This is a genomic window from Bradyrhizobium sp. 157 (assembly GCF_023073815.1).
Lineage (GTDB): Bacteria > Pseudomonadota > Alphaproteobacteria > Rhizobiales > Xanthobacteraceae > Bradyrhizobium.
The window spans coordinates 1-57,671 of sequence record NZ_JADPKF010000107.1 but is presented as its reverse complement, the minus strand read 5'-3'; the positions used below and the strand labels follow the sequence as shown (position 1 = coordinate 57,671).

General features: G+C 62.5%; 45 protein-coding genes (1 of these 45 running past the window's edge). 23 read left to right on the top strand and 22 right to left on the bottom strand.

The features are described from left to right. The 3 genes in view from IVA95_RS33710 to IVA95_RS33700 are tightly spaced (at most 29 nt apart) and all read left to right on the top strand, a layout consistent with a single transcriptional unit that may run on beyond the window. Positions 1–937: the 3' portion of an SDR family NAD(P)-dependent oxidoreductase gene (locus tag IVA95_RS33710; protein WP_247514428.1), read on the top strand. It extends 305 nt beyond the left edge of the window; the window shows 937 of its 1,242 coding nt (coding positions 306–1,242); its start codon lies off the left edge, out of view; the stop codon is at positions 935–937. A 29-nt stretch (positions 938–966) separates the two neighbouring features. After that, positions 967–1,752 (top strand): cyclase family protein, encoded by a 786-nt coding sequence (locus tag IVA95_RS33705; RefSeq protein ID WP_247514427.1) that lies wholly within the window; start codon positions 967–969, stop codon positions 1,750–1,752. Between the two features lie 27 nt (positions 1,753–1,779). After that, entirely contained in the window at positions 1,780–2,937 is a 1,158-nt protein-coding gene (locus IVA95_RS33700; RefSeq protein ID WP_247514426.1) for an ABC transporter substrate-binding protein, read from the top strand. Positions 2,938–2,958: 21 nt separating this feature from the next. On the opposite strand, the gene IVA95_RS33695 is transcribed toward IVA95_RS33700, so the two are convergent. Then, positions 2,959–4,581, bottom strand: a complete 1,623-nt coding sequence (locus tag IVA95_RS33695; protein WP_247514425.1) for an AMP-binding protein — start codon at positions 4,579–4,581, stop codon at positions 2,959–2,961. A 184-nt stretch (positions 4,582–4,765) separates the two neighbouring features. On the opposite strand from IVA95_RS33695, the gene IVA95_RS33690 reads away from it, so the two are divergent. Continuing rightward, a complete protein-coding gene (locus IVA95_RS33690) occupies positions 4,766–6,409 on the top strand; it encodes an ATP-dependent acyl-CoA ligase (RefSeq protein ID WP_247514423.1) in 1,644 nt (547 codons plus the stop codon). A 2-nt stretch (positions 6,410–6,411) separates the two neighbouring features. Here the strand turns inward: IVA95_RS33690 and IVA95_RS33685 are convergent, their stop codons facing one another. Beyond that, positions 6,412–6,921 (bottom strand): MarR family transcriptional regulator, encoded by a 510-nt coding sequence (locus tag IVA95_RS33685; RefSeq protein WP_247514422.1) that lies wholly within the window; start codon positions 6,919–6,921, stop codon positions 6,412–6,414. Positions 6,922–7,177: 256 nt separating this feature from the next. On the opposite strand from IVA95_RS33685, the gene IVA95_RS33680 reads away from it, so the two are divergent. From IVA95_RS33680 to IVA95_RS33665, 4 genes are all read left to right on the top strand, one after another. Beyond that, positions 7,178–7,660: a thioesterase family protein gene (locus tag IVA95_RS33680; protein ID WP_247514421.1), complete on the top strand. Its 483-nt coding sequence runs from the start codon at positions 7,178–7,180 to the stop codon at positions 7,658–7,660. 51 nt (positions 7,661–7,711) lie between these two features. Continuing rightward, positions 7,712–7,966 carry a DUF3551 domain-containing protein gene (locus tag IVA95_RS33675; RefSeq protein ID WP_247514420.1) on the top strand — a complete coding sequence of 85 codons (255 nt, stop codon included), beginning with the start codon at positions 7,712–7,714 and terminating at the stop codon, positions 7,964–7,966. A 98-nt stretch (positions 7,967–8,064) separates the two neighbouring features. Beyond that, complete coding sequence (gene pgm / locus IVA95_RS33670) at positions 8,065–9,705, top strand: phosphoglucomutase (alpha-D-glucose-1,6-bisphosphate-dependent) (RefSeq protein WP_247514419.1); 1,641 nt, start codon at positions 8,065–8,067, stop codon at positions 9,703–9,705. A 231-nt stretch (positions 9,706–9,936) separates the two neighbouring features. After that, complete coding sequence (locus tag IVA95_RS33665; protein ID WP_247514418.1) at positions 9,937–10,293, top strand: hypothetical protein; 357 nt, start codon at positions 9,937–9,939, stop codon at positions 10,291–10,293. Positions 10,294–10,866: 573 nt separating this feature from the next. On the opposite strand, the gene IVA95_RS33660 is transcribed toward IVA95_RS33665, so the two are convergent. Further along, entirely contained in the window at positions 10,867–11,421 is a 555-nt protein-coding gene (locus tag IVA95_RS33660) for a hypothetical protein (RefSeq protein ID WP_213251906.1), read from the bottom strand. A 68-nt stretch (positions 11,422–11,489) separates the two neighbouring features. Here IVA95_RS33660 and IVA95_RS33655 point away from each other — a divergent pair, with 68 nt between their 5' ends. Both IVA95_RS33655 and IVA95_RS33650 read left to right on the top strand, forming a co-directional pair. Next, positions 11,490–12,851, top strand: coding sequence for a YcaO-like family protein (locus IVA95_RS33655; protein WP_247514417.1), 1,362 nt, complete (start codon positions 11,490–11,492; stop codon positions 12,849–12,851). Between the two features lie 39 nt (positions 12,852–12,890). Continuing rightward, positions 12,891–14,990: a BTAD domain-containing putative transcriptional regulator gene (locus tag IVA95_RS33650; protein ID WP_247514416.1), complete on the top strand. Its 2,100-nt coding sequence runs from the start codon at positions 12,891–12,893 to the stop codon at positions 14,988–14,990. On the opposite strand, the gene IVA95_RS33645 is transcribed toward IVA95_RS33650, so the two are convergent. Both IVA95_RS33645 and IVA95_RS33640 read right to left on the bottom strand, forming a co-directional pair. Continuing rightward, complete coding sequence (locus IVA95_RS33645) at positions 14,991–15,401, bottom strand: hypothetical protein (RefSeq protein ID WP_171583683.1); 411 nt, start codon at positions 15,399–15,401, stop codon at positions 14,991–14,993. It lies immediately after the preceding gene. A 41-nt stretch (positions 15,402–15,442) separates the two neighbouring features. Beyond that, positions 15,443–17,185 carry a peroxidase family protein gene (locus IVA95_RS33640; protein WP_247514415.1) on the bottom strand — a complete coding sequence of 581 codons (1,743 nt, stop codon included), beginning with the start codon at positions 17,183–17,185 and terminating at the stop codon, positions 15,443–15,445. A 511-nt stretch (positions 17,186–17,696) separates the two neighbouring features. Between IVA95_RS33640 and IVA95_RS33635 the strand changes: the two genes are divergently transcribed. Beyond that, positions 17,697–18,572 carry a dihydrodipicolinate synthase family protein gene (locus tag IVA95_RS33635; protein WP_247514414.1) on the top strand — a complete coding sequence of 292 codons (876 nt, stop codon included), beginning with the start codon at positions 17,697–17,699 and terminating at the stop codon, positions 18,570–18,572. A 2-nt stretch (positions 18,573–18,574) separates the two neighbouring features. Here the strand turns inward: IVA95_RS33635 and ftsH are convergent, their stop codons facing one another. Continuing rightward, positions 18,575–20,416 carry an ATP-dependent zinc metalloprotease FtsH gene (gene ftsH, locus IVA95_RS33630; protein WP_247514500.1) on the bottom strand — a complete coding sequence of 614 codons (1,842 nt, stop codon included), beginning with the start codon at positions 20,414–20,416 and terminating at the stop codon, positions 18,575–18,577. Positions 20,417–20,763: 347 nt separating this feature from the next. Between ftsH and IVA95_RS33625 the strand changes: the two genes are divergently transcribed. After that, positions 20,764–21,864 carry a trypsin-like peptidase domain-containing protein gene (locus tag IVA95_RS33625; RefSeq protein WP_247514413.1) on the top strand — a complete coding sequence of 367 codons (1,101 nt, stop codon included), beginning with the start codon at positions 20,764–20,766 and terminating at the stop codon, positions 21,862–21,864. 149 nt (positions 21,865–22,013) lie between these two features. Further along, positions 22,014–24,338: a xanthine dehydrogenase family protein molybdopterin-binding subunit gene (locus IVA95_RS33620; RefSeq protein ID WP_247514412.1), complete on the top strand. Its 2,325-nt coding sequence runs from the start codon at positions 22,014–22,016 to the stop codon at positions 24,336–24,338. A 124-nt stretch (positions 24,339–24,462) separates the two neighbouring features. Here the strand turns inward: IVA95_RS33620 and IVA95_RS33615 are convergent, their stop codons facing one another. The 3 genes from IVA95_RS33615 to IVA95_RS33605 are packed head-to-tail and all read right to left on the bottom strand — an operon-like array spanning position 24,463 to position 27,680. Beyond that, positions 24,463–25,659, bottom strand: a complete 1,197-nt coding sequence (locus IVA95_RS33615; RefSeq protein ID WP_247514411.1) for an acyl-CoA dehydrogenase family protein — start codon at positions 25,657–25,659, stop codon at positions 24,463–24,465. A gap of 14 nt (positions 25,660–25,673) precedes the next feature. Then, positions 25,674–26,807, bottom strand: a complete 1,134-nt coding sequence (locus IVA95_RS33610) for an acyl-CoA dehydrogenase (protein WP_247514410.1) — start codon at positions 26,805–26,807, stop codon at positions 25,674–25,676. Positions 26,808–26,828: 21 nt separating this feature from the next. Next, complete coding sequence (locus IVA95_RS33605; protein ID WP_247514409.1) at positions 26,829–27,680, bottom strand: enoyl-CoA hydratase; 852 nt, start codon at positions 27,678–27,680, stop codon at positions 26,829–26,831. A gap of 160 nt (positions 27,681–27,840) precedes the next feature. Between IVA95_RS33605 and IVA95_RS33600 the strand changes: the two genes are divergently transcribed. Genes IVA95_RS33600 through IVA95_RS33590 form a run of 3 tightly spaced genes read left to right on the top strand, consistent with a single transcriptional unit; the run spans position 27,841 to position 29,860 of the window. After that, a complete protein-coding gene (locus IVA95_RS33600; protein WP_247514408.1) occupies positions 27,841–28,449 on the top strand; it encodes a LemA family protein in 609 nt (202 codons plus the stop codon). Between the two features lie 20 nt (positions 28,450–28,469). Continuing rightward, a complete protein-coding gene (locus tag IVA95_RS33595; protein ID WP_247514407.1) occupies positions 28,470–29,360 on the top strand; it encodes a YgcG family protein in 891 nt (296 codons plus the stop codon). 2 nt (positions 29,361–29,362) lie between these two features. Beyond that, positions 29,363–29,860: a TPM domain-containing protein gene (locus tag IVA95_RS33590; protein ID WP_247514406.1), complete on the top strand. Its 498-nt coding sequence runs from the start codon at positions 29,363–29,365 to the stop codon at positions 29,858–29,860. Between the two features lie 118 nt (positions 29,861–29,978). Here the strand turns inward: IVA95_RS33590 and IVA95_RS33585 are convergent, their stop codons facing one another. The 3 genes from IVA95_RS33585 to IVA95_RS33575 form a co-directional block, all read right to left on the bottom strand. Next, on the bottom strand, positions 29,979–30,533 hold the full coding sequence (locus tag IVA95_RS33585; protein ID WP_247514405.1) for a glutathione S-transferase: 555 nt from the start codon (positions 30,531–30,533) through the stop codon (positions 29,979–29,981). Between the two features lie 178 nt (positions 30,534–30,711). After that, positions 30,712–31,524 carry an MBL fold metallo-hydrolase gene (locus IVA95_RS33580; RefSeq protein ID WP_247514404.1) on the bottom strand — a complete coding sequence of 271 codons (813 nt, stop codon included), beginning with the start codon at positions 31,522–31,524 and terminating at the stop codon, positions 30,712–30,714. Next, positions 31,524–31,895 (bottom strand): Crp/Fnr family transcriptional regulator, encoded by a 372-nt coding sequence (locus tag IVA95_RS33575; RefSeq protein WP_247514403.1) that lies wholly within the window; start codon positions 31,893–31,895, stop codon positions 31,524–31,526. The genes IVA95_RS33580 and IVA95_RS33575 overlap by 1 nt, the downstream gene beginning before the upstream one ends. Positions 31,896–32,130: 235 nt before the next feature. Here IVA95_RS33575 and IVA95_RS33570 point away from each other — a divergent pair, with 235 nt between their 5' ends. Both IVA95_RS33570 and IVA95_RS33565 read left to right on the top strand, forming a co-directional pair. Continuing rightward, positions 32,131–33,114, top strand: a complete 984-nt coding sequence (locus tag IVA95_RS33570; RefSeq protein WP_247514402.1) for a hypothetical protein — start codon at positions 32,131–32,133, stop codon at positions 33,112–33,114. A 90-nt stretch (positions 33,115–33,204) separates the two neighbouring features. Next, positions 33,205–34,719 (top strand): hypothetical protein, encoded by a 1,515-nt coding sequence (locus IVA95_RS33565; protein ID WP_247514401.1) that lies wholly within the window; start codon positions 33,205–33,207, stop codon positions 34,717–34,719. Between the two features lie 12 nt (positions 34,720–34,731). Here IVA95_RS33565 and IVA95_RS33560 read toward each other — a convergent pair whose 3' ends face one another. The 3 genes from IVA95_RS33560 to putA all read right to left on the bottom strand — a co-directional run bounded on the left by IVA95_RS33560 (position 34,732) and on the right by putA (position 39,711). Then, positions 34,732–35,379 (bottom strand): glutathione S-transferase family protein, encoded by a 648-nt coding sequence (locus IVA95_RS33560; protein WP_247514400.1) that lies wholly within the window; start codon positions 35,377–35,379, stop codon positions 34,732–34,734. 6 nt (positions 35,380–35,385) lie between these two features. Next, positions 35,386–36,591 (bottom strand): CoA transferase, encoded by a 1,206-nt coding sequence (locus IVA95_RS33555; RefSeq protein WP_247514399.1) that lies wholly within the window; start codon positions 36,589–36,591, stop codon positions 35,386–35,388. A gap of 108 nt (positions 36,592–36,699) precedes the next feature. Next, the gene (gene putA / locus IVA95_RS33550) at positions 36,700–39,711 is read right to left on the bottom strand and encodes a bifunctional proline dehydrogenase/L-glutamate gamma-semialdehyde dehydrogenase PutA (RefSeq protein ID WP_247514398.1); all 3,012 of its coding nucleotides are present in this window, start codon (positions 39,709–39,711) and stop codon (positions 36,700–36,702) included. A 233-nt stretch (positions 39,712–39,944) separates the two neighbouring features. Between putA and IVA95_RS33545 the strand changes: the two genes are divergently transcribed. Continuing rightward, the gene (locus IVA95_RS33545; protein ID WP_247514397.1) at positions 39,945–40,604 is read left to right on the top strand and encodes a hypothetical protein; all 660 of its coding nucleotides are present in this window, start codon (positions 39,945–39,947) and stop codon (positions 40,602–40,604) included. Positions 40,605–40,752: 148 nt separating this feature from the next. Here the strand turns inward: IVA95_RS33545 and IVA95_RS33540 are convergent, their stop codons facing one another. Both IVA95_RS33540 and IVA95_RS33535 read right to left on the bottom strand, forming a co-directional pair. Then, positions 40,753–40,953: a cold-shock protein gene (locus IVA95_RS33540; protein ID WP_028351035.1), complete on the bottom strand. Its 201-nt coding sequence runs from the start codon at positions 40,951–40,953 to the stop codon at positions 40,753–40,755. A gap of 382 nt (positions 40,954–41,335) precedes the next feature. Next, a complete protein-coding gene (locus IVA95_RS33535) occupies positions 41,336–43,066 on the bottom strand; it encodes an adenylate/guanylate cyclase domain-containing protein (RefSeq protein ID WP_247514396.1) in 1,731 nt (576 codons plus the stop codon). A gap of 322 nt (positions 43,067–43,388) precedes the next feature. Between IVA95_RS33535 and IVA95_RS33530 the strand changes: the two genes are divergently transcribed. Continuing rightward, entirely contained in the window at positions 43,389–44,888 is a 1,500-nt protein-coding gene (locus tag IVA95_RS33530) for a glycosyltransferase family 39 protein (RefSeq protein WP_247514499.1), read from the top strand. A 1,067-nt stretch (positions 44,889–45,955) separates the two neighbouring features. Here IVA95_RS33530 and IVA95_RS33525 read toward each other — a convergent pair. The 4 genes from IVA95_RS33525 to IVA95_RS33510 form a co-directional block, all read right to left on the bottom strand. Next, positions 45,956–47,095, bottom strand: a complete 1,140-nt coding sequence (locus IVA95_RS33525) for an O-antigen ligase family protein (RefSeq protein ID WP_247514395.1) — start codon at positions 47,093–47,095, stop codon at positions 45,956–45,958. Between the two features lie 771 nt (positions 47,096–47,866). After that, positions 47,867–51,238 (bottom strand): adenylate/guanylate cyclase domain-containing protein, encoded by a 3,372-nt coding sequence (locus IVA95_RS33520; RefSeq protein WP_247514394.1) that lies wholly within the window; start codon positions 51,236–51,238, stop codon positions 47,867–47,869. Between the two features lie 559 nt (positions 51,239–51,797). Next, on the bottom strand, positions 51,798–52,829 hold the full coding sequence (locus IVA95_RS33515; protein ID WP_247514393.1) for a TIGR01620 family protein: 1,032 nt from the start codon (positions 52,827–52,829) through the stop codon (positions 51,798–51,800). Then, positions 52,826–54,289, bottom strand: a complete 1,464-nt coding sequence (locus IVA95_RS33510) for a YcjX family protein (RefSeq protein ID WP_247514392.1) — start codon at positions 54,287–54,289, stop codon at positions 52,826–52,828. Before IVA95_RS33510 ends, IVA95_RS33515 begins: the two co-directional genes overlap by 4 nt. Positions 54,290–54,560: 271 nt before the next feature. Here IVA95_RS33510 and IVA95_RS33505 point away from each other — a divergent pair, with 271 nt between their 5' ends. Together IVA95_RS33505 and IVA95_RS33500 are read left to right on the top strand one after the other, a co-directional pair. Beyond that, the gene (locus IVA95_RS33505; RefSeq protein WP_247514391.1) at positions 54,561–55,259 is read left to right on the top strand and encodes a hemolysin III family protein; all 699 of its coding nucleotides are present in this window, start codon (positions 54,561–54,563) and stop codon (positions 55,257–55,259) included. A gap of 27 nt (positions 55,260–55,286) precedes the next feature. Further along, positions 55,287–56,087, top strand: a complete 801-nt coding sequence (locus IVA95_RS33500; RefSeq protein WP_247514390.1) for an SDR family oxidoreductase — start codon at positions 55,287–55,289, stop codon at positions 56,085–56,087. Between the two features lie 183 nt (positions 56,088–56,270). Here IVA95_RS33500 and IVA95_RS33495 read toward each other — a convergent pair whose 3' ends face one another. After that, entirely contained in the window at positions 56,271–56,675 is a 405-nt protein-coding gene (locus IVA95_RS33495) for a hypothetical protein (RefSeq protein ID WP_247514389.1), read from the bottom strand. 117 nt (positions 56,676–56,792) lie between these two features. On the opposite strand from IVA95_RS33495, the gene IVA95_RS33490 reads away from it, so the two are divergent. Next, complete coding sequence (locus IVA95_RS33490; RefSeq protein WP_247514388.1) at positions 56,793–57,401, top strand: hypothetical protein; 609 nt, start codon at positions 56,793–56,795, stop codon at positions 57,399–57,401. Positions 57,402–57,671 lie beyond the last annotated feature (270 nt).

Sequence of the window (57,671 nt, the reverse complement as noted above, 5' to 3'; positions counted from 1 at the left end):
CGTCGGTCTGGTCGCGATGGACTGCGGGCCGAAACTGGTGACGCACCTGCATGCCGATTGCGAAGAGGACAGGCCGGTTGTGATGTCGTTCCAACTGGACAAGAGCGGGCAGGCCGTCGCCTTCGCGCACCCCGAACGTGAGACCCCCAACATGACGGACGACAGGCAGTGGCGTGAGATGACGGCTGATCCAAAATTCCGGCGCGCTCTGGTGACCAACGGGCGCAGCATCGTCGGTCAGGAAACGGTGGGCGCACTGAAGGCGGCGGGCGCGTCGATCGTGTTCGTCGGCCTCGCTGAGCCGTGGAAGCCATTCCGCGGGGAGGATGCGTTACGCGCCATGGAGGGTGTCGAGATCGTCCCGCTTGATATCGGTGACGAGAAGTCGGTCGCAGATCTGGCGGCCGATATCGGCGGCAAGGTCGATATCCTCGTCAATACCACCGAGCATGTCCGCGCCGGCGGGCTGCTCGATCGGCAAGGCACCAGCGTCGTGCGCGATGAGATCGACCAGAGCTATCTCGGTTTCGTGCATTTGGCGCAGGCGTTCGGGCCGGCGATGCGGATGCGGGGCTCCGATGGCGTCAACAGCGCCGCTGCCTGGATCAATATCCTCTCTGTCTATGCGCTGGCGAACTGGCCGGTGTTTGGCGCCTATTCGGCGTCGCAGGCTGCCTGTCTGTCGCTGTCGCACTGCCTGCGGGCGGAGCTTCGGCCCGGCGGTGTCAAGGTGGTGAACGTGTTCACCGGGCCGCTCGATATCGAATGGTTCCAGACGGTGCCGCCGCCGAAGGTGGCGCCCCGCGCGGTGGCGAGTGCGATCGTGTCGGCGCTCAAGCGCGGGCTTGAAGATGTGTTCGTAGGCGACGTCGCCGAAGACATTCGCCAGCGCCTGGCCGCCAACCCCAAAGCAGTCGAGCGTGAGCTAGGGGCGTAGGCAGGGTTGTTGAGAACGGGAGAAGCGCAATGGACAGCAACAGTCTCATGCAATTTGCCGGCGCGGTTGCATCCGGCGCGGTGCGTGTCGTCGATCTGACCTTCACCCTCAGTCCCGATTTTCCGGTCATCGTGCTGCCGCCGGAATTTGGCCAGGCCGCGCCGGTCCGCATCCAGCAGATTTCGCGCTACGACGCGAATGGCCCTGCCTGGTACTGGAACAATCTCACCTTTGGGGAGCACACCGGTACGCATTTCGATGCGCCGATCCACTGGTTCACCGGCAAGGACCTGCCGAACAACGCCGTCGACACGTTGCCGGTGCGCGACATGATCGCGCCGGCCTGCATGATCGATTGCTCGGCGCAAGCCGCAAAGGATGCGGATTTCCTTTTGACGATACCGGTGGTCGAAGCCTGGGAAAAAAGCCACGGGCGGATTCCGGAACGGCACTGGGTGCTGCTGCGTACCGACTGGTCGAAGAAAAGTTGGCGCGACTATGCCAACTTGAAAGACGACGGCGCGCACACGCCGGGGCCGGATGCAGCCGTGATGCGCTGGCTCGTCGAGGAGCGTGGCATCATGGGCCTCGGCACTGAGACGATCGGCACCGATGCCGGCCAGGCCGGGCATCTCGATCCTCCGTATCCGGCGCATCATTTCCTTCACGGCGGCGGGCGTTACGGCCTGCAGTGCCTGTGTAACCTCGATCAGCTTCCGCCAACCGGCGCGGTGATCGTGGCCGCGCCGCTCAAAATCCAGAATGGCTCTGGCAGTCCGTTGCGCGTGCTTGCGCTGGTACCCGGGCAACGTTGAGCTCATCGTCCACACTCGAGTGACATCATGAACAAGAAAAAGACTTTGTTGATCGGCGCCGCTCTCTTGCTTGCCGCCGTGGCGCCGGCGCGTGCCGAAATCCTCGTCGGTTTCGTTACCGGTTTGAGCGGGCCGGTGTCCTCGATCGGTGTGCCGAACGCCAAGGGACTTGCCGCGGGCCAAGCCCATATCGGCGAGATCGATGGCGAGAAAGTTCGCGTCATTCAGCTCGATGACGGCTCGGACCCGGCTGCGTCGACGCGCAACGCGCGCAAGCTGGTCGAGCAGGAAAAGGTCGATTTCCTGATCGGGACATCAGGCGCGCCACAGACACTGGCGATGGCCACGGCAGCGATCGAAATGAAGGTCCCAATGGTGGCGGTCTCGCCGATCGCGCCAGTGCCGGCCGGAGAGGGCGGGCCGTGGGTTGTGCAAACCCCGCAGCCGACGCCGCTGCTCGTCCAGGGCATCGTCGATCACATGAAGAACCGCAAAATAAAGACCGTGGCCTTCATCGGCTTCTCCGACGCCTTTGGCGACCTGATGTATAATTCGCTGCTGCAAAGCGCCGAGAAGGCCGAGATCAAGGTGATCGCCAACGAACGCTATGCACGCTCCGACAACTCGGTCACTGCGCAGGTGCTGCGTGCAGTTTCCCTGCGGCCCGACGCGATCATGCTGGGCGGCACCGGAACGCCCGGCGCGTTGCCCGTAATCGCTCTATCCGAGCGAGGTTACAAGGGGCCGCTCTACGGCAATCACGGCATGATCAGCGCGGATTTCCTGCGGCTCGCCGGCAAATCCGCCGAGGGCATCATCTGCCCGACTGGGCCGGTGACGGCAGGCGAACAGCTTCCCGAGAGTAATCCGATCCGCAAGGTCGCGCTCGCATTCCGCGCGGCCTATGAGAAAGCCAACGGCGAGGCGCCGGCCGATGCTTTTTCGCCCTATGCTTTCGATGGCTGGCTGGTGTTCATGGATGCCGCCAAGCGCGCCAAGGCGACAGGAGCGACGCCCGGGACGCCAGCCTTTCGCAATGCGCTGCGCGAAGCCCTGTTCACGACCAAGGACGTGGTGGGCGCGCACGGCATCTATACCTATACGCCGGCCGACCGTCACGGCGTCGATAGCCGCGCGCGGATACTGGTCCAGATCGAAGGCGGGAAATACAAGCTGCTGCCATGATAGCAGCGGCCTGCGCGCGGCTCAGCCGTGGCGCAGCTTCGCCTTCAGCGCGCGCATGTCGATCGCGCGATTTGCGCTGACAGTGGCAGCCGCCAACGTCTTGATCTCGCCCCGCGCGAGCTTGCGCGTTGACGACAAGGGAAGTTCGTCGACGATGGCGACGTAGCCGGGCACCTTGTGATAGGCGAGGCGCTCGGCGCAGGTTTTGACAATCGAAGCCGCGAGCGCGGCTGCATCGTCGACCTCCGCATTCGGCACGATGAAAGCAAAAACCTCTTCGCCGCGGATGTCGTCGGGGACGGGCGTCACCGCGCAGCCGCCGATGCGCGTATCCATGTAAAGCGCGCTCTCGACCTCGAGCACGCCAATGTTCTCGCCGCTGCGCCGCACGATGGTCTTCTTGCGATCGAAGAAATACAGAAGGCCGTCTTCGTCAGCGAACACCAGATCGCCGGTGTGGAACCAGCCATCCTTCCACGCCGCTTCGGTAGCCTCTTCGTCCTTCAGGTAACCGCTGAAGAAGCCAGCCCGGGCATTGTCGCCCTTGGCGCGGACCAGCAGTTCGCCGGGCTTGCCTGGCGCGACATCGGCGCCCTGATCGTCAACGAGGCGATACTCCATGCCTTCCGATGGTCGGCCGACGCAGCGCGCGCCAAATCCCGCCGGCTCACGCGCGGTGGTCGTTGCCGCCGCACCGCCGGTCTCGGTCATCGCCCAGGCCTCGACGATCGGGATGCGATAGCGCTCCTCGAAGGTGGTGCGGTGGCGGACATCGACGCCGGGCGCGAAGGCGAAGCGCACCCGATGCTGTCGTTCTACTTCAGTTACAGGCAGCTGCAGCAGAATGGCCGGGATGACGCCCAGACAATGTACGACCGTTGCGCCACTATCGGCCACACACTGCCACCAGCGATTGGCGTGGAAGCGGTCGAGCGGAACCACGGCGCCGCCGAGCACCATCATGCCGACAGCGCTGCAGCCGAGTGCGTTCATGTGAAACATCGGCAACGGCGTCAGGTTGATCTCGCGGTCTGGCTGTAGCTCCGCCACGCCGCCCTGCGCGAGATACCAGTCGGCGACCTGCAGGAAATAGCGGTTCGAGAGCATGCAGCCCTTTGGCTTGCCGGTGCTGCCTGAAGTGAACAGCAGCGCGCATTCATCATTGAACTCGGGGCTTTGGGCACTGACGTCCGTCTGGCACGGCGGGATGCGGCTGTCGGTATCGATGAGGCGGGCTCGTCCGAGTGCCGCATCTTTCGTCACGTGGATGCGATCCGGCATCGCCACCAGCAGGTCCGCCTGTGACAGCTCGAGCTGGAAGGATAGTTCGTCGGGGCGTATGTCCGGATTGATCGGAACGATCGAAACCCCGAGCGCATTGAGCGCGAGCCAATGCCGAAAGAAAACCGGCCGATTTTCGAGTAGTAAGGCGACCCGCGCGCCGCGCCCGTAGCCGGCGGCCGCATATTCGGCTCGAAGCCGGTCAACATCGGTCTTGAACGCGCCGTATTCGATCTTGAATCCTTCCGGTGCGTAGGGCAGTTGCGCACTCGCGGGCGCCAGCAGGAATGGCGCGTCCGGCCGCCTTGCAGCCGTGACGGCGAAAGCATCGGACGGCGATCGATACGGAATGTTGAGATTCATTGCGAACGTCGCTCCCATTCATGTCCTGCCGCCGGACGGTGGTGGCCGGAAGCCCGCACGCAGCACTTGCTGCAGCGGTCTTCGTCGAATACTTTAAGCCTAAACTATATTGCGGGCCAATAGCGATCTATCGCAGATCTGCCCGGCGAACCTTGGAGACTAGCCTTGGAAGTAGGAGGTGCGTATGGAGTCAGGTGATGGTTCCGCGGCCGGGCAGCGGCGGCGTGGGTCGATCTGGCCGCAGGCGGCTGCGCGGTTTCCGCCAGCGGATCGAATTCTCTCGACCATTCTGACGCGGCAGGCCGCGCAGTATCGCGACCGCACCCTATTTGTCTTTGGCGAAACACGATGGAGCTATGCTGAAACGGCTGCAATTGCCGCTGCATCGGCTGCCCGCTTGACGCAGGCTGGAATTCGCGCCGGCGACCGCGTGGCCCTGATGTGCTCGAACCGGCCGGAGTTTCTGGAAATCTATCTCGGCTGCGCGTGGATGGGCGCCGTGACCGTGCCGATCAACACCGCACTGCGCGGCATCCAGCTCAGCCATATCTTGCGCAACTCGACGCCGAAGCTGCTGGCGATCGAGTCCTGCTTTGTGCCGGCCCTCGAAACGCTGGAAAGCGATGTCGCGCCGCCGGATACTGTCTGGACAATCGGCGAAGGTGTCGCGTCTCCGGTCGCGCCGGGCTCGATCTTGCCGTTGCCCGTGCTCGGCGACGAAGCTCCGCCCGCGCCGGTCCGGCCGGGCGACACGGTCGCGATCCTCTATACGTCGGGCACCACAGGTCCTTCCAAGGGCGTTTGCTGCCCACAGGCGCAGATGTTCTGGTGGGGCGTCTATTCGGCGCGTGCGCTCGACATTCGCGAAGGCGACGTCCTATTCACGACGCTGCCGCTGTTTCATACCAACGCCCTGAACGCGTCCTATCAGGCGCTCCTCAACGGCTGCACCTACGTGATCGAGCCGAAATTCTCCGCCTCCGGCTTCTGGGCGGCGGCGCGACGGCATCAGGCGACAATCGGCTATCTCTTGGGCGCGATGGCCGTGATGCTGCTGGCACAGCCAAAATCTGCCGGCGATACCGCGCATTTCCTGCGGGTCGCGCTCGGTGGCGGCGTTCCCGGCCAATTTCACGGCCCGTTTCTTGAGCGCTTCGGCGTGCCGTTGCTCGACGGCTACGGCTCAACCGAAACGAATTTCGTATTCGCGGGCACGATCCCGTCCGATCGCCCCGGCACCATGGGCTATCTCGTCGAAGGCGTGGAGGCTTGCATCGTCAACTCCGAGGACGACCCCCTGCCTGACGGCGAGGCCGGCGAGCTGCTATTGCGCGCGCGCGAGCCGCTCGCGTTTGCGACGGGATATTTCGCAATGCCGGACAAGACGGCCGAAGCCTGGCGGAATGAGTGGTTTCGCACCGGTGACCGTGTCGTACGCGATGCGGACGGCCACTACCGTTTCGTCGACCGAATGAAGGATTCCATCCGTCGACGCGGCGAGAATGTTTCGTCCTGGGAGGTGGAGCAGGTGTTGCTGAAGCATCCGGCAATCGCCGCGTGCGCCGTCTATCCCCTGCCGTCCGAAGTCGGCGAAGACGAGGTTGCGGCGGCCGTCCAGCTCGAACCCGCGCATGAGCTTGAGCCGATCGATGTCGTCAGGCACTGCGAGGGCAAGATGGCCTATTTCGCGATTCCGCGCTTTGTCCGGATCGTCACCGAGATGCCGTTGACCGAGAACGGCAAGATACGCAAGGTCGGGCTGCGCGAGGCTGGGAAGACTCCCGACACCTGGGACCGCGATGCCGCCGGATACAAACTGCGTCGTTAAGATCAGGCGCGGGCTTGGTCCGTCGCTTGCTTCACGGCGTTCTTCAGATCGTCGAGCTCCCTGACCAACCCATCAAGCCGTCCTTTCGGAAACCCGGCAAGCAGCAAAGCCAGCCAGAGGGCGTGCTTCTTCGCCATCCGTCTGAACGCCTTCCTGCCATCGGCCGTCATGCAGACGATCTGCACGCGACGGTCGAGCGGCGACGGCGACCGCGTGATAAAGCCGTCTTCGACCAGGCGATCCACGATCGGCGTCAGATTTCCGGCCGTGACCATCAGGCGCTTCGGCAGCTCACCCAGCACCAGCCCGACGGGCTCGCGATCGAGCTGTGCCAGCACGTCGAAGCGTGGCATCGTGAAGTCAAACTCTTCGCGGAAATGGCGCCGCAGCTCGGCGCCGATCAAGGATGTACAGGCAAGGAGGCGAAGCCAAGCCCTGACCTGGGCCCGGTTGTCCGTATCCTGCTCAGTCATGTTCTCGTCGTCGATCAGCGCGAGCTCCTTGCCGGCCATCAATCCATGTCTCCCGACGTTCCGTTGTGCAGCTAGACGGATCGGCAATCAGATTCTGCAGCGCACCGAAAATCCTTTAGGGCCAAATCAAACTCTTGAGAAGCGGCCAATTTGTCCGGAAATGCGGCGTTGCGCTCCGATGCTGAATTCGCGATAGGGAGCAGAAAACGCCGTGCTGAGATTCAATACTCGACTTTGCATGCCCGACCCAGCTATGAGATAATAGTTTATGCCTAAACTAAAATGAGCCCGATCCATGGCCCGTTTTGAACCTCTGACGCTCTCCGAGTTGCCGAGCGGTATCTGGCGCATGCGGCTTTCAGTGCGCTTCGGCTCCTGCGATCCGGCCGGGATCGTCTACACCCCGGAATATCTCAACTTGTTCAACGGCGTGATTGAGGATTGGTACGGCGATGCGCTGGGGCTTCCCTATCATGAGCTGGTCAGAACACGGCGAACCGGCCTCGGCTATGCGCATGTTTCGGCGGATTTCGCCAAGCCCAGCAGCATGGGCGACGTTCTCGACGTCGCAGTCATCGTGCGCGACATCGGACGCACCTCAGTAAAACTCACGGTTCACGCGTTCAAGGATGGCGCCGAATGTGTACGGGCCACCTTCGTGACCGTGACGACCTCGCTAGTGGATCACAAATCGGTCGTGTTGCCTGACGATCTGCGCCTTGCGTTGAAAGATTACCAGGCGGGTTGCGACGCGTCGGCCAACCTTGCGTCAGTCTGAGATACGGACCAAGCTTACATTGTCTTGTCGGTTGTCCCGAAGGAGCTCCCAATGCGCGTATTGGCTAGCACGATTCTGACGCTCGGAACGATCTTGGCGTCCGCGCCCGCATCCGCCCAGACCTATGATCCAAACTACCCGGTTTGCCTGCAAACCTACGCCTTTGGTGGCGGTCATATCGACTGCAGCTTTGGCTCGCTGGGGCAGTGCGCCGCGTCCGCATCGGGTCGCGGGGCTCAATGCTTCAATAATCCGTATTTCGCACAAGGTGCCAGGAAACCGCCCCGGCAGCGCGGCGTTTACTAAAGATGGCATCGGCTTGCGCTGGAGACGTTACGCCCGATTTTGCCCAGGCTATCGCTTGCACTTATAGTCCGGCGAAACCACCCATTCCGTGAGGTCATGTGACTGCCCCCAATCCCGCTGCCGGCAAACCGGTCGATCCCGTCTCCCTTGTCAACGTACCGCGGTTGATAACGGCTTATTTTGCGTCGAAGCCGAATCCGTCCGATCCCACCCAGCGCGTTGCGTTCGGCACCTCGGGACATCGCGGGACGTCGTTGAAGAACTCGTTCAATGAAAATCACATCTTGGCAACGACGCAGGCGATCTGCGATCACCGTCGCGAGACGGGACTGAACGGTCCGCTGTTCATCGGCATCGATACCCATGCGCTTGCGGAGCCGGCGCTGGTGAGCGCGGTGGAAGTGTTTGCCGCCAACGGCGTCGACATCATGATTGACGAGCGCGGCGGCTACACGCCCACGCCCGTCATCTCGCATGCGATCCTGAGTTACAACAAGGGGCGAACGAGCGAACTCGCCGATGGCGTCGTCATCACGCCCTCGCACAATCCGCCCGAGGATGGCGGGTACAAATATAACCCGCCGCATGGCGGACCGGCCGATACCGACGTAACGGCCAAGGTTGAAAAAGCCGCCAACGCCTACATGGAAGCCGACATGAACGGCGTTGCGCGGATGCCGTATGCACGCGCCCGCAAGGCGCCCACGACGCATCTGCACGACTATGTCAGTCCCTATGTCGCCGATCTCGGCAATGCCGTGGACATGGCGCTGATCAAGTCCTCCGGCGTCAAGATCGGCATCGATCCGCTTGGTGGTGCCGCCGTTCACTACTGGGCGCCGCTGATCGAGCGTTATGGGATCGATGCGACCATCGTCAATGACGCCGTCGACCCGACGTTTCGCTTCATGACGGCGGACTGGGATGGAAAGATCCGGATGGATTGTTCCTCGCCGTTCGCGATGGCAAGCCTGATCCAGATGCGCGACAGGTTCGACGTTGCCTTTGCCAACGATACCGACGCCGATCGGCACGGCATCGTGACGCGCACCGGCGGGCTGATGAATCCGAACCATTTTCTCGCGGTGGCGATCGCGTACCTGTTCGCGCATCGGCCGCAATGGGGCAGCAAGGCCGCCATCGGCAAGACCATCGTCTCCAGTTCGATCATCGACCGTGTCGCGAAAAAGCTGAACCGGAAGCTGGTCGAAACCCCGGTCGGTTTCAAATGGTTCGTCGATGGCCTTGGCACCGGCGGCTTCGGATTCGCGGGCGAGGAAAGCGCCGGCGCGTCGTTCCTCAAGCGCGACGGCTCCGTCTGGACGACCGACAAGGACGGCATGGTGATGGGGTTGCTCGCCGCTGAAATCCTCGGTCGCACCGGCCGCGATCCGAGCCAGCAGTTTGCCGCCCTGAGCGCCGAACTCGGCGTACCCTTCTACGAGCGGATTGACGTGCCGGCGACGCCCAAACAGAAGAGCGCACTAAAGGCACTCGGGCCGGAGCAGCTCAACATGCACCAGCTTGCAGGTGAGCCGGTCAGCGCGATTCGGACCCGGGCGCCGGGTAACGATCAATCGTTCGGTGGCATCAAGGTGGAGTCCGAAGCGGGATGGTTCGCCGCGCGGCCATCGGGCACCGAAGACGTCTACAAGATCTATGCCGAGAGTTTTCGGGATCAGAATCACCTGAAGTCGATTCAGCAGGACGCCCAGCAGGCTATTGCAAAGGCTTTCTGACTGCCGCGGTGAGGCAGATTGGGCGGTTCGTAACGGGAATGCCTGACCGCCCTGGCACGGCGGAAGATTATTGCGCCCGGCTGCGCAGCCTGCGCCAGTTCGGCACAGCCTGGAACTCCGGAACGGAATTTCGGTCACCGTTGCGCTGGCGATCACGCTGAAATCACGAGAGCCCACGCAGTGTTAGGCTCGGGAGTTAGCTGCCAGAAAGCCGTACCGAACGGGCGGCCTGTGAGCTATCGCGAGGTAGCGGGGGATGAAATGAGTGCGGAATCGGTTGTCTACTATCTGAATCGCGTGCCGGAGAGCGATCCGAACGATCAAACCGAATGGCTTGTAACGGCCTTGGGGCAATATACCGGCGCGGAATTGCGCGAGCTGCTCTATGTAGCGGAAGAACCTGGCTTCTTTGAATTAATGCGCGGGCTGTTTGCGCTCTCGGACGAGAGCCGTGCCGCCCTGCAGCATTTCCTTGAAACCGGTCACCCGCCGGCCATGAAGGCAGCGATCGACCCGAAGGGCCGGTTGACCATCGAGCATGTCACTGAGGAGAAGCGAATAAAATTGCTTCCCAGGATCGCAAATTAGCGCCTTCATCTCCCGGAGGTTGTGCTAGGATCCCCCAGCTTGAATAGCTGGGGAGCCAACCCATGGCGACGAGGAAGTCTGGCCCGCTTGATGCGATGGTGGGCGCCAGGATTCGTATGTTTCGCGTCAACCGCGGCATCAGCCAAGCCATGCTTGCGGAACGCATCGGCGTGACCTTTCAACAGGTGCAGAATACGAACGGGGCGCCAACCGGGTTGGTGCGAGCCGGTTGGCGCAAATCGCTTCCGTACTCGGCGTCCCGGTCGGTGAGTTGTTCGAATCTTCCCAGCGCGGATCTCCCGGCTTGAATTCACCGGTTCATTTGCTCGTCAAGCCAGGCGCATTGCGCGTTCTCAAGGCCTATGCGCGAGTGGCCAGCCCGCGCGTGCGGCTTTGCGTCGCCAAGCTGGTTGAAAGCATCGCCGATCGAACGCCCGGGGCGAGGGCCACGGTTGCCCGGCTGAATACTGTCGATCGCGATGAGCGGCGGAGGTTTCCCTCGCGGGGATAGTCTTCCGTAGCGAGACGTGCGGCAATCTCGTGCCGCCCCGTTTGATACGGGAGATCGCGGCTTCAGCCGGTCGCGCGCATCGCAAACCGCTCCGGCGGCCTGCTGCCGGGAATGAACTCGCCGATCCAGTCACGGCGTGTTGCTTCGATATGCCAGGACATCGCCTCAGCCGAATAGGGTGCCGGATCAGGAATGTCCTTGCGGATCTCCTTGCCGTCGAGCCAGCCGCAGCTATGCGAATAGCGCGTCTTGCAGACGAGATCGATATCGCCGTGATCCTGCAGCAGCACGTATCCGTCGGCCGGAAAAAACGTGCCGGCAAGCTCGATCGCAGCAGGCAGCTGGCGCACCAGCAGGAATGTGCTGGTGGATTGCGTCTCCGATTCGGAAACCAGCACGCCGACCAGGCTGTGGATTGGCGCAATCGCCTGCGGTGCAACCAATGCGAGAGGCTCCGTGATCGGGCCGGCTGTCGCAATCGAAAGATATTCACCCTCCGGTCCCCAACGGCAGGCGATCAGCCACTCGCGGCTGCGGCTACGAATCAAGGTCGGCTTGGCGTAATCCGATCGAGCAATATCTGCTGCCATGGCTATGACGAAGGCTTTCGCGAGCATAAGTTCCTCCAGGGCGAGGGCGGACTGGCCTCACGTCCGGAGTCTGCACGTCAAGTCGTGAGGTCACCGTGAGCGGTACCGAAAATTCGATGCAGGAATTGTTTGCGCGCGCTGCATCGTTGCTTCTTGGCAACGATGTGGACGCAGTCGGCGATCACGATGCCAGACTCATCCTTGAAGCGCTGGAATATGCCGAAGAATCCAGCAACGGGATTGATTCGCAGCTCGCGAATCGCGCTCATTTGCTGATCGCTGCTTCCCGATTTGCGCGCGTGTTCGAACTGGCCTCGCCCGATGCGCCTGGCCTGATCAGCTTTGGCGCGCAATTCGATCCAGCGCTTGCTGATCCCTTGCATGACGGAAGCCCCCTGGTCGGCGTTTCCGGCGTCGGTCCGACGTTGCGGGAAGCGTTTCAGAGCTGCATCGGCGAGGGCATCGAGTACCTCTCTCAATTGCAGACCGGAACCGACCTGTTGCTCAAACGCGGCGTCGACGATTGGGCCGGAAAACTCGGTCCGAAGGCGCTGGAGCTGGTCGCTGCCCTTTCGGAACGCCGCATGCAACCGGAGCGAGCGCTTTCCTGGTGTCGCGCAACAAGGCTGCCTGACCGAGCCGAGGTGTGGCTTCCGGCGGACATCTGCCTGCGGCGACCACCAGCGCAACGCGAGTTTGCGCCGCCGTTCCCGCTGAGCATCGGATCGGCCGCCGGTCCGTCACGAGACGCCGCAGCACTGCATGGACTTTTGGAATTGATCGAGCGCGATGCAGCTAGCCTGTGGTGGCAAGGCGGTCAGTTGCCGCGGTCGATTCCGCCGCAGCATGAAGCGGGCATCGCGGCGGAGGGGTTGTTGCGGCAGCTTCGGCATGGCGCACCGGCGCCGCGCCGGACATGGCTGCTCGACATTACGACTGATATCGGCGTGCCCTGCGTCGCGGCGGTCTCCTGCCGGGCGGACGGTTCCGGTTTCGCCTTCGGCCTCGCCGCGCGGCCGGCGCTTGAGGCTGCGGTCCGCTCGGCGATCCTGGAAATGTGCCAGCTCGAATTGGCCGACATCGTCGTCGCAGCCAAACGCAGTGAACGCGGCGATGACGCGCTCAACGCACAGGACCGCATCCACCTGCAGCGCGCCGCAATCGATGCTGACGACTGCAGATTGCTGCAGCCGGTCGCAGAGTGCGCGGCCCATCTGCCCTTTCCCGCAACTGAGGCGAGCGTCATATTTGGATTGATCGTACAGCGTTTGGAAAAGGTCGGCATCGAGACGTTCTACCTCGAACTCACGCGCCAGCGTTTTGCCGTTCCGGTCGTCCGCGTGATTGCCCCAGGCCTGCAACTCGAGCCATCCGAAATCGTCACGGCCAGGCTGCAGGATGCGATGGCGCGAAGTGGGGGTGGCGCAACCTATACCGGAGGTGTCCCTTTGATATAGAGTGGCGGGAATTAACCAACCGGTTCCGGAAACCGTTTCATGCCGGCTAGTGCCAACGCGATGACATCAGACAATGCCGCGGCGGCGCCCGAAAGCGCTCCGCGTCTATCGGTATCGCTGGTCGGGCGGCTCGGCCTGCGGCTTAACGGCCGGCCGATCGAATTGCGAACCCGCAAGGCCGGTGCGGTCCTTAGCTATCTCGCGCTGTCAGAGACCAAGCAGGAGAGCCGCGAGCGGTTGGTCGGCCTGCTGTGGAGCCGCTCCGACGAGGAAAAGGCGCGTGCCTCGTTGCGTCAGGTCGTCCGCGAACTGCGATCGTTGCTTGAGGAGGTCGGCTATGACGGTTTCATCGCGGAGCGGCTGCTGATCGGCCTCGACGTCGGACGAATCGAAGTCGATATCGAAAGCGTGATTCAGCTCGCCGAAGGCGGGCGCGTTCATCCGCTGCTGCTCGATACCCCGCAGCTCGACGGGCGGTTGCTCGAAGGAATGGACGATCTCGACCCGTCGTTCCGGGTGTGGGTGCTGGCCAAGCGGCAGACCATCCATGAACGGCTGATGCGCAATCTCGACGAAGGCTTGACCTCCGCAAGCGTTCCCGACGAATCCAAAAAGAGGATCGCGGCCGCGATCGTCAATCTCGATCCGACCCATGAATACGCCTGCCGCTATCTGATGCGGACGCATGCGGAAGAAGGCGATATTGCCGGCGCGCTGCGCATCTACAAGGCGCTGTGGGACCTGCTCGATCGCGACTACGCCATGGAGCCGTCGTCGGCCACCGAAGAACTCGTTGCTAACATCAAGCTTGGTATTATGGAGCGCGCGCCGGCCGATCGGACCGCCTCGGCAGCGAATGACGAATTCGCTGTCAGGATGGTCAGAGCGACCGCTCTCCAGCCGGTCGTCCCGATGTCGCCACCGGTCAATGCGCCTGCCAAGACGCGCCTGGTGCTGCGGCCCTTTGCGATGCACGGTGTCGACGAGGACCACAGCCATCTGGTGCAGGGGTTCTCCCAGCATCTCGCGGCCTGTCTCGTGCGCTTCCGGGAATGGAGCGTCGTCGATCGTCCTCCGGCGGCCCTCGTGCTTCCGGCGGGTACGTCTCCGCAATACTGCATCGAGACCACCGCCTACCAGGCGGGTGCCGAAATCAACATCGTGATGGTGCTTCGGGATGATACCACCGGGATTTATGTCTGGAGCGAAAGCTTCCGGCTCGGCCTCGGCAACTGGTTCGAAACACAGCAGCGCATCATCCGCCGCATCGCCACCTCGCTGAACGTGCAGCTCTCGACCGAACGTTTGATGCGGTTGGCCGGCGAGCCTGACGTATCGCTCGACCTGCATGACCGCTGGCTGCGCGGACAGAGCCTGATGTCGAAGTTCGATCCCGAAAGCTGGCGGCGGGCGGTCGCCATCTTTCGCGATGCGATCCGCGACAATCCGGGTTTCTCGCCCTGCTACAGCAGCCTCGTGCAGATGAACAACATCGAACATCTGGTCCATCCCGGGATCTTTCGCGATCTGGAAAAGGCCAAGGCCACTCTTGAACTGGCGAAGACCGCCGTTCAACTGGACCCGGTCGATTCCAGGGCGCATCTGTGCTGCGGCTGGTCCTATGTGATGGCGCTTCGAGAAGCCGAAGCTGCGCCGCATATGGCGCTTGCCTGCGAGCTCAATGACAACGACCCGTGGACGTTGCTGTCGAGCGCTCACTATGAGGTCTTTTGCGGATCAATCGAGCAGGCCCGGCTCAGGGCCGATCAAGCGCTGACGCTCTCACCTGCGCCTTCCTATCTTGAATGGGCTTATCATTGCACCATTCGCTTTCTATGCGGCGACTACGCAGGCGCCGTTGAGGCCTGCGACCGCGCCAATGGCGTCGGGCGGACATTGCCCGCATGGCGAACCGCCGCGCTGTTCTATCTTGGGGAGTTGGGGAAGGCGCGCGAAGAAGCTCAGCGCTTCGTGAATGGATTACGCTCGTTTTGGGTCGGTACATCGACCCCGACCGACGAGGCTGTCGTGCGGTGGGTCATGCAGGCTCACCCGATTAGCGTGAGAGAGCGACAGGAAACCCTTCGTCGAGGTTTGCTCGGCGCAGGGCTTCCTGTCGGGGATATCGTCCAGCTCTGACTAGGCGCAGAAGCTAATTGTGTAATCGCCGATACGCTCGGCATGCACCTTGAACTTGTCGGCTTCCGGAATTACGGGATCCATCCCGTTGAACAGCCGCTTGTAGAACGGCGGAAGCGGATAGGTCGCGCCCGGCTTGCTGAGCTTCTCTTCGGAATCCGCGATCGCCACGGCGGGCGGCAAGCGCACCACGATCGTGTCCATCTGCTGCTCGACGAACTTCACCTTCGTGTAGCGATCCGGCACCGTCATGAACACCTGCGCCTTGGCGAGTTGCTCCTTGAATTCCTCGACGGTGGTCGGGATCGGATACTCGTTGTCGTCGTCAAGATAGTTCTTGCCCGTCGACCAGGTCTTTACGAGGTTGCCCCAGCGCTCATGGTTGGTCACTTGCATTCTTTCGAGGGCCATAGTTTCTACTCCTCCGGTTTGCGCGAGACGGACAATTCCGCTCACAAAAATGCAGGCACGGCCTGCTGCAGCTCGGCAATTTCGGTGGTCAACTCCACCAACTGCGCCATGTTTGAGATCTCTGGAACTTCCTGAAGTAGGTTCGTCAGGTAAAATTCGCGGGAAACGAGATCCAGTTGGTCGGCGAGCGAGCCGCCGCCGGCCGATTGCGGGACGCTCGCGAGCGCTCCGAATATCACTTCCGAAACGATGATCGAACCCAGCAGCCCGAGTTGCAGGCCCTCCGTCTGCTGCATCGCCTCGAACAAGATGAAAAACGGCAGCGGCGGATCGTTCGAAAGGGTTTCAATGTCCTCATCCGTCAGTGCGCCGTAGGCCGGTGTCGAAAGGAGCCATTCGCGAAGCTGATTGACGCGATAGGCGCGGTCGGCAAGCAGGCGCGAGGTGGCGATGAAATGCGGCTGCCTGCTGCCGATCTCGGCAATCAATGCATCTACCGACCACATGCCGGCGAGGCCCGCGCCGAGCAGGTCGCGATAGAGCAGGCCGACCCGTTCCGTCTCGTCGAACGCCGGAAAGATCTGGTCATTGCCAAGTCCATCGCTGAGATGCGGTCCGATGCGGCGGCTCAAATTCGGCGTCGAGCCGTTAATCTCGAAAAAGCGCGACCATTGCACCATCCATGTTTCGTCGAGCGGCATGTTTGCCGGGTCGTTCACGGAGCTCTTTTCAAGCGTATTGTTGAGGTCGTGGAGCGACCGGTCATTGATCTGGTATTCGGGCCGCACCATGGCGTGACCGAAGCGAAACGCACCGTGCGAAAACTCGAACGGAATTTCCCAATCTCCGATCGCAGGACCGTCGGTTGGTGCGAAACGGTCGATGAAGTGCGGGGCAGGCCCGCAGTAGCTCGCGTAGATCGCCGGATGAATCACCCGTCGCATCAGGTCGTTGCGGATGACGTTGTGATAGATGGCCGTCAATGCGCCGCGAGCGCACAGGAAGCGCTTGTAGGCGGCGCCGAACTGGCCGTTTGGCCCGGCATTGCCTTCATGGCGGCGAATGATATCGACGAGCCCGTTGTGCAGCAGCGCAAACAGCGTGGTGAGCTGGGACATTACGGCGTGATCGTCATTGCGCGGATCGGCAACCAGCGCTTCGGTGAGGGCAATGCGGACACCCGCTATGCTGCGATCGATGCCCGTCACGTTCTCGGCGGGGGTCCGTGCGATATCGCGAAATGGGCAGCCGGTCGCCGATTGCTTTTCCTTCCAGCGCATTCGCCCGAGCCGCAGCTTGGTGCGCCGGTCGTCGCTCGGTGCGTCGAGCGCATAGATGTGCGGTGATCCGACCGGGCCGCTGCCGTACAGCGTTTCAAGCCGAAGCGGCGCACGACGGGCATTGGTCGTCCCTCGGCCGAGCCCTCCCGCGACCGAAAGCGGAATCGCCGAGTGAACCAAATCATGCGCAATGAACTGCAGCAGATAAGTGTAGCCCGAGGGGATGAAGGGATTTTCCCAGTGTTCCGCCGATCGAGCCTGGTGTGGCGGCCATTTGATGGCGGCATCCATTCGCCGTGACAGGCGATGCATCAATCCGCGAAGCTTTGCATGGTGTGACGGCGACTCGAGCGGATCGATACCGAAGGCGCGGAAGCGCTGCGAAGGAGCCGGTGTGCCGAGGAAGTGACGAAAGCCGGGAACTGTCGCTGGCGGATTAGAGCCGCGCGGACTGAGCTCGGAAGTTCGGAAGGAGGATGCGTCAGTGACCTTCTGCACAGCCATCAAGACTATTCTCGCGATTGGTCAAGGCTGCGAGAGTGCGAAGAAAGTCGTGAAATTATCGTGAGTTAAATCGTTAGAACCTGTGAACATCTGTGGACATCTTTTGGCCATGTGGTGCAGCGTGCATAGCGCGTGACGCGGCCTCTCGGGCCCTGCTTTCCGGCAAGTGGTGCGACGGTATGATCCGGAACCTGCAGGCGCTTTTGGCGCGTGAAGCTCATCGAGGACGGCATCCTCGGCGCGACATTTCGGCGCTATGCTCGCGATGATGATTGTTGTTTCAGGCGCTGCGCAGGCGAGCCGCCGCCGACGATCGATCCGACCAACTATTCAATCGAGCTGAGATGCCGATATGGAGTCGCGGCCCACGCGCGCGGCAGCCGCTCAAGGCAGCCAACATGACATTGCTTCGGCGGATGGGATCAGGTCATCACGTTTGCGAAACGTTGTCTTGCGCCGGTATTCCGGATAGCCATGGCGGTCCGGACTCTCCTGAAGGCATATTCCTTCCATGGCTGATTTTCACGGCGTCTTTCCCTATCTGGTCTCACCAGTCGATGGATCAGGCCAAATCCGCACCGAAGTGCTGGGCCGGCTCTGCGACGACCTCATCAAGGCAGGCGTGCATGGGCTGACGCCGCTGGGATCGACCGGCGAGTTCGCCTATCTCAACCAGGCGCAGCGTGCCAGCGTCGTGCAGGCCACTATCGAAGCCGCTGATGGCCGCGTGCCGGTGATCGCCGGGGTTGCCTCGACATCGACGGCGGATGCGGTGGCGCAGGCGAAGGCGTATCAAGAGCTCGGCGCCGACGGAATTCTTGCGATCATGGAAGCTTACTTCCCGGTCGCCGACGCGCAGGTCGAATCCTATTTCCGCGCCATTGCCGACGCGGTCGACATTCCCGTCGTGATCTACACCAATCCGCAATTCCAGCGCTCCGATCTCACGCTCGACGTGATCGCGCGGCTCGCGACCCATCCACGCATCGGCTATATCAAGGACGCCTCCACCAATACCGGCCGGCTGCTGTCGATCATGAATCGCTGTGGACAGGCGATCCGCGTGTTCTCCGCATCCGCCCATATCCCAGCGGCGGTGATGCTGATCGGTGGGGTGGGCTGGATGGCCGGTCCTGCCTGCATCATCCCGCGGCAGAGCGTCGAACTCTACAATCTTTGCAAGGCGGCGCGCTGGGATGAGGCGATGGCGTTGCAGCGCAAGCTATGGCACATCAACGAGGCTTTTGCGCGGTTCAACCTGGCCGCCTGCATCAAGGCCGGACTTGAGATTCAGGGTTACGCGGTCGGCGATCCCATCCCGCCGCAGGCGGCGCTGACGGCCGAGCAGCGCAAGGTGGTCGAGGCGGCGCTGCGCGATCTCGGATAAGGTTAGATCGCCCGCAGCGCCTCCTTCGGTGTTTCGCGTATCAATGCCTCAAGGTCGCTCTGCTCCAGGGTTTCCTTCTCCAACAATTTTTTCGCCGCGCGATCCAGGATTGCACGGCGCGCCTTCAGGATGCCCTGCGCGCGTTCGAACACCCGATCAACGATCGCGCGAACCTCCTCGTCGACTGCCGCAGCGGTTTCGTCGGCATAATCGCGCTCGCGCGTGGGGAAGGGCCGATCGGCCCCGGCCAAGAAGTTGCCGGGATCACGCTCGTAGGCGACGCCGCCGAGTTTTTCGGACATGCCGTAGCGCGTCACCATGCTGCGGGCGATATCCGTGACGCGGCGAAGATCGTCGGCGGCGCCGGTGGACAGGTGGTTGAATACGATCAACTCCGCCGCCCGGCCGCCGAGCAGCACCGCCATCTTGTTCTCCAGTTCCTCCTTGGTCATCAGGAAGCGATCTTCGATCGGGCGCTGGATGGTGTAGCCGAGCGCGCCGACGCCGCGCGGGATGATCGATACCTTGTGCACGGGATCGACGCCGGGCAGCGACAGCGCGATCAAGGCGTGACCCATCTCGTGATAGGCAACGATCTCGCGCTCCTTCGGATTGAGCAGGCGGTTTCGCTTCTCCAGCCCCGCGACCATGCGCTCGACGGCGTTGTTGAAATCGGTCATCGCGACGGCAGTGGCGCCGCGCCGCGTCGCCAGCAGCGCGGCTTCGTTGACCAGATTGGCAAGATCGGCGCCGGTGAAACCGGGCGTCAGTGCCGCGACCGCCTCGGCATCAACGCCGGAGTCGAGCTGCACCTTCTTCATATGAACTTTAAGAATTTCGGTGCGGCCCTTCTTGTCGGGGCGGTCGACCAGCACCTGGCGGTCGAAGCGACCGGCGCGCAGAAGCGCCGGATCGAGGATTTCAGGCCGGTTGGTGGCGGCCAGGATGACGAGGCCGGAGCGCGAGTCAAAGCCATCGAGTTCGACCAGAAGCTGATTGAGCGTCTGCTCCTTCTCGTCGTGGCCGCCCGCAAACGGCCCGATGCCGCGGGCGCGGCCGAGCGCATCGAGTTCGTCGATGAAGATGATGGCAGGCGCTTTCTGATGTGCCTGCTGAAACAGGTCGCGCACCCGCGCCGCGCCGACGCCAACGAACATCTCGACGAATTCCGAACCTGAAATCGAGAAGAACGGCACCTTGGCCTCGCCGGCCACCGCCTTGGCCAGCAGCGTCTTGCCGGTGCCGGGCGGACCGACCAGCAGCACGCCTTTGGGCATGCGCCCTCCGAGCCGTCCATAGTCGGTCGGATTTTTCAGGAAGTCGACGACTTCGCGCAGCTCATCCTTGGCTTCGTCGACGCCGGCCACATCGGCAAACGTCACGCCGGTATCGGACTCGACATAGATCTTGGCCTTGCTCTTGCCGATCGCCATCAGCCCGCCGCCGAGACCTCCGCCTTCCATGGTGCGTTTGCCGATGTACCACCACAGGCCGAAGAACAGCAGCACCGGCATGACCCATGACAGCAGGTCGCGGAGAAAGGTGCTCTCGATCTGGCCAGTGAAGCGGACATTGTATTTCTCGAGCTCCTGCGCGGTCTCCTGATCGACCCGAGTAGTGACGAACTGTTTCTGCCCACCGGACAGCGGCTCTTTCAACGTGCCCTGCAAGGTCCGGTCGGAGATACCGACGGTCGCGACCTTCCCCTGCTTCAGCAGCTGTTGGTACTCGCTGTAGGGGATGACGGCGATCTGGCTGGCAGTTGAAATGAAGTATTGAATGATGAAGATGCCAAAGATGGCGGCGATCGCATAGCCGACATTGAAACGCGCTTTGTTGTTCATCATCGAATTGTTGTTCATGATCGAACTCCGGGCGCACGCCCTCGCGGCAAGCGCGTCGGCGCATTCACCTGGTCCATAAGGCCCGTGGCCCTGGACTGCGTCTCCTGACAATGGGAACAGCGAGGTTTGGTTTCAATGGCGACTACTTCTTGCGCGACAAATCGCGCTGCCTAGATGCTGCCCAGATCATGCAGGACAGGGGGTTTTTAGTGCGCCAACAAGCCTCTGAAACACCAGAAACTTTCGGCCAGCCGGGGCGTTTGTCACGCGGACACCACAGCGGGCTGAAAATCCCGCCTCCCGCTTTCGCGCCTTGCAAGCGAGCGGCATTACCAGATGAGTGACCGATGAACCGTCGCTTCGCGCTTTCTTTAGCCGTCATAGCAGCCGTACTGGTCGCGCTGACCCTTTCCAATATTCGCTACAGCCCATGGACCAAGACCACCGCCCGAACCGTCGACCAGCGCGGTCCGCTGTCCGATGCCGAGCGCGCAAACATAGAGCTTTTCGAGCGAGTCTCGCCGTCGGTCGTGCAGGTCGCGGCGCGATCCGCCATAGCCAATCCCTTCGAAGAAGAGGAAGGCCCGGCGGCCTCCGGCCCGGCAGCCTCCGGCACTGGCTTTGTCTGGGACAGTAGCGGTCATGTGGTCACCAACAATCACGTCGTGCAAAATGGCCGCGAGGTAGCCGTTCGCTTCGCCTCGGGCGAGGTGGCCCAAGCTTCAATCGTCGGCGTAGCACCGAACTACGATCTGGCGGTGCTGCGGATCAGGAATCCGCGCCAGCTGCCGCCGCCGGTGGCGCTTGGCAGTTCTAACGACCTCAAGGTAGGCCAAATTGCATTCGCGATTGGCAACCCATTCGGACTAGATCAATCGCTGACGAGCGGCATCATCAGCGCGCTCAAGCGGCGGCTGCCGACCAGCAGCGGTCGCGAGATTGCCAACGTGATCCAGACCGACACCGCGATCAATCCCGGCAATTCCGGTGGCCCTCTTTTGGACTCGGCGGGACGGTTGATCGGCGTCAACACGGCCATCATCTCGCCCTCCGGCTCCAGCGCCGGCATCGGCTTCGCCATTCCGGCCGATATCGTCAATCGTATCGTGCCCGAACTCATCAAGAATGGTCGCGTACCGACCCCGGGAATCGGCATCGTCGCTGCCGGTGAAGCCGTTGCGACGCGCATGGGCGTCGAAGGGGTGATCGTCGTGCGTACCGCGCCCGGAAGTCCGGCCGAACGGGCCGGCATCCGTGGCGTGGATTTCAACTCGGGCGCGCTCGGCGACGTGATCGTTCAAGCCGATGGTAAGCCGGTTCACCGGCTCTCCGACCTGACCGATCAGATCGAGCAGGTCGGTGCGGGCAAGAGCGTCCGCATCACACTGAAACGCGGTTCGGAAACGCGCGATGTCAACGTCGATATCGTGGATATCAGCCGCGGCTAATAGCCCCCTGCAGCAGAATCATACCCGTTCGCGGTCACCCGCGCCCGGCGCGTCGGTGCATTTGTTACAGTGAGCTGAATGAGTTGTCTCCTGCGGAAAAACCGCTAAAACCCCGCTCGATCTGACAAGGAAGCTCGAAGGACAAACTGATGAACATTCTTCCCGGTAATATGCGGTTTGGTGCGGGCCAGCCGGTCAAGCGTTTGGAAGACCAGCGACTGCTCACCGGGAAGGGACAGTTCATCGACGACAAGCCGGAGGAGGGCGCGCTGTGGTTTTACGTGCTGCGCTCACCCCATGCTCATGCCAAAATCGTCTCGATAGATACCGAAGCCGCCGCCGGGATGCCCGGTGTCGAAGCGATCTATACCGGGGCCGACCTGATCAAGGACGATATCGGCACTATCCCCACGCTTGCGATCTTCAAGCGGCCGGACGGCTCGCCGATGACGGTGCCGCCGCGGCGTTTGCTCGCCCACGAAGTCGTTCGCTATGCCGGCGAGGCCGTGGCCGCCGTGGTGGCGACATCCCGCGTGCTGGCGCAGACCGCGGCCGAAGCGATCGTGGTCGACTACGAGGTGCTGCCCTCAGTGGTCGACCCTGTCGAGGCGGTGAAGCCTGGCGCGCCGGTGGTGTGGCCCGAAGCGCCCGACAACATCGTGGCTGTCATGAGCTACGGCGATGCCGCCAAGGTCGAGGAGGCCTTTGCCAAGGCTGCGCACACGGTCTCGCTCGACCTGGTCAGCCAGCGGCTGGTGCCCTCGGCGATGGAGCCTCGCTCGACGATTGCCGAGATCGAGAAGAAGACCGGCCGGTTGATCCTGCACGTGCAGTCGCAAACGCCCGGCTCGACCCGGGACCTGCTCGCGGAATCCATACTGAAGCGGCCGAAGGATAGTGTGCGCGTGCTGGTCGGCGACATCGGCGGCGGCTTTGGCCAGAAGACCAGCCTCTATCCCGAAGACGGCATCGTTGCTTACGCCGCGACCAAGCTGAACAAGAAGATCCGCTGGCGCGGCGATCGCACCGACGAGTTCGTCGGCGGCACACATGGCCGCGATCTGACCTCGACCGGCGAATTCGCGCTCGACGCCAAGGGCCGCGTGCTCGCCTATCGCGTCCGCTCGATCGGCGGCACCGGCGCGTACTCGTCGGGGACTGGGAACATCATTCCGCTGGTGCTCGGGCCGTTCGTGCAGACCGGCGTCTACGATCTGCCGCTGGTGCATTTCGAGGTGAAATCGGTGATGACCAACACCGCGCCGGTTGGTGCCTATCGCGGGGCGGGGCGGCCGGAAGCGGTGTTCGTCGTCGAGCGGCTGATGGATGCCGCCGCGCGCCAGATCGGCATGGACCCACGCACCATCCGCAAGGTGAATTACATCAAGCCCGCGCAACTGCCCTATACCAACGCCGTCGGCCAGGTCTACGATTCCGGCGCCTTCGCGCATATACTGTCGCGCGCCGCTGAACTATCGGATTGGGACGGCTTTGCCGCGCGCAAAAAGACGGCGAAGAAGAAGGGGCTGCTCTACGGCCGCGGCCTCACCAGCTATATCGAATGGACCGGCGGGCGCGCGCATACCGAAAAGGTCAGCCTGCACGCGACCGCGGAAGGCCGCGTTATCCTGCATTCCGGTACCATGGCGATGGGGCAGGGCCTGCAGACCACTTACACGCAAATGGTATGCGATACGCTCGGAATTCCCATGGACAAGATCGACGTCGTGCAGGGCGATACCGATCTCGCCACCGGCTTCGGCAGCGTCGGCTCGCGCTCGCTGTTTGTCGGCGGCACGGCAGTTGCGGTTTCCACCAACGATATGATCCAGAAGGCGCGCGAGAAGGCCTCGAACGTGCTGGAAACGTCCGTCGAGGATATCGAATATCGCAACGGCTGGCTGACGGTGGTAGGCACCGACAAACGCATCAGCCTGTTCGAGATTGCGAAGAACGAAGATGGCGCGCGACTCTCCGTCGATTCCGAAGGCGAAGTCGACGGGCCGAGCTGGCCGAACGGCACGCACATTTGCGAGGTCGAGATCGATCCGGAAACCGGGGTGAGCAAGGTGGTGCGTTACACCACGGTCGACGACGTCGGCATTGCCGTCAACCCGATGCTGGTGACCGGCCAGGTGCACGGCGGCGTCGCCCAGGGCATCGGGCAGGCGCTCTATGAGGGCGTCGCCTACAGCGAGGAAGGGCAGCTACTCACCGCCAGCTATCAGGACTATTGCGTGCCGCGCGCTGACGATATTCCGCCGATTGCCGTGACGCTGGACGATTCCGGGCCGTGCCGCACTAACCCGCTGGGCGCCAAGGGCTGCGGCGAATCCGGCGCCATCGGCGGCCCGCCCTGCGTCACCAACGGCGTGATGGATGCGTTGAGCGAGCTCGGCATCAAGCAGCTCAACACGCCGCTGACGCCGGCGAAGGTCTGGCAGGCGATAAGGGATGCGAGGGTTGAGGACTAAGAGGCGCTCTCTATCCTCTCGTCATTCCGGGGCAACGCGAAGCGTTGAACCCGGAATCTCGCGCCGCAACTTCGAGGTTCCGGGTTCGCGCTTTGCGCGCTCCGGAACGACGGAGCAAGTGAGCCTACAGCCCCAACACCATCTTCGCGACGATATCGCGCTGGATCTCCGATGAGCCGCCGAAAACCGTATAGGCCCGGCCGTTGAGATATTCCGGCACCACCGGCAGCATCTCCTCGGGGATTCCCGGCGCCTCGTTGAGCCGGTAGAGTGGCCGCATTGGCTCGACATAGAGCCCGTCATTGCCGATCACGTCGACGCCGAGCCGCGTCACCGCCTGGCGGATTTCGCTGACGCGCAGTTTGAGGAGCGACGACACCGCGCCAGGATTTTGCCCGGTCTGCAGCGCCGACAGCACGCGCAATTCCGTCATCTCGAGTGTATCGATATCGACCTCGATCTCCGACATCCGCACCGCGATATCGGGATCGTCGATGGCGCGGCCGGTCGCGTCAGATTCGGCAAGGCTAGAGACCGTCTTCAGCGCATCGCGCAGCTTGGCCGAGGCGATGCCGGAGCCGCGTTCGAACTCGAGCAGATATTTGCCGTAGGTCCAGCCCTTGCCTTCCTCGCCGACGCGGTTGCCGACGGGCACGCGCACGTCGTCAAAAAACACCTGGTTCACCTCATGATCGCCACCGATGGTGAGAATCGGCCTTATGGTGATACCTGGCGTCTTCATGTCGATCAGGATGAAAGAGATGCCGTCCTGCTGCCGCTCGGTCTCGTTGGTGCGCACCAGCGCGAACATCCGGTTGGCATAGTGGGCGTGCGTAGTCCAGATCTTGGTGCCGTTGATAATGTAATCGTCGCCGTCGCGCACCGCGCGGGTTTTCAGCGAAGCGAGGTCGGAGCCGGAGCCCGGCTCGGAATAGCCCTGGCACCAGTAATCCTCGCCGGAGAGAATCCGCGGCAGATAAAAATTCTTCTGCTCGGGCGAGCCGAAGCCGATGATGACCGGGCCGACCATCTTGACGCCCATCACGTTCACGTTTGGCGCGCCGGCGCGGGCGCATTCGGCCTCAAAAATCCAGCGTTGCGCCGGCGTCCAGTCGGGCCCGCCATGATCCACCGGCCAGCCCGGCGCGCCCCAGCCCTTGTTGTGCAGCGCGCGCTGCCAGGCCATGCCGATATCAGGATCGGAGAACACCGAAGGCGTCAGCGCGGTGGCGCGCTTCATTTCCGGCGTGAGGCTGGCCGCGATGAACTCGCGTACCTCTTTCTCGAAGGCGCGCTCTTCGGCGCTGAAGGTAAGATCCATGGCTAGCGTTCCTTTCAGGCCTGGACGGCGCGGCCGCCAAGGGCAGCGTGCCGGCGGTAATGATGGGCGCTGCCGCCGAACAGCGTCTCGAAGGCGAGCAGCCGTTTGAAGTAGGAGCCGATATCGAGCTCTTCGGTTACGCCCATCGCGCCATGAAGCTGGACCGATTGCTCGGCGACGAAGCGGGCGCATTTACCGATCTTGGCTTTGGCGCCCGAAGCGGCACGGCTGCGCGCCACCGGTTCGGCATCGGCCATCAGTGCGGCGCGCAGCGCCATCGAGCGCGCTTCGTCGCACTGCATGGCCATGTCGGCCAGCCGATGACGGATCACTTGATTGGCGGACAACGGCCGTCCGAACTGTTTTCGGATTTTGGTGTATTCCAGCGTCTGGTCGAGCAGGGTCTGCATGATACCGACAGCCTCCGCGCCAAGCGCGGCCATGGCGCGATCGACCACGGCTTCGATCGCAGGCAAGACGTCACTGCCGTCGCCGAGCAGGGCATCGGCGGGAAGCTGCACATCACTGAGTTCGAGGTTGCAGGCCTTCCCGCCACCGAGCCGCGGGAAATCGCGTGAGGTGAGGCCGGGCGCGCCGCGCGGCACCATGAACAGACTAATCTTGCCGCCATCGATGCGTGCCGAGACGATGATCTGCGCGGCAGCGCTGCCGTCGAGCACCGCGATCTTCTGGCCGTCGAGGCGCCAGCCGTCGGGCGTTTTCTTCGCCGTCGTAGCCACCTTGGCAAGGTCGTAGCGCGCCTGTCGTTCGGAATGCGCGAATGCCAGAATCAGTGAACCATCGGCGATTTTCGGCAATAGTGCCTGCTTCTGCGTTTCCGTGCCGCACTCCGAGATCAGCGAGGCTCCGATGACGACGGTTGAAAGATATGGTTCGGAAACGAGCGCACGTCCGAACGCCTCCATCAGGATGCCGATCTCGATCGCGCCGCCGCCGAGCCCGCCATGCGACTCGGCAATCGGCAGCGCCAACCAGCCGAGATCGGCGAACTGTTTCCAGATGTCGGCGCTGAAGCCGAGCGGATCATTGGCGATCCGGCGGCGATGATCGGCGGTATAGGTCTCGCTGACGAAGCGGTCGGCACTTTCGCGCAGCAGCCGCTGCTCGTCGCTCAGGGTGAGGTCCATCTGATTTTCTTCTACCTTTTCTTAGCTGGCCTGCGCCGGCTTTCGGACGGACGGGTGAAGACCTGAGGGATCGACGATCATTCCGAATTCCTGAAGGTTGTGTGCGTGGCAGAGCTGATGAAGCGCGAATGCCTGCTCGATCGCGGCGGGCTGTCCCATCACGTCGACCGAACGGTTGACCGCTTCCTTGGTCAGCTTCAGCGCGAAGGAAGGTTTCGCCGCGATCCTTTCAGCAAGCTTCATCACGAAGGGGGAAAGCTCGTCCCGCGGCACGACGTGGTTGACCATGCCGAGCCGGTGCGCTTCCTGCGCACTCCATATGTCGGCGGTGAACAGCAATTCCTTGGCCTTGCGCGGGCCGAGCTCCCAGGGATGCACGAACCATTCAACGCCGCAGACGCCCATGGTGACCACAGGATCACAGAACTCGGCATCATCGCTTGCGACAATGAGGTCGCAGGCCCACGCCAGCATCAATCCGCCGGCGATGCATTTGCCGTGCACTTCGGCGATCGTCGGCTTTGCGAGGTTGCGCCAGCGTCGCGTGATCTGCAGATAGATTTCCTGCTCGCGCGCAAAGCGGCCGTGGGCGTTGGGTTCGGCGAACCCGCCCCAATTTCCGATCGGCGGAAAATCCACGCCGGCAGTGTTCTTAGCCCCCGGACGCAGATCATGCCCGGACGAAAAATGCGGGCCGTTGCCGGCGAGAACGATGACCTTGACCGCGTCGTCCTGCACCGCCTGGTCGAAGGCGGCGTTGAGGTCGTAGGTCATCTGCAGGTTCTGCGCGTTGCGCGCCTCGGGCCGGTTCATCACGATCCGCGCGATGCGCGGCTCCGGCCGCTCCACGACGATGGTTTCGAAAGCGGTCAATCGGCCCTCCCTCTATTATTATCGGGCCATGTTGTTATTTCGGCGAACGATAGGCAAGGGCCATCGGGCTACAAAATGAACCTGAGGCAGGCTCGTGCCTTGCATGCCAGACGCAACCAATCAGATAGGTTGGCGTTGAACGTTTCTTTGGGAGAGTTCGATGCGCAGATTTTTAACCGTGCTGGCGACGCTGTCGTGCCTGAGTCTGACCAATTGCGGCTACAACGCCATCCAGACCAATGACGAGCAGGTCAAGTCGGGCTGGTCGGAAGTGGTCAACCAATATCAGCGCCGGGCCGATCTGGTGCCGAACCTCGTCAATTCCGTAAAAGGCTTTGCGCAGCAGGAAAAGGACGTGCTGCTCGGCGTCACCAATGCCCGTGCCAAGGTTGGCAGCATCCAGGCGACGCCAGAGGTGCTGAATGATCCTGCCGCGTTCCAGAAATTCCAGGCCGCCCAAAGCGAACTCACGAGCGCGCTATCGCGGCTGTTGGTCGTCACGGAAAACTATCCGCAGCTCAAATCGGACGCGCTGTTTCGCGATTTGATGGCGCAGCTCGAAGGCACCGAAAACCGCATCACGGTGGCGCGCAACCGCTACATCAAGGCGGTGCAGGACTATAACGTCGGCATCCGCACGTTCCCGAACAATCTGACGGCGATGGCGTTCGGCTACAAGGAAAAGCCGAATTTCACGGTGGAGAACGAGAAGGCGATCTCGACGGCGCCGAAGGTTGACTTCAATCCGACGCCGGCGCCCGCCAAGTAGCGGCTGAAAAGTCCACTGCGATGAACGCTGCGAGAGCGTCCCTTCTTGCGCTACTGCTGTGCTGGGCTGCTTCAGCCCTGGCGCTCGTCGCGGTTCCGCCCTTGAGCGGGCGGGTCGTCGATCAGACCGGCACGCTCACCGCCGGCGACATCGCCGCGCTGACGCAGCGGCTGAAGGATCTCGAGACGCGAAAGGGCAGCCAGATCGCGGTGCTGATCGTGCCGACGACCGACGGCGAGGCAATCGAGCAATTCGCGCTCCGCGTCGCGGAAGCCTGGAAGATCGGCCGCAAGAAAATTGACGACGGCGCGCTGCTCGTGATCGCCAAGAACGATCGCCGCTTGCGGATCGAGGTCGGCTACGGCCTCGAGGGCGCGCTCACCGATGCCACCACCAGGCGCATCATCGACGAGGACATCACGCCAAAATTCAAGAGCGGCGATTTCGCCGGCGGCGTTTCGGCAGGCGTCAACCGGATGATTGCGGTCGCCAATGGCGAGAAACTGCCGGAGCCGGAGCCGCCACACTGGCAAAGTCCCGGTCTGTCCAACTATGTCGACCCGTTCAATCCAATTATTCTCGTCTTCGTTTTCATTGTCGGCGGGGTGCTGAGGGCGGTGCTCGGCCGATTCATCGGCGCGGCGGCAACCGGCGGCATCGTGGGAATCTTCGGCTGGTTCGTTGCGGGATCGCTCGCAGCGGCTATCCTCATCGGCCTTATCGCGTTTGTCGTAAGTTTCCTCGTCCAGAACATGGGCTCGATGGGGCCAAGCGTTGGACGCCGCGGCAGAGACAGTGGATGGGTTGGTGGCAGCGGCGGCTCCTGGTCCGGCGGTAGCAGTTCCAGCGAGAGCGGGTTCCGCGGTGGCGGCGGCAGCTTTGGCGGCGGCGGTGCATCGGGGAGCTGGTAGACATGAGCATCAAACGTATCATCAGGCATCTTCTCCAGCACCACTGGCGCCGCCGCCGCGATTTCCCGCCAGCCGTCTTGGCGAGGATCGAACAGGCGATCAAAGCGGGCGAGGCAACTCATTCCGGACAGGTCCGTTTCGTGGTCGAAGGCGCGCTCGACGGCGCGCCGTTGTTTCGCAACCAACCCGCGCGAGAACGGGCGCTGGACGTCTTTTCGCATTTGCGGATATGGGATACCGCCGACAATAACGGCGTGCTGATCTATCTCTTGCTTGCCGATCACGACGTCGAGATCGTCGCCGACCGCGGGATCGATGCCAAGGTCGGCGCAGCCGGCTGGGAGAAGATTTGCAAGGAGATGGAAGCGGATTTCAGGGCAGGGAATTTCGAACGCGGTGTGATCAAGGGCGTCGCCGCGGTGTCGCGCGAATTGGCGACCCATTTTCCGAGGGCTGGCGGCGGGGCGAATGAGCTGCCGGACGCGCCGGTGGTGATTTAGAGCACCTAACCATCCGCGTCATTGCGAGGAGCAAAGCGACGAAGCAATCCATCTGTCCCCGTGTGGTGAAATGGATTGCTTCGCTTCGCTCGCAATGACGAGGAGAGAGTCTACGCCTTCACCGAAGACCGCTCTCCCACCCGCGCCATCCAGGCCACGATATTGGCGTTTGCCGTATGAGCGGCTGGCCGACCTGGCCGGCGAAATCGAGCCAGCCATAGAGCAGGATATCGGCCAGCGTGAAGCGCTTGCCGCAGATATATTGGCGGCCATCGGCCATCTGGCCGTTGAGCCATTGCAGACGGTTGGCGGCGATCATCTTCAGGCCGGGCGAGGCCTCGGGCGCACAGAGGATGCGCTTCTCGAAGAATTTCAGGCCCTCGCCGAAACGAAAGCCGTTGGCGAGCGGCTCGCAGATGTTGAGATCGATGCGCCGCGTCCACATCCGGCATTCGGCGCGCTCTTCCGGCGTAGCGCCGATCAGTGGTGGGTTCGGATGCTTCTCTTCGAGATATTCGCAGATCGCGGTGATCTCGGACAGATAGCTGCCGTCGTCGAGTTCGAGCGTCGGCATTTGGCCGTGCGGATTGCGCTTCAAATGTTCGGCCTCACGGTTCTCACCTTTGCGCAGATCGACCGTCTGCTTCGGCATCTCGATGCCCTTTTCCGCCATGAAACATGCGGACGATGCGCGGGTTCGGTCCGATCGAGTCGTAAAACTTCATGATGCTGTCTCTCCCGATGCTTTTTTTGCCGGCTTCGTTGTTGCGAACCGTTGAACAAGCCGCCGTTTCATTTGTCAAATGGCCGGATCGCACATTCGCCGCTGCGGAATATGTCGCGGGGCTGGCCTAGCTGTCGTCGAGCTTGTTGAGGTCGCGAACCGATTGCATGATCGGCTCGAAATTCGCTCGCGCATCCAGCGCGTCGAATAATTGCGCGGTGTCCGACAACAATCCGTGCGAGCGCTGGATCGCGATCCGCACATCCTCCTGCGGCGTGTCGGACAGCCGCCCGTGGCCCGACAGCAGTATCTTTGAGTTCAGCCCCTTCAGCCGCTCCAGCGACTGAATGTAATCGGCGATGCTGCCCGAGCCGAACACGCCGCCCATGACGCCGCCGGGCATCAGCGTGTCAGAGGCGAATAGCAATCCCTTGTCCTGGTCGAACAGGGTTATGCAGGCCGAGGTGTGGCCGGGCGTATACATTACGTTGAGGCGGAAATTGCCAAGGTCGATCAGATTGCTTTCTTCGAGCCAGAGATCGATGTTGATCGGCACGTTCGGCTCGTTGAACATCTTGCGCAGCATCGAGAAGTCGTCGCGCAGCATGATCTTGTTGGCGGCGAGCCTGTGCGCAGCGATGAAGGCGCGGCCGTGGAAATGATAGGCCGCGCCGATGTGGTCGAGGTGCTCGTGGCTCAGCACCACCATGTCGATATCGTCGGGCTGCACGCCGATATGGTTGAGGGACGTCAGCAGATGCGGATAATTCGAGGACAGCCCGACATCGATCAGGATGGTACGCGAGCTCCCGCGCACCAGATAGGCGTTCGCCGCGCGGTTCTTGAAGCGGACCTGATAAACGTCTTCGGCGGCCTGGATCAGCGAACAGACATCGCTGTCAAGCAGCGTCTTGAAGGGGCTTGGTCTGCGCTCACTCATCAATCGCCCGCGGTTCGGAAGGCGACCGTGTTGGATGCCCGCAGGCGCTTGCTGAGCGCATCCATGATCATGAGCGCAAAGGCCGGCTGCTGGCTGACCAGGTAGACGAAGCGGGCGTGATTGATCCGCATCACGCGGGTGTTTGGGGCGGCCGCAATGGCCGTTGCCGAACGCGCCGAGCCATCGATGACCGCCATTTCGCCGAAGAACTCACCTTTGCCGAGCGTGACGATCACGGTCTTGCTGGCGCCGTTCATCTTGGCGATCTCGACCTTGCCGTCGAGCACGACGAACAGTTCCCGCCCGGTCGAGCCTTCCTCAAAAATGACGTCATCTACATCAAACTCGTTGATGCATTTCTCGATGGTCATGGTGGCCCCCTGCCTTTCTGGCTGGTCGGTTGCGTCCATGTTAGTCGGGAAACAGACCGGTGCAAACGGAACCACGGATGCCGCAGGGCAGCATAGGGGACTTGGGTCCGGAAGGCGGTGTGCCGGCCAAAATCGGCCCGGATGAGTTCCTAAAATTTCGGTAAGGCCCGAGCCGGTAACGATTTGGCAAGCAATAAAAGTTACCAAATGGTCAATCAATTCTGGAGAATCCAACGTGAGCGATCAGCAACCCCAGCCCATCAGCGGTGACACCGGAACCCTTGGAGCCGGGCCAGCCGGGCCGGACAAGCCGGCGCTGAGCGAGCCGGTGGCCGCTGCGGCTGAGGTCGAGCCCGTGAGACTGGCGCCCGAGCAGGAGGAGACCGCACCGAAGCCTGACGCGCCCAAGGTGGACGCTGTCAGGATGGAGGCGCCAAAGGATGAAGCTCCGAAAATCGACGCCGTAAAGCCGGAAGCGCCGCGCTTCCCCGGCAATGTGACGATCATGTCGCCTGGCGACCGCGTCGGCGCTGAGACGAAGGCTGCGCCGGCGGAGGCATCGTCCGCCAAGCGCAGGATCGGAGCCATGGCCGCTGTAGTGGCGCTGGCGACCGTGGCGGGTGCGCTCGGTGGCGCGTTGGCGACCTCGGGCATTGGAAAACTGATGGCCGGAGATTCGGCCGTGGCGTCGGCGAAGGATAGCGCGCTCGAAGCCTCGGTGGCGCGGCTCGATGCCGAGATCGGTGCACTGAAAGCCAGCCTGGAGCAAACGTCCAAGACGACGACAGGCCAGCTCAACAAGGCCAGCGATCGCCTCGACAAGGTCGAAAAGGCCCAGGCTGAGCCCGCCGCCAAACTCGCGAAGCTCAGCGAGACCGTCGACAAGCTCCGCGCTGCCCAGGCCTCCGCAACGACGGCTGCCGCCGCGCCGGCCCCTGCGAAGGAAGTGACCGGCTCAGTACCGCAACAGGTTGCCGCCGCGGCGCCCGCGCCAGCACCCGCGGCTCCGCCCAAGCCTGAAGTCGCCCGGCTGCCGACCGTCGAGGGCTGGGTACTGCGCGATGTCGTCAACGGCAGCGCGCTGATCGAGGGCCGGCGCGGAATGTATGAGGTCTATGCCGGGGATCCCGTGCCTGGTCTCGGCCGGGTTGACGCCATTCGCAAGCAGGATGGCCGCTGGGTGGTCGTGACCAGCAAGGGCCTGATCGTCGCGCGATAACGGCACGGCTAACGGACAGCAAGGCGCTTCACGGCGATGTGAAGCGCCTTTTTTCTTGAATAGACCTCTTTGCGCGGTGTTAGTTGCGACATGAGCCGCGCGCCAAGATTTCCCGCCATTTTGTTTGCTTTGCTGTGTGGTGCTTTACCGGCGTCTGCGGCACAAGATGTGCCGCTCGAACGCAGTGCCGCCGTCACCGATCCCGCGACGTTGCGCGAACTCGATGCCGGAAAATTTCGCTTCGATCGCATGCTGGTTCCGGAGCGGTCGGCGGATATCCCGCTTGCCAACAGCGAATTGTTCGCCGTGCCATCGATGGCGTCGGTCCGGCAGGCAATCGACGGCGAGTTCGATCGCTACATGGCGCGGCATCACGCGAGCCTGCCGAAGGAGACGATCGGCGTCGGCGAGAGCTTCGATTTCCAATTGCTCGACCGTGCGTTGCTCTATTCGGCTGAGACGCGGTTCGTGTTGGCCGGCATCATCAACCGTATGGACCGCACTTACGCCGCGGAAGCAAGCTGCGGTGAGATCCGCCTGATCTACCGCCTGACGCGGATCAACAAGGCGGCTGGTGACGATGCGTCGCCGCCGCGGCTACCGATGATGCTGAACCTCGTGCTGAAGGCAAGAGGCGAGGGTTCGGCGATCGCGTGTTCCGAAATTGCCAGGCGCTGGCTCTCCGCGTCGGTCGACGGAAAGCTGTCGGCGAGCGATGGCCCGCTCGACCTGATCGACTATCAGAATATCGACCGCATCGAGACCAATCTCCAGATCGCGCACGCGCCGAAATCCTCAGTTCGCGAATTCCGTACCGATTATCTGCTGAAGGTGTTTCGCTACGATCGGGACGCGCGGGCGTTCGTGGAATCGCCGATGGAGAACCAGATCGACCGCGCGCGCCTTCTGGCGGACGACGGCCTCAGGCGCGAGTTCAGGGGATGGCTGCTCGATCCCGTCAACCTCGTCGCGTTCGATCGTGGCACTGTGCTGATCCCGGAAAAATTCCTCGCGAGTGGCGCGATCGCGCCAACGCCGGTCGGATTCGATCCATCGGATCTGGAGCCTGAATTTGGACTGGTGCAAGGAGAGGGCGCCGTGTTCAGCGAGGCTGACGTGGTGGCAGCGCTAAGGAAAGCGACGGAAGGCGGCGCGAAGCTGCAGAATGTCCGCTCGCTTGCGGGGTTCGAACGGCGGCTCAACGACGTGACCTGTTCCGGCTGCCATCAGACGCGGGGCATCGGCGGCTTCCATTTCCCTGGCGCCGACTGGATGGCGGACAAGGCTTCGAGCACAACCGTGGTGCCGGCATCACCGCATTTCTTCGGCGACCAGATCCGCCGTCGCGATATTCTTAACGCGCTGCGTGACGGCAAGCCGCCGGATTATTCGCGCGGATTTGCCAGCCGTCCGCAGTTGCGTGGCAGCGCCGAACTCGCCGGCACGAATTATTCTGACGGCTGGGGCGCGCATTGCTATGTGCGGGGCAAGCCGGCCGCCACCACTGACGCGAGTTTTCGCGACTGGACCTGCGCCGAGGGCCTGACGTGCCAGGCCGCCGGCAAGACCTCGCGCTTCGGCATGTGCTTCGTCAAAAGCCGCTAGCGCTGCGGACCATCACTTGGCGTAATGCGTCAGGCGCTTGCCGGGCAACAGATCATAGGCCGATTTCCAGCCCGGCAACTGCGCCATCCGTCCGAGCCAGGCGTTGATCGCGGGATGGCTCACCGCCCAATCATATCCGGTCTCGTCGGCGGGATAGTGCAGATAGGCCATCATGGAGATGTCGGCCACCGTCGGCCGTTCGCCGATGGCAAATGCATTCTTCTGCATGTGCTGTTCGAGAATTGACAGGAAATCGTCAAGCCGCCTGCGGAAATGTTTCAGCACATGCTCGTCTGGCGACGGCGTGAAGGTTCGCAAATAGCGGTAGGTCGCCATGTAGCCGGTGAGCTTGTGGTTGTCCCAGAACAGCCAGCGCAGCAGTTCGAACTCCTCCTGCTCGGTCTCACCACCGAACCGGCCGAATTGCTTTGCCAGCTTGAGCAGGATCGGCGCCGTCTGCGTAAGACGTTCGCCGTCGACCTCAAGCACGGGAATTTCGCCCATCGGGTTGACATCGCGCCGCCATTCCGGCGTACGCGTGACGCCGCCGCCGAAATCGGTCCATACCGGCTCGAAGCGCTGTCCGCACAGAGTGAGCATCAGCGCGAGCTTGTAGCTGTTTCCCGACTCCGGGAAGTAATGCAGTCGATAGCTGGGCATGGCGGCTTACGCCACTGCGCCGGCCGAGCGCAGCGCTTTGATTGCTGCCTCGTCATAGCCGGCGTCGCGCAGGATTTCGTCGCTATGCTCTCCGATGCCGGGCGGCTTGCGCGGCTGGACCTTGCGGCTGCCGTCGACCCAGATCGGACTATTGATCGTCAGCATAGTGTCGTTTTCGAACGGCACCAGCACCTCGTTCTCGATCATCTGCTTGTCGTTCGGAATATCGTCGAGAATGCCGACGACGCCGAATACCAGGCCATTGCCGTCGAGTATCCTGCGCCACTCGGCAAGGTCCTTGGTCGCAAACGTCTCGTCGAAAATCTTGATCAGCTCGACCGACCGCGCGTGACGCTCCTTCTTGGTCTCGAAGCGGGCATCAGTGACGAGATCCTCGCGGCCGAGGCAGCGCGCCAGCGTCGGCCATTGCCGATCCTCGTTGAGCAGGGAGAGGATCAGCCAGCGTCCGTCCTTGCACTGGTAATGATTGGTGACCGCGTTCAGCGCGCGCTCGCGCGGGCGGCGTTCTCCGAATTTCGCGCCGACCAGTTTTGCTTGCGCCAGCACCGAAGCGGCCCAGACGCCGTTGGCCATCAGGTTCGAGCTGACATGCGAGCCCTTGCCGGTGCGCTCGCGCTTGTAGAGCGCGGTGACGATCGCGCCGTAAAGCGCCATCGCGCAGGGGTGATCGCCCATGCCGGCGATCGAGCGCGCCGGCGTCGTATGTTCATCCGCCCGCACCAGGTCCATCAGGCCGGAGCGCGCCCAATAGGCGTTGGAGTCGAAGCCGGGCTTGTTGGCTTCCTCGCCCTTTTCGCCGTAACCGGTGAAGGAAGCGTAGATCAGACGTTCGTTGTGTGGCGCCAAATGATCATGCGTGATGCCGAGTCGTTCGCGTACCTGCGGGGGATAATTGGTGATGAAGACGTCCGCCTGGGCGGCGAGACGATGCAGCACCGCCTGCCCCTCGGGCTTGGAGAGATCGAGCGCCAGGCTCTTCTTGTTGCGCGCCTCCAGCATCCACGCAAAATTGTACTCGCTGTGCGGGTAACCCGGCAAATTCGGCAGGTTGCGATAGGGATCGCCGGAGCCGGGCGGCTCGATCTTGATCACGTCGGCGCCGAAATCCGACAGCACAGTGGCGGCCGCGGGCGCAGCGATGAAGCTCGCGCAATCCAGAACCTTGAGGCCGTCGAAGATACCTTTTTCCATAGTGCCGCCGCTCCGTGTGGCTTGTTGATTTTTTCGTAGATCGGAATTACCGCCAGCGAAAAGCTGAAGTTCGGATCGCATTTGGCCCATGTCGGGTGGGCGATGCAACTACTCGCTGCCAGACATCAGTGCTGCATTTCCGCCGGCAGCCGCCGTATTGATGGTCACCGTCTGCTCGGTTGCAAACCGCGCCAGATAATGCGGCCCGCCCGCCTTGGGCCCGGTGCCGGATAGCCCGTGGCCGCCGAACGGCTGCACGCCGACCACGGCGCCGATCATGTTGCGGTTGACATAGATGTTGCCGACCTGCAGGCGCTCGATCGTGTCTTCCACGGTATCGTCGATCCGGGAATGGATGCCGAGTGTGAGCCCGTAGCCCGAATGCTCGATCGATCGCAGCACCTGGTCGAACCGGTCGGCGCGGTAGCGCACCACGTGCAGCACCGGGCCGAACACTTCTTCCGTGAGCTGGCCGGCATCGGACAGTTCGAAAATATGCGGCGCGACGTAATTGCCTTGTGGTGCCTGACCCGCAAAGTGCATCCGGGCCTCCTGCTTCATGCGCCCGATATGCGCGTCCAGCCGCTGCTTGGCCTCGGCGTCGATCACCGGTCCGATATGCGTGGCTGGATCGCAGGGGTCGCCGATAACGAGTTCGCGGGCTGCACCCGCGATCATCTCAATCATGCGATCGGCGACGTCGTCCTGCAGGAATAACAGCCGCAGCGCCGAGCAGCGCTGGCCGGCGGAGCGGAATGCTGACGTCACGACGTCGTCGGCGACCTGTTCGGGGAGGGCGGTAGCGTCGACAACCATCGCATTGATGCCGCCGGTTTCCGCGATCAGCGGCACGATTGGCCCGTCCTTGGCAGCGAGCGCGCGATTGATCGTGCGCGCCACTTCTGTCGAGCCGGTGAAGACAACGCCGGCGATACCGGGATGCGCCACCAGCGCGCCGCCGATCCGGCCGTCGCCGGCCATCAGATGCAGCGCTGATGACGGGACGCCGGCTTTGTGCAACAGCCTGATGGCTTCAGCGCCAATCAGCGGCGTCTGCTCGGCCGGCTTGGCAACAACCGCGTTGCCCGCCATCAATGCCGCCGTAACCTGTCCAAGGAATATCGCCAGTGGAAAATTCCACGGCGAGATCGCGACGAAGACGCCGCGGCCGCGCAGGCGAAGTACATTGCTCTCGCCGGTCGGCCCCGGCAGCGGCTTGCCTTCGCCAAACAGCTCGCGTCCCTGCACCGCATAATAGCGGCAGAAGTCCACGGCTTCGCGGACTTCCGATACCGAATCGTCCAGCGTCTTTCGGCCCTCTCGTTGCAGCAGCGCGATGAAATGCGCCGCGCGCGCTTCCAGCAGATCAGCGGCCTTTTTCAGCACGGCAGCGCGGGTTCCGGCCGACGTTCTGCTCCAATTCATGAAGCCGGCGCGTGCGGCCGATACCGCCGCATTCGCCTCCACCTCCGTTGCATCCGCAATGCTTCCGGATGCGGGCAGTCGTTCCGCAGCGATGGCCGAGACGAGTTTGCTCAATGCCGCGCGTTCACCGAATTCGATTCCGCGGGAGTTCTTTCGTTGCGGCCCATAGAGGTCGCGCGGCAACGGAATGTTCGGATGTCTGGCATTGTCGGCGCTGCCGATGATGTCGGCCGGGCGACGCAGCAAGTGCGAGATCGGCACCGCCTCGTCGGCGGCGAGCGCGACGAATGACGAATTGGCGCCGTTCTCCAGCAATCGCCGCACCAGATAGGCAAGGAGGTCGCGGTGGCTGCCGACCGGCGCGTAGGTGCGATGGGCGATATCGGGACGGTCTTCGCCGAGCTTTGCATAGAGCGCCTCGCCCATGCCGTGCAGGCGCTGGAATTCGTATCCGCTCTGCTCCGTTGCCAGTTCGAGGATGGTTGCGACGGTGAGCGCATTGTGGGTGGCGAACTGTGGAAATATCCGTGGCCGCAGCGCCAGCAATTGTTTTGCGCAGGCAATGTAGTTCAGGTCCGTCATCGCCTTGCGGGTGAACACGGGATAGCCGTCGAGACCGCGTTCCTGCGCGCGCTTGATCTCGGTGTCCCAATAGGCGCCCTTGACCAGCCGCACCATCATTTTGCGGTCGAGGCTGCGTGCGAGACGATCGACGTAGTTGATCACATCAGCGGCGCGCTTTTGATAGGCCTGAACTGCGAGACCAAATCCATCCCAGCCGGCCAGCGAAGGATCAACGAATGCCGCTGAGATCACATCAAGCGACAATTCCAGCCGGTCCGCTTCCTCGGCATCGACAGTGAAATTGAGGTCGTAGGATTTCGCTTGCCTGGCGAGATCGATCAGCCGCGGGACCAGTTCGTCCATCACCCGCGCGCGGCTTATGGCCTCGAAGCGCGGATGCAACGCGGAGAGCTTGACCGAAATACCGGGCCGGTCGGGCAGGGGGTGGTCATCGGCCGTGCGGCCGATCGCCTCGATGGCGCTGGCATAGGAATCGAAATAGCGCGCGGCGTCATCGGCGGTGCGGGCGCCTTCGCCGAGCATGTCGAAGGAGTAGCGTTGCTGGCGCGCAGAACGCGGTTGCGCCCGCGACAGCGCCGCCTCGATGGTCTCGCCGAGCACGAAATGATTGCCCATCAGGCGCATCGCCTGCCGCGTTGCGGCCCGCACGGCCGGTGCGCCCAGCCGCTTGGTCAGCCGGCCGATGGTGCCCTGCGGGGTCTCCCCGGGTTGGATCACGCGGGCCGACATGCCGAGCGCCCACGCCGAGGCGTTGACCAGGAAGGCGCTCGATTTCGTCTCGTGGTGGACGAAATCGCCCTGGGCCAGCTTGTCCTCGATGAACTGGTCGGCGGTGCGGGCGTCCGGGACCCGCAACAGCGCTTCGGCCAGCACCATCAGCGCCAGTCCCTCCTTGGTCGACAGCGCGAACTCGCGCAGCATATCCTCGACCCCGCCGAGCGGATCGTCATTGGCTCTGATGGCCTCGATCAGCGCAGTCGCCGTGCGATCGATGCGCCGTTCCTGCGCCGCATCCAGTCGCGCGGCCTGGAGCAGGCGGACAGCCATCGTACGGTCATCGGGCGCGTAGGGCGCGCTGAAGGGCAGTAGCGGCGACGGAGGAATCAGCATGGGATTTCTCTTGGCTTCGGCCAGTCTAGCGGGGCCAGGATGGGCGGAACAGGGCCGCAAGTCCCCTCAATTGCGCCAGGTATGGCGGCGCCGGCGGAACCAACTGGCGCATGGAAAACACAGCGGCCGGAATTTCCGCGGCCTGATCCACGGAATCGCGGGCTTGCTGGTTGGCAGGGTGCAGGAGCCGCGCTAATCGTCAGGCACGCCGTCGCTTGGGAACAGCAGGGATCATGAGAGACGCCGCCCCGCCGATACCGGGAAGCCGAACGCGGAACAGTTTCGCGGCCGTGCTTGGCGTGCTCCTCGCTGCGCCGCTTGCAGCGCTGCCGGCGAGAGCGATCGAGATGAGTGCCGAGGTCGCCAACCTCTACAGCTCGGTTTCGATCTATCCGCCTTCAGCCAAATCCATGACCGTGTGCTACGGCTTCGTTTGCCGGCGCCGCGAGATCCTCGATTTCACGGCCGCCGACCGCAGCGCGCTGACGCAGATCATGCAAGCAGGCCGCGCCTCGGCCGCGGCCGAACGCGCCGCGGTGCAGAAGGCGGTGGTGTGGTTCGACCGCCGCATGGGACCGATCATCGGCACCAACAAGCGCGTGGCGAAGGCTGATTTCCGCTACTTCGACGACAAGCACAATTACGATTGCTGGGACACGACGCGCAACACGACCAGCCTGCTGCTGGTGCTGCAGGAGTGGGGTCTATTGAAGCATCATGCGATCGGCGACCCGCGTTATCGCGGCAATACGCTGGTGTTGCAGACGCCGCACAATACCGCGGTGCTGGTCGATCGCGCCACCAAGGTCGAATGGGTCGTCGATCTCTGGCCGCGCGGCTACCTGCAGCCACCCGACGTGATGACGGTTCAGAAGTGGGTCACAGAAGATTGAGCGGCCGGTTTTTCGCGCAACGATCTGACCATCGTGCGTGCAGAGGCGGTGCCCGCTCCGCCGAACGCTCACAGTTTTCGAAAAGTTTCTTAAGCCCTACTCCCGGATTTAGGTCCGAGAGTGCGCCGTTGCCGATTGCGCGGTCGCGCTAAACCTTGAGGTTCTCGGCCGAAGTCTTGCCGCGGTTGGCGATCTCTTCGTACTCGACGGTCTGCCCTTCATTGAGCGTCGAAAGCCCAGCTTTCTCAACTGCCGAAATATGAACGAACACGTCCTTGCCGCCGCTTGAGGGCTGGATGAATCCGTATCCCTTGGTCGGATTGAACCACTTCACCGTACCTTTAGCCATTCACGTCGTCTCCGCGGAATCAAAAAAATAAACGAGCCGCCGGTCCCCGCACTAACCGGCATGCCCGTATCATCAGGATACGCGGGTTGGGGCAGGCTGGGTAGCGTAAACGGACCGGCCGTTTCGGCAAAAAAGCCCCCATTCCCAGCCGATTCCCGCCGTTTTGCCGGTTTCGCGCCCATTTGACGCGGCCGGGACGGCCGGCAATTTCAATTTTTGGCGAGTGGATCGATCCGCGGCGTTGACGCCATCCTTCCGCCTGAAGGGAGGCGGCGACGCGCCTTCGGTATGGCTGCGCCGCCTTCGCCGACAATTTTCTGAACGATTGTTCAGGTGTGAAAGAACATTACCTGCGCTTCGAACCACCATTGCCGGAGCGATTTCACGCAGCGGCGCTTTGCTCTTCGTTAACCAGCGCCGGTAGCATCCGCGCATCGGTCACGCTGCGTACGATCATCGGCTCGTTGCGCCCGCGGATCTCGACTTCATGCTGCGGCAGCGCGTCGGCATCGAGTCCGGCCGTTGCGCGAACTTCGTCCGAGATGACGACTTCGCATGCAAGGCTCTTGGTCATGTCCTGCAGCCGCGCTGCGACGTTGACGGCGTCGCCGAGCGCGGTGAACACCATGTGATCACGGTAGCCGATATCGCCGACGATCACTTCGCCGCCATTGATGCCGATGCCGAAGCGGATCGGCTCGCGCAAATCATGTTCGAGAAATTTATTCAACTCGTCGACATTGGCGGCGATCATCGCCGCCGCGCGCAACGCCTGGCGGCAGGCGTTCTGGCGGGTGGTCGAAAGCCCGAACAGCGCCAGCATGCCGTCGCCGACGAACTGGTTCGGCATGCCGCCGCTCTCGAGCACCGCCTGCGACACCGCGCCAAGGAATCTATTGACGATGAAGACGGTGTCGAACGGCAGGCGCTTTTCCGCGAGCTTGGTCGAGCCGCGCATGTCCACGAACAGGCTGACGAGATAGCGCTCCTGACCGATCCGCGTCGGGTTCGACTCGTGGCCGTCGGCGGAGGTGTGCGGCAGGAAGAGTTGAAAGAATGAAAGATCGGTCGGCGGCCGTAACTGACAGGCGAGGCGGATGGATGGATCCGACGTGCCGACCCGGCTAAGCACGAACGCCTCGCGCTGCGACGGCTCCGGCAGCACAGAGCAGTCGCCGATGATGCGGATGCGGCAGGTCGAGCACCGGGCGCGGCCGCCGCACACGCTGGCATGCGGCACGTTGTTGCGCAGGCTCGCCTCGAGTACACTCAGGCCCTTCGGCACACGGACGGTGCGCCCGTTGCCGTAGGAAAGGCTGATCATGCCGCGGCGACGCTCGTTGATCGCGCGCACGCCTCTCGCCACCAGCGCGATACCGATCAGGCCGAAATAGCCGAACAGGAAGTAGTCGGTGATGCGTTCGAGCGCCTGCGCCTCGGCCCGGGTGCCGATCTGGCGCTCCGACTGGGTTTGCGCCCGCCATTCGGCGCTGTCATTGTTAATCACCATGCGCCCGCTCTGATAGAAGCCGAGCATGGAAAGCGTTGGAATCAGCACCGCCGCGGCGAGCAGGAACGGCGCGGTGCGCTTGTAGAACGCCCGCATGCGCAGCCACAGATACAGCCCGATGCAGCCATGGACCCAGGCGATGATCATCACCGCGAGCATCATCCAGATCCGCCACGGCGCCCAGATCCAGTACAGGAACAGCACCTGCGGATAGAGCTTCTCATGCCCGAACAGCGTCTGGCCGAGCCGCACGCCGACGATATGGGCGATGATCAGCATCGGGACACTGAGGCCGAGCGCAAGCTGCAGCGGCTCGATCGCCCTCCAGCGGAATTGCCGGCGTTCGTAGAGGGCCCAGATGCCGAGCGCCGTGTGCACCAGGCATGCCGTGTAGAACAGGATCGTGATGGGCAGGAATTGCCAGAACGTCATGTGAAGATGGACGCCGGTCGCCAACGCTTCCAGCGAGATGTTGCCGAGCGCATGGTTGAGGAAATGGCTGACCAGATAAGCGAACAGGATCACGCCCGTGGCAAGGCGGACCTGCCGGAGGCTGATGCTCCGGACGAAGGTCGTGATCTGTTCTCGGGAAAGGGTAGCCATGCGATCCATGGGGTCAATATCGGGCGATGGTAGCGAGTAATTCATACGGTGAATACCATCTCCGGTCGTCCCTGCGAAAGCAGGGACTCCACGGCCTCTCGACGGCGCTGTGGTCCAAGCCATTTTCACTACCCCGATCGGTGGTTATGGATCCCTGGATTCGCAGGGACGACCGTAGGGATTTTTGCTCACGGCTCGTTGACACTCCCGGCACAGTCGAGGAGAAAGCGCCGTGCCGATCACCCAGCCCCATACAAGCAAAGCTAGTTCCGCCACGCCGCCATGGCTTGCCGTGGCGCTGCTGATTGCCGCATTGACGGTGATGCGCCTTGTCTATGCAAGCGTGCTCGATCTGCGTACCGACGAGGCCTATTACTGGACCTGGTCGAAGGAGAGCGCGCTCGCTTTTCTCGATCATCCGCCCGGTATCGCCTGGCTGATCCGGTTCGGCACCGCGATTTTCGGCGACACCAATCTCGGCGTGCGGTTCGGCGGCATCGTCGCGATGCTGATCACGCAGCTTCTGCTCGCCGACATCGTCCGGCGCGTGACGCATGATGTGCGTGCCGTCATCTTTGCGGTGCTGTTGCCGGAAGCAGCGCTGTATTACGGACTGCTGATGGCGAAAGTCGCGCCCGACACAGCGATGATCCCGTTTGCGGTCGCGATGCTGTGGGCGCTGGTGCGGCTCAACGAGAGCGGCAACCCGCGCTGGTGGCTTGCCGCGGGACTGTTTGCAGGACTGGCGCTGCTGTCGAAGTTCACCGCGATCATGCTGCTGCCGGCGGTGATCGCATTTGTGCTGGTACCGGACTGGCGGCGGCGCTGGCTGCTCAGCCAGTATCCATGGCGGGCAGCGCTGATCGCGGTGATCGTGTTCTCGCCAGTCTTGATCTGGAACGCGCAACATGACTGGGCCTCGTTCCGTTTCCAGTTCGTGCGCGCGGTCGCGACCCACCAACTGTCGCTGCGCACCGTTGGCGAATTCATCGGCCTGCAGTTCGGGCTCGTCGGCTTCGTGCTGCTGCCGGTCGTGCTCTCCGGCGTCACGCTGACGGCGTGGCGCGGCTATCGCACGCGCGAGCCGGTCGCGATCCTGCTGTCGACCGCCGTGCTGGTGCCGTTCCTCTATTTCCTCTGGAAGTCGCTGACGCTCCGCGTCGGCGATACCTGGCCGATGTTCCTGTGGCCCGCCGGCTTTGCCGCGACCGCCATCAACCTCGTCATGCTGCCGCGCGAGGGATTTCCGGAATGGATGGTCCAATCGACGTTCCGGTGGGCGAGGGTGGCCGTTATCTCCGGCATCGCTTTCGTGGTCGGCGTGTTCTTCTATTACGTCGCGGCGCCCTGGAATCTTATCGGCAGGACCGATCCCGTCGGCGGCGAGGCCGGCTATGAGCAGGTCGCGGCCCGCGCCCGCGAGCAGCTGCAGAAGACCGGCGCGAGCTGGATCGCGACGTCGGATTATCGCACCTATGCAATGCTGCGCTGGCATTTCCAAGGGCAGGTGCCGGTCATCCAGATCAACGAGCGTGGACGGTTTCAAGGCTTTCGCGATCCCGGAATGAATCTGATCAAGGATCGTGCCGGCCTCTATGTCGCCCGCGAGCCGGACCACCGCCTGCCGCTGTGGAATCTCACCACCGCGAAGCGGCAGCCGCTGGAGCGGGTCGAGCGCGTCTGGCGCGGGATGGTGATGGATACCTATGCGCTGGAAAAACTCACCGGCTGGACGCCCGAACTCTCGCCGGCGCCGGATTCGCCGCTGTTCCGCTGGCGCGTGCTGGCGGGGATGATGCGGTTTGATGCCAGCCTCTCGTGAGGTCGTCATCCCCCGCGTATGCGGGGGATCCAGTACGCTGCGGCTTCTCGGTGCAATCACTGACGTCTCTGGAATACTGGATCACCCGCTGGAGCCTGTCATCGGGCGCGCATTCGCGCGACCCGTTGGCGGGTGATGACAGTTGAATGTGCGTTCGCGATCTCGCCGCATCATTCGCGCGAGTTTTGCCTTTAGAACTTGCCGCCCTCTCATTCAGAGGGCGCAGGGAAGACCGGGTGCTTGCTGCACCCGCGGTCTCGCGTGCGATTTGCGCAAACAAAAGTGCACACGAGCATACAGGTACAGCGGGAGCATCCCGGCCTTCCCTGCGCAATGGCTTTACGGCTTACTTCGTGCTCTTCCCGGTGAACGGCTTTCTTGCCACCGTCGCCCCCGAGAAGCTTCGCTTCCAAAGGACTTAACGCCAGCACCGCGGCGCCAGAACCACACGACTTCGCCGTACGCCTCCTGCGCCTACGTCTTGCGCATTCAGCGTCCATCGCATCCCACCGCACGTTCGTGACGATCGCGAGCCGCCCCTCAATCGGGTGAGACGAGCGAGTTATGCAGATGATTTGCTCTACAAGTTAAGCGGAATATTTTTGATTCTTTGTATTTCCTGGGCTTGACATCATTTCGGAAAATCAGAAGTGATTTGCCCGTCGTGTTGATTTGTCGCAGCCGCGCATTGAAATTCCGCTTTTGCGCGCCGCAAATCAGCTTGCAGTCCATAAGGCGGGTAAAGCGACTTGTCCGCCGTAGCTCAACGAGCGAAGGCGGAAAGCGTGCTCACCATTTACGGTAGCGGTCTGCCGAGAGATGGTGGGCACGGCGCAAGTGCGCCTTTGCCCACCTACGAAGTCGAACCTCACGCCTCATCGTCGCCCTTGCTCAGCTGGCTCACCAACCACCTAAAGCCGCCTCCCTTCTTTGCGGCCAAGGCACCGCAATTACTTGTAGCGCTCACGCCTGAAGAGCAGAGACAGTGACAAACGAACAACCAAATAGAGGATCCCGATTCCAAGAACGATCCAGATCGCTGTTTCCATTTTCCGGCTCCCTGCACCTCAAGGTGACGATCGCTGCCCTAAGGAATAGAAATTATCGGCCTTCTGGCGAATCGCGTACCCGCCTGCGACGCCAACACCAAGCACATAAATCCAACCTTCGTGGAAGTCGAATAAGTGCGAGTTAAGCATTGAACTCAGAAAATTTTGCACCACGACAATTAGTCCGACCCACCCGATCAGCGTGGTCGCAGAGAATAGCGCTAGGTGGAAATACCACATTGCCAGGAGCACTATGCTGCCGATTAGACCCCATTGTATCGATACGTAGAGTATTTGATTATGAGGATTGCGGACGGAGTTCGCCCATTCCCCGCTCTTGCCCTCCGCTGCCGCCTTGAAAATTTCCTTGGTTGATCCAGTGCCGTGCCCGACAATTGGTGACTTGGCGATCACATCGATCGAAGTTCGCCAATATGCCAGACGCTCCCCATTCGAGGTAGCTATGTCAGTATCACGGGCTAGTTTGAAATCATGAACGGTCCGTTCGACGCGCCAGCGGAGGTACGGCGATGTTGACCAGATCAGCCCGCTAGCCAGTCCTCCAAGAACAAGTAGGGAGATCGCGGCTCTCGCGCTGAGGAATTTTATCGCAAACAGCGCTGCCAGCACCGGGATATATATCACCGCGGTTCGCGCTACCACGACAAACGTCATGTTAAGAAAAAAGGTGAGCAGCAGGGCCGTACATGCCAGAGCCATTGCGTGGCGTCCTTTCGCTACGAGGCCGACCACGACTGCCGCCAATGCAAAGATGCAGAGGGAAAATTCCTGAGTTTGATCGATGTAGTTTCTAACCGGAACGCCCAGAGGTTTGCCTGCTGCGACAGTTAAGTCCGGCAAGAAATACAGGACCCACGATGTCGCTGCCAGCATCGAGCAGGACGCGAGAAAGGCCAGGAAAACCCAATGTCCGCGCTTAGACCGCTGAAAGTGAAAAAGCAGTAATGGAATTACCAGGAGCTTTGCAACGGGGCTTACCCCTTGAATCCTCGCGCTCCACGTATCGTCTGCCCATAGCATTCCAAGGATCGCCAACCCGGCTAGCCCAACAGGCAAAAGCGCAGCCGGATGAGCCAGGACTTTGACGAATGCGTCGTAGTCTATCGTCGGTAGCAAGACGACGATCCAGACGGACATAAACACAACCACTGCGGTGGTAGACCACGGCAGAGCCGCCGCAGCCAGCGCGGGATAAAGGTCTGTGCACAGGAGCCAGAACCACGATCGTGTCCAGGCTGAAACCAATGCCAAGAGAGCTGAGCGCTGAGGCGCTGTGCCCATTCCCAATGAGGCCCCAAAAAAGCAATTATTAACAAACGACTTCGAGACGATGCTAAGCTATGGAACTTGAGAAATCTAATTCCTTAGGTTGATTAGGTGAGCTGAGCAACTAACGCGGGTAGGGAGGCAATTACGGAAGAGCTAGGTCTTCCCACCTAAATCTTCCCACCCAAATAAATGACTCGCGCTCCCTACGGCGCGACTTCAACTTCGGCTTGATGCTTGAAAGCCGATATCATTTTGGAATCTTCGTCTTCTTGAATTTGCTTGCCGCACTTTGTGTGCAACAAACTGTGCAACAGGGGCGGATGTCATTCCGCCAACACCCGAGCGTCAAGCGTCCACGATGTCTGGTCCAGAGGGCAAAGCGGACCTCGTGACTGCGCACGTCGAAGTCTGAGAATGACCCGGAGCAGAAGTCGCAGACCAAGACGGTCCGAACCTTGACTGGACACCAAATCCGGGGATCAGAGTTCGAATCTGCGCGCCACTACATCGTTCGGGCCATCGGAACGGGTCACATCAGTTGGTAGATGCAGCATACGTGTCCTGCGATGACGGGTGACAGGTTGGGCCTTGCGGACACCTCACCAGTAAGCGTCCGAGCCGTAGGCTAACCGTGCCTTACTAGGCCAACTCAGCAAGTAGCGCGGTGGCCTCTTTGAGGTCGGGTGTATCGAAGCCTTCGGTGAAGCTGCCGTAGATCGGCGCAAGCAGGTCTCGGGCGTCGGTGCGCTTGCCTTGATCGCGCCAGAGGCGGGCTAGGCTGGTGGCGGCGCGCACTTCCCAAAACCTCGCCCCCTGTTTCTGCGCTGTTTGAAGCGCGCGGCGCAGCCAGCGCTCGGCATCGCGTCGATCCGACTTGGTGATTAGCGCCTCGGCCATCAGCCGATACAGCTCCGCCTCGTACCACCGCTCGTCGGTTCGCTCGACCAGCTCGAGGGCATCATTTAACAGGCTCATCCCGTCGGCGGTTCGGTCCACTCGTCTGTGCGCTTCCGCCAGAAGACCAAGATAATAAGGCATCGCGATCTCTTCACCCGTCGCCCGCTTCGTCGCCAGACCCCACCGCATCCTGCTGATGGCCTCCTCGATAGATCCTCCCACCGCGAGCATGGCCCATGCTTGGAAACAGGTTCCTGATCCCACGAAGTTGGGAAAACCTTGCACGGTGGCCAGTGCCACCAGCTCCTCGGCTCGCTCCTCAAGGATCGCTGCGTCGCCGCGGAGTTGGTGAAATCTACAGTTGACGTGCAGAGCGAACGCCAATGTATAAGGCTGCGACAGCTCGCGCGCCCAAGCCAGCGCGCGTCGGCTTTGCGCCAGCGCCTGATCCGCTTGTCCTAGCAGCAGAAGTGCGAAGGCGGCGAAGCTCTCGCAGTTAACGTAGATGTCATGGGGCGTCAGCCTCGGAGGTCGGTGCTCAGTCTGATCATAGAAGTTGAGCGCCTGCCTCAGATGGTGGAGCGCACGATTGAATTCGGCGCGATACATATGGCTGACGCCCAGGCACTTGTGTGTGATCAGCTGGGTGTCGCGGTCATTTCGGCGTTCGGAAAGCACCGCTAATTCGTCCGCCAGCTGATGAGCGGCGCGGATCTCCGCGCGATTGAGCAAGAACGACCAGGCGCCGTTCAGGGCGCTCAGAAGCTGGGCCCCCTCCGGGGCCTCACGGCACAGCTCGCGGGCACGGGCATACGCTTCACCGGCCTCAGGCGAGGCCCATCCCTTGGCCGCCACCAGGGCCCCGGCAAGCGCGAGCTGAAGAGAAAGTTCGCTGGACCGTCGCTGCGGACTTTTCGGCAGGCTAGCGAGCAACTCGAGCGCCTTGCCAAAGTGCGCAGCGGCCTCGGCCATGGTCGAACGTTGGACCGCCAAGTGCCCAGCCTTGCCCCAATACTCGATTGCCTGTTCAACGAGGCCCGCCATGGCACAATGCTGCGCCATAAGCTCAGGTTGAGCCGCTGCAATCTCCGGAAACTGGCGTTCCAGCGTGATGGCAATACGGCCATGCAGTTGCTGCCGTCGGGGGCGGAGCAAGGTGCTGTAGGCAGCGTCCTGCACCAGCGCGTGCTTAAAGGTGTACGTGGCATCAGGCGGCGTCCCGCGTCGGAACACCAGCTCGGCGCGCATGAGCTGCTCCAAAGCGCCTTCCAGCCGCGGTTGCGGCATTTCGGCGACGGCACTGATCAACTCGTGGGAAAATTGACGCCCCAGCGTCGCTGCGATCTGCACCACTTCTCGCGTGGGCGCCAATCGATCGAGCCGGGCGAGAAGCGAGGCCTGGAGCGTCGTTGGGATCGCCAAAGGAACCACCGGCCCGGTCATGGCGTAGTGGTCGCCGGCATCGGTTATCCATCCGCTCTCGAGGACAGACTTGGTCAGCTCCTCGATGAATAACGGCACGCCATCCGTCCGATCAATGATCTGATCGGCAATTTCCTTGGGCAATGTCTTGCCTCCGGTTACGTGCGCGATCATCTCGGCGCGGTGCCGAGGTGGCAAGCGGCTGAGACTGAGCAATGTCACGTGCGGACGGCCAACCCAGCGCGGCGTGAACTCCGGTCGAAACGTGAGAATTATCAGGACTCGCAGCGTCGCGGCGCGGTCGATGAGCAGATCCAGCGACTCCAGCGTGGTGGGGTCGCTCCAGTGGATGTCTTCCCATAGCATCAGCAGCGGCTGCTGCGCCGCGAGTCCTTCGACCTGCGCAAGTTGCACCTGAAGCGTTTTCTCTTTGCGCTTCTGCGGCGTGAAATTGAGCGGCGGGTAGCGGTCGCCGGTCGGTATCGACAGCAAGTCCGCCAAGAGCGGGACGGCTTCGCTCAGCTCCTGGTTGGCCAGAGCCAGCACCGCAATAAGCTTATTCAAGCGGGTCTCGGCCGTATCCTCGCGTCGAAATCCGGCCGCCTGCTCGAGCTGGGTGATGCTGGGATAAAGCGCACTGTGCTGATGATGCGGCGAGCAGAAATAACGCAACCGCGTGTGCGGCTCCCCGCCCAACTGCTCCAGTAGGGTTTGGGCAATGCGCGACTTGCCGATGCCCGGCTCGCCTGCGATCAGGACGACGGAACCGTCGCCGGCCTTGGCCCGCTCCCAACGGCGCGTCAACAATGCGATCTCTTCCTCGCGACCAATCAACGGCGAGCTGGCGGCGCGTAGGGCCTCGAACCGGCTGCCGACCAGGCTCGCGCCCACGACCCGCCAGACCTGCACCGGATAGTCAATTCCCGCGATCGGCATTGTGCCCAGATCGCAATAATCAAACAGGCCGCCAAGCAGGCGGCGCGTGTTGTCTGCGATGACAACCGAGTTCGGTTCGGCAAGACCCTGTAGCCGTGCCGCAAGGTTAGGGGTCTCACCAATGACCGATTGTTCCTGGGCGGCGCCCTCACCGAGCAGATCACCGACGACGACGAGACCCGTGGCAATACCGACACGCACCCGTAATGAGGTCGCCTGGCCCGCATCGAGCTTGGCCACGGCTTCGATCAACGCGAGGCCCGCGCGCACCGCTTGTTCGGCGTCCTGCTCATGAGCCTGCGGGTAACCGAAATAAGCTAGCACGCCGTCACCAAGATACTTGGCAACAAAGCCACCGGACCTGGTGATTACCTCGGCGCAACGACGGTGATATGTGCCGATGATGTCGCGCAGTTCTTCCGGATCGAGCCGCGCAGATAATGCCGTGGAACCGATGAGGTCGACGAACATGACCGTTAGCTGGCGGCGCTCGGCTTCGGGAGCCCTGCCGGCGGAGCGATCAGGCTTGACCGAATATTCGGCCATGTCGCCAACAGTTGCGGCTCGCAACGTGGCGATCGCATCGAGGAGAATACGGCGATGGCCGACCGCCGTCACACCGAGGTCTCTGAGGTCCTCGGCGGTCAGCTTGGGCAGGATTGCCTCATCGATCGCGTTTTCCCGGAATGCCTTCTCATAGCGTTCCAGGCCGAGGCCGCGCAGCCAGGCACAAATATCCATGGCGTTCACACGCACGCTTGGCCGCACTCATCCACTGGCTATATAGCCGCCGCCACGTCGGCCGCTCCGTTAGCCGTGCGCCGTCGGTCGAGCCGCTCGCGGATCAGACCGTCGCACCAGAATGAGAAAGCCAGTTTACCCCACCCCATGGGGCGAGACACGCTTTTTTGGCCCAGGAAGCGCTGGAACCCGCGGATTAACCCCCGGAGCGAGCCCGTGAGGACTCCCAGAGAATGACGCTCACCCTCACGATCCCACCGACGGATCTCGCGCTCGCCGACGGGGTGATCGAGTGAGAGGGCCACTTCCGTTGTGGGCACTTTCCGGACGTGGCATGACGCCCGACTTAAGTCTGCTATGCGAACCAAAACGGACGGTCGCCAACGCCTCTGGCTTGTGTGCCCACGCCCCCAACTTTCGATAGCTCGTTGACGCGCGAACTGAGAAGGTCTTCCGGCGCCGTGGTGGGCAACTAAGTGTGCAAGACCGATCAAGGGCTGCGGGATAACTGTCTGAAATTTCGTCTTGCTTTTCGTCGGTTCGATTCAGCGGCGCTCCCTAGCGGAATCGAACCTCACGCCTCGTCCTCGCGCTTGCTCAGCAAATCCTTGGCGAGATCAGAGAGCGCGGGCCGCGGTAGTGCGGTGAATGGCAAGGGGCGTGTGACGTCGATCGCGGCTAATCCCAGCCGTGCCGTGAGCAGGCCGTTGAGCACGCCCTCGCCGAGCCGTTGCGAGAGTTTTGCGGCGATGCCGTGGCCGAGCATCTGCTGCACCAGGCTGTCGCCCACCGCCATGCCGCCGGTGATGGCGAGATGGCCGATGACATGGCGCAACAGGCTGAGCATGCCGAGCGTGCCGGGACGACCGCCATAGAGCCGCGCCAGTTGTCGGATCAAGCGCATCGCGGCGACGAAGACGAACAGCACGTCGATCAGCGCGCGCGGGCTCACCGCGGTCACGACCGAAACGCGCTGCGCGGCCGTTGAAACCAGCCGGCGTGCCTCTTCATCGAGCGGCGCCATCAGTTCGCGCTCGGCCAGCTTGATCATGTCGGCGCCGTCGATGATGTCGTCGGCGTGGCCTGCCAGCGTGGCGCGGGCGCGCGCCAGTTGCGGGTTTTGATGCGCGAGCTTGAGCAGGTCGTTGACGACGGCCCGGCTCTCGGCGCGGTCGTCGTTGCGCAGCACCTCGGCGGCGCGCTGGTGCAGCTTTTCGATCGCCGCCAGCCGCGCCAGGCCGAACGCTTCGCGCGCGATGACGACGGTCAGCGCCAGTCCGGCTGCCACCGCAAATGCCAGCGCGACGTAGCCCAATGTCTGGCTGCGCGCGAACAGATCCTCGATCAGGTTGACGACGCCGAGCCCGAGACCGAGCAGCACCAGCCCGCCGACAGCCGACCAGAACAGTGCGCTCCAGCGAAAGCCGCGGCGCAGCGGGGCACGGGGCGCATCGAGCGGTACAGGTAGCGTTGCGGGATCTGCCTCCGGCGTGATCTGCACCGTACCGCGGGCAGGGCGGCCGGTCTCCTCCGGATCTATCACGATGACGCCGGGGTCGCCGAGCTTGAATGTCGCCGGCCGCCGATGCGGCGTTTTCTCGCTCATTGCAGTCGGTCTCCGATCAGGAACTGAAGGACGCGGTCGAGGCGGATGTGAGGTAGCGCGGGGTCGTCCTTGCCGGTGCGCTCCAGCAGCGGCGGCCGGAAGCGCAGGAAGCGGAAGTCGGCGCTTTCGGACGGTATGCTGGAAAGGCCGCGAAAGCCGCCCTTGAACAGCTCTTCGGGATCGGCGGGGAGATCACCCGGAAAGGTCGCCACTTCGGTCTCGCCATCGAAGGTATCGCCATTGGCGGCCTCGCCCGATGCGGGCGTGCCGAGGATCGACGGCAGCTTCTCCCGGCCGCGCGCAACCATTGCCTCGCGCGTGGCGCGTACCGCTGATAGCGCGACCACGTCGATGGCGGCACCGGCGTATTCGGCGCGGTCGGCCGCCTTGGCGACGGCGCGCCGCAGCACGGCTTCCAGCCGGTCATGGCTGGAATGGTGCAGATGATCGGCCTTGGTGGCGGCAAACAGAATCCGGTCGATCCGCGGACGAAACAGGCTGCTCAGGATGGTGCTGCGGCCGATCCGGAAGCAATCGAGAATGCCGGCAAGCGCGGCTTCGAGATCGTGCAGCGCTTCGGGCCCGGCATTGAAGGCCGCGAGCGCATCGACCAGCACGATCTGCCGGTCGAGCCGCGCAAAATGATCGCGGAAGAACGGACGTACCACGACGTCCTTGTAGGCCTCATAGCGCCGCCGCATCATCGCCCACAGCGAACCGTCGGGCGCGGTGCCGTCAATGGGCACGTCGAGCGGGGCGAAGGTCAGCGCCGGCGATCCTGCGAGGTTGCCGGGCATCAGGAAACGCCCGGGCGGCAGCAGGCTCATGGCAAAACGTTCGTCGCGGCAGGCGCGCAGATAATCGGTGAAAAGTTTCGCGGCGGCGAGCGTCGCCTGCTCGTTCTCGCGCTCTTCGGGCTGAAGCGTCGCCAGATGCTCGTGCCACGGCGCGGCGAGCTTTGCGCGTGGACCCTCGCGCGACAGCGCAAGGCTTTCGGCCGACCATTGCTCAAAACTCCTGTTGAGCAGCGGCAGGTCGAGCAGCCATTCGCCGGGGTAATCGACGATGTCGATGGTGAGCGTGCGGTCCGCGCCATTCTGTCGCTGGTAATCGATGACGAGGCGCAGTTCGGAGATGTCAGTGGTCGAGTTCGGCCAGCGCCGTTCCTCGATCAGGGTGCGGACGTGGTTCTCGTAATCGAACCGCGGCACCGCGTCGTCCGGCTGCGGCTCGAGCCGGGCGCGCGCGATCCGCCCCGAGGCATACGGCTCGAAGACCGGAAACCTGCCGCCGCGGGTCAGGCCGTGGATCAGCGCCGTGATGAACACCGTCTTGCCGGCGCGCGACAGGCCGGTGACGCCGAGCCGTACGGTGGGATTGAAGAAACTGTCGCCGTAATCCAGCAGTGCCCGCGCCGACAGGCGCGCTTCCTCAATGATATCTGAAAAACCGGGAGGCATACGGGCGGAGAGCTCGAGAGAGGCGTTGGTGTGCAATTACCGGAGAAGTGGCGATTGGCGGGCCGAAATCAAGCGCTTGTGATCGGCTGACGAGGGGGATCCTCCCGGGATATCCAGCGGTTACCAGGAGCACGAAAATGCCACGACGATGGGATACTGGCATCGTTCGCCAAAGCGCATGACGACAGCCTTGAGGCCGGCGGCGCCGACGGTTCGTTGACCTTGGAACGCCCATGTCTTAATCGCTCCTCACCAGCTTCTACGGGCCTGCATGACCATATTCAAACTGAAGCAATTCGCATCGACATCGATCCATGCGGCGGCGGGCGCTATGCATTGGAACTACGACCGCGCCGAGCTGATCGCCGATGGCGTCGTACATATCGTCGGCGTCTGTTTCGGGCTTATCGCCGCCACCACCCTGATCGTGCTGACGGCGGTCTATGCCGGTGCGTTCGAAATTACCGTGGTGTCGGTCTATGTCACAGGCCTGCTCGCGATGCTGACCTTGTCGGCAATCTATAATCTCTGGCCGGTATCGCGCGCCAAATGGGTGCTGCGGCGCTTCGATCATTCCGCAATCTATCTCCTGATCGCCGCAACCTATACCCCGTTCATCGTGGAGCTGAGGGACAGCTATCTCGCGATCGCGCTGCTGATCGGGGTGTGGTGCATTGCGATCGCCGGCGTGGTGCTGAAACTGGCGCTGCCGGGGCGATACGACCGTTTGGCCGTCGGTCTTTATCTCGCGTTGGGCTGGAGCGGCGTCACGCTTTACGACGCCGTGGTGAAGGCGGTGCCGCCACTGGCGCTGGGCTTTTTGGTGGCGGGTGGCGTGCTCTATAGCCTTGGGGTGATCTTCCATGCCTGGCAGCGGTTGCGCTTCCAGAACGCGATCTGGCACGGCTTCGTCTTGCTCGGCGCCGCCTGCCATTATACGGCTATTCTCGATATGATGATCCTGACGTAAGGATCATTACAAAGGGAGAGAGCGGCGATGCAGGTGACAGGCAAAGTCGTGGTTGTCACCGGCGGCGCCAACGGCATCGGCAAGGCGATGTGCGAGGCCTTCCATCGTGCAGGCGCCGCCAAGGTTGTTGTCGCCGATATCGACCCCGATGGCGCGCGAGCCGTCGCCACGCCGATCGGTGGGGCGGCCTTCAAATGCGATGTCGGAAAGGAGAAGGACGTCTATCACGTCATCGAGGAGACCGAGCATCAATTCGGCCCGATTGCGCTGTTCTGCTCCAATGCCGGCATCGGCGGCGGTTTCGATCCACTGTCGGTGAATGCCGGCGGAAACTCCGACGAACCGTGGCAGCGAAGCTGGGCCGTTCATGTCATGGCCCATGTCTATGCGGCGCGCCATTTGATCCCGCGCATGAAGGCGCGCGGCGGCGGCTATTTCCTCAACACGATCTCGGCGGCAGGCCTGCTGTCGCAGGTCGGCAGCCCGGCCTATTCGACCACCAAGCATGCTGCCGTGGGCTTTGCCGAGAATCTCGCGATCTCGCACAAGGCCGACAACATCAAGGTCTCGATCCTGTGCCCGCAAGGCGTCGATACCAACATGCTGCGCTCGATCCCCAAGGGCCCGCAATCCGGCGACGGCGATCTCTCGCCAGAGCAGGTGGCGCAGGACGTGCTGAAGGGGCTGGAAGCGGAAACCTTCGTGATCCTGCCGCACCCGCAGGTGCTCGGCTACATGCGCAAGAAGACCGAGAATTACGACCGCTGGATCGCGGGCATGGCGAAGATCCAGGCCAAGATGCGGGAAGCTTACGGCAAGTCACCGTAGCCCGGATGCAGCCAACGGGTCGCGCGAATGCGCGCCCGATGACAGGCTCCGCGAAATCCGGGATAGGTCTATCCGCGGATGGGATTGATCCCGGATTGCGCTGCGCTCCATCCGGGCTACGAATTTTCTCAATAGGGTTGCGAACGAGAAGGGCGGCCCTGCCGCCCTTCTCGATTAATTCGCTTACTGGCACCTGTGCATCAGGCCGTCGTCCAGGCGGACCATTGTGCCGGGCTGGCAGATGATGCCGTTGCGCGTTGCGTAGTCCTGGCTCCATATGCCCGGGCCGCCATAATAGCCGTAGGGACCGTTGCCGCGGTAGTAGGCGTAGGGACCGCTGCCGTAGTACGCGGCAGTCGCTCCGGCTGCGGCAGCACCGGCGCCCACGGCAGCCGCGCCGGCCGCGGCCCGCCGCGCCTGCCGCCGGGTAACGCGCGGCGCCGGGGTCAACGGATCAACCGTCTGTGCCTGCGCGCGCTCGATAGATAGCGAAGCGCTCCTTTGTTCGCTCCAGTCAAACGAGAGCATGGTAGCGCATGTGAAGACGGAGACCGCGAGCGCAGCTTTTCTGAGGCTTGGCTGTTTCATGGCGTTCACTCCATGGTTGCCCCATGCCGAATTCTCGTGCGAACGTAGAACAACGTCAAGTAAATGCCGCGTGCGGAACTCGCGGGCTAGACGAGCCTTTGAATCAAATGAGGGGTCATGAGCTGGCATGCCAAGCTATTCGGACGAGCCCCAGCGACGCCAGATGCTGCGCATGCGCTGCTGGCTGACATCGAGAAGCAGAGCAAACAATATCTCGACGAGGCCGACAACGGAAACTGGGTCTATCCGGCCTGCAAGCGGAAATCGCCGGATACGGGCGCCGACAAGCAGACGGTCTGCGATCACACGCGGCTGGAAGCTTTCCGCTATCTCTTGATGGTGCCGAGGGGCGAATTCAAGCTGCTCGCCGAGCCGGACTCGCAAGCCGCGATACTGGACGTCTATCTTCGGCACCGGCCGCACGAAGAGACGGTGATCGAGTTCTCCGGCGATACCATGAACGATCTGGCGATTGCCGTCATCGCCGGATTCAACTGGCTCAATCATTGCGCCGGTCTTGCCGGTGCCGACCGCCGACAATTTTCGGGAACGCTCAATCATTTTCGCAAGGTTGTGATATCGGCGCAGCGATGGTGGGAGATGGACGGCGCGAAGGCGCGCTACGCGCAGATGCTGCAAGCCGCGCAGGAGCCGCCGCTATTTTTAAATCTGGTCTGGGCCGATTATAGCCGACTCGCGGGTGAAATCGCCGCGGTGCGGGCCTAGCTCTTCTGCGTGTCCGTCTCTCCACGTCATTGCGAGCGCAGCGAAGCAATCCATGCATCCGTTATGCCGCGAGATGGATTGCTTCGCTGCGCTCGCAATGATGGGGTGGACGGCCCCCGAACGGCATCGATGTGCCAGACTGGCGATGCTGAGTCGAACCAGACAAGGGGGCCGTCCATGACGAAGATTAGCACGATTGGGTTGGATCTGGCTAAGAACGTGTTTCAGGTTCACGGGATTGATGCATCGGGAAGGGTTGTGCTGAGGCGG

What these genes read in the sequence shown, in the direction of transcription:
- IVA95_RS33705 (WP_247514427.1), top strand. Translation starts at nt 967, where the DNA reads ATGGACAGCAACAGTCTCATGCAATTTGCCGGCGCGGTTGCATCCGGC.
- IVA95_RS33700 (WP_247514426.1), top strand. Translation starts at nt 1,780, where the DNA reads ATGAACAAGAAAAAGACTTTGTTGATCGGCGCCGCTCTCTTGCTTGCC.
- IVA95_RS33695 (WP_247514425.1), bottom strand. Translation starts at nt 4,581, where the DNA reads ATGAATCTCAACATTCCGTATCGATCGCCGTCCGATGCTTTCGCCGTC.
- IVA95_RS33690 (WP_247514423.1), top strand. Translation starts at nt 4,766, where the DNA reads ATGGAGTCAGGTGATGGTTCCGCGGCCGGGCAGCGGCGGCGTGGGTCG.
- IVA95_RS33685 (WP_247514422.1), bottom strand. Translation starts at nt 6,921, where the DNA reads ATGGCCGGCAAGGAGCTCGCGCTGATCGACGACGAGAACATGACTGAG.
- IVA95_RS33680 (WP_247514421.1), top strand. Translation starts at nt 7,178, where the DNA reads ATGGCCCGTTTTGAACCTCTGACGCTCTCCGAGTTGCCGAGCGGTATC.
- IVA95_RS33675 (WP_247514420.1), top strand. Translation starts at nt 7,712, where the DNA reads ATGCGCGTATTGGCTAGCACGATTCTGACGCTCGGAACGATCTTGGCG.
- IVA95_RS33660 (WP_213251906.1), bottom strand. Translation starts at nt 11,421, where the DNA reads ATGCTCGCGAAAGCCTTCGTCATAGCCATGGCAGCAGATATTGCTCGA.
- IVA95_RS33650 (WP_247514416.1), top strand. Translation starts at nt 12,891, where the DNA reads ATGCCGGCTAGTGCCAACGCGATGACATCAGACAATGCCGCGGCGGCG.
- IVA95_RS33645 (WP_171583683.1), bottom strand. Translation starts at nt 15,401, where the DNA reads ATGGCCCTCGAAAGAATGCAAGTGACCAACCATGAGCGCTGGGGCAAC.
- IVA95_RS33640 (WP_247514415.1), bottom strand. Translation starts at nt 17,185, where the DNA reads ATGGCTGTGCAGAAGGTCACTGACGCATCCTCCTTCCGAACTTCCGAG.
- IVA95_RS33635 (WP_247514414.1), top strand. Translation starts at nt 17,697, where the DNA reads ATGGCTGATTTTCACGGCGTCTTTCCCTATCTGGTCTCACCAGTCGAT.
- ftsH (WP_247514500.1), bottom strand. Translation starts at nt 20,416, where the DNA reads ATGAACAACAAAGCGCGTTTCAATGTCGGCTATGCGATCGCCGCCATC.
- IVA95_RS33625 (WP_247514413.1), top strand. Translation starts at nt 20,764, where the DNA reads ATGAACCGTCGCTTCGCGCTTTCTTTAGCCGTCATAGCAGCCGTACTG.
- IVA95_RS33620 (WP_247514412.1), top strand. Translation starts at nt 22,014, where the DNA reads ATGAACATTCTTCCCGGTAATATGCGGTTTGGTGCGGGCCAGCCGGTC.
- IVA95_RS33615 (WP_247514411.1), bottom strand. Translation starts at nt 25,659, where the DNA reads ATGGATCTTACCTTCAGCGCCGAAGAGCGCGCCTTCGAGAAAGAGGTA.
- IVA95_RS33610 (WP_247514410.1), bottom strand. Translation starts at nt 26,807, where the DNA reads ATGGACCTCACCCTGAGCGACGAGCAGCGGCTGCTGCGCGAAAGTGCC.
- IVA95_RS33600 (WP_247514408.1), top strand. Translation starts at nt 27,841, where the DNA reads ATGCGCAGATTTTTAACCGTGCTGGCGACGCTGTCGTGCCTGAGTCTG.
- IVA95_RS33595 (WP_247514407.1), top strand. Translation starts at nt 28,470, where the DNA reads ATGAACGCTGCGAGAGCGTCCCTTCTTGCGCTACTGCTGTGCTGGGCT.
- IVA95_RS33590 (WP_247514406.1), top strand. Translation starts at nt 29,363, where the DNA reads ATGAGCATCAAACGTATCATCAGGCATCTTCTCCAGCACCACTGGCGC.
- IVA95_RS33585 (WP_247514405.1), bottom strand. Translation starts at nt 30,533, where the DNA reads ATGGCGGAAAAGGGCATCGAGATGCCGAAGCAGACGGTCGATCTGCGC.
- IVA95_RS33580 (WP_247514404.1), bottom strand. Translation starts at nt 31,524, where the DNA reads ATGAGTGAGCGCAGACCAAGCCCCTTCAAGACGCTGCTTGACAGCGAT.
- IVA95_RS33575 (WP_247514403.1), bottom strand. Translation starts at nt 31,895, where the DNA reads ATGACCATCGAGAAATGCATCAACGAGTTTGATGTAGATGACGTCATT.
- IVA95_RS33565 (WP_247514401.1), top strand. Translation starts at nt 33,205, where the DNA reads ATGAGCCGCGCGCCAAGATTTCCCGCCATTTTGTTTGCTTTGCTGTGT.
- IVA95_RS33560 (WP_247514400.1), bottom strand. Translation starts at nt 35,379, where the DNA reads ATGCCCAGCTATCGACTGCATTACTTCCCGGAGTCGGGAAACAGCTAC.
- IVA95_RS33555 (WP_247514399.1), bottom strand. Translation starts at nt 36,591, where the DNA reads ATGGAAAAAGGTATCTTCGACGGCCTCAAGGTTCTGGATTGCGCGAGC.
- putA (WP_247514398.1), bottom strand. Translation starts at nt 39,711, where the DNA reads ATGCTGATTCCTCCGTCGCCGCTACTGCCCTTCAGCGCGCCCTACGCG.
- IVA95_RS33545 (WP_247514397.1), top strand. Translation starts at nt 39,945, where the DNA reads ATGAGAGACGCCGCCCCGCCGATACCGGGAAGCCGAACGCGGAACAGT.
- IVA95_RS33540 (WP_028351035.1), bottom strand. Translation starts at nt 40,953, where the DNA reads ATGGCTAAAGGTACGGTGAAGTGGTTCAATCCGACCAAGGGATACGGA.
- IVA95_RS33535 (WP_247514396.1), bottom strand. Translation starts at nt 43,066, where the DNA reads ATGGCTACCCTTTCCCGAGAACAGATCACGACCTTCGTCCGGAGCATC.
- IVA95_RS33530 (WP_247514499.1), top strand. Translation starts at nt 43,389, where the DNA reads ATGCGCCTTGTCTATGCAAGCGTGCTCGATCTGCGTACCGACGAGGCC.
- IVA95_RS33525 (WP_247514395.1), bottom strand. Translation starts at nt 47,095, where the DNA reads ATGTCCGTCTGGATCGTCGTCTTGCTACCGACGATAGACTACGACGCA.
- IVA95_RS33515 (WP_247514393.1), bottom strand. Translation starts at nt 52,829, where the DNA reads ATGAGCGAGAAAACGCCGCATCGGCGGCCGGCGACATTCAAGCTCGGC.
- IVA95_RS33510 (WP_247514392.1), bottom strand. Translation starts at nt 54,289, where the DNA reads ATGCCTCCCGGTTTTTCAGATATCATTGAGGAAGCGCGCCTGTCGGCG.
- IVA95_RS33505 (WP_247514391.1), top strand. Translation starts at nt 54,561, where the DNA reads ATGACCATATTCAAACTGAAGCAATTCGCATCGACATCGATCCATGCG.
- IVA95_RS33500 (WP_247514390.1), top strand. Translation starts at nt 55,287, where the DNA reads ATGCAGGTGACAGGCAAAGTCGTGGTTGTCACCGGCGGCGCCAACGGC.
- IVA95_RS33495 (WP_247514389.1), bottom strand. Translation starts at nt 56,675, where the DNA reads ATGAAACAGCCAAGCCTCAGAAAAGCTGCGCTCGCGGTCTCCGTCTTC.
- IVA95_RS33490 (WP_247514388.1), top strand. Translation starts at nt 56,793, where the DNA reads ATGAGCTGGCATGCCAAGCTATTCGGACGAGCCCCAGCGACGCCAGAT.